This window comes from Dyadobacter psychrotolerans (genome assembly GCF_004349265.1).
Classification (GTDB): Bacteria; Bacteroidota; Bacteroidia; order Cytophagales; family Spirosomataceae; genus Dyadobacter; species Dyadobacter psychrotolerans.
This window is the reverse complement of record NZ_SMFL01000001.1, coordinates 807,401-865,071: the sequence shown is the minus strand read 5'-3', so window position 1 is coordinate 865,071 and position 57,671 is coordinate 807,401. Positions and strand designations below refer to the sequence as shown.

Annotated in this window: 48 protein-coding genes (1 of these 48 cut by a window edge); 27 read left to right on the top strand and 21 right to left on the bottom strand. The window is 41.0% G+C overall.

Annotation, left to right across the window (positions count from 1 at the left end):
• Window positions 1-87: 87 nt before the first annotated feature.
• Window positions 88-1,371 (bottom strand): type IX secretion system plug protein, encoded by a 1,284-nt coding sequence (locus tag E0F88_RS03625; RefSeq protein WP_131956719.1) that lies wholly within the window; start codon window positions 1,369-1,371, stop codon window positions 88-90.
• Between the two features lie 108 nt (window positions 1,372-1,479).
• Here E0F88_RS03625 and E0F88_RS03620 point away from each other — a divergent pair, with 108 nt between their 5' ends.
• Entirely contained in the window at window positions 1,480-2,073 is a 594-nt protein-coding gene (locus E0F88_RS03620; RefSeq protein WP_131956718.1) for a Uma2 family endonuclease, read from the top strand.
• A gap of 62 nt (window positions 2,074-2,135) precedes the next feature.
• On the opposite strand, the gene E0F88_RS03615 is transcribed toward E0F88_RS03620, so the two are convergent.
• A complete protein-coding gene (locus tag E0F88_RS03615) occupies window positions 2,136-4,094 on the bottom strand; it encodes an ABC-F family ATP-binding cassette domain-containing protein (RefSeq protein ID WP_131956717.1) in 1,959 nt (652 codons plus the stop codon).
• A gap of 138 nt (window positions 4,095-4,232) precedes the next feature.
• Between E0F88_RS03615 and E0F88_RS03610 the strand changes: the two genes are divergently transcribed.
• The 7 genes from E0F88_RS03610 to E0F88_RS03580 all read left to right on the top strand — a co-directional run bounded on the left by E0F88_RS03610 (window position 4,233) and on the right by E0F88_RS03580 (window position 12,742).
• Window positions 4,233-4,457 carry a type II toxin-antitoxin system HicB family antitoxin gene (locus E0F88_RS03610; protein ID WP_181956070.1) on the top strand — a complete coding sequence of 75 codons (225 nt, stop codon included), beginning with the start codon at window positions 4,233-4,235 and terminating at the stop codon, window positions 4,455-4,457.
• The gene (locus E0F88_RS03605; protein ID WP_131956716.1) at window positions 4,414-4,656 is read left to right on the top strand and encodes a type II toxin-antitoxin system HicA family toxin; all 243 of its coding nucleotides are present in this window, start codon (window positions 4,414-4,416) and stop codon (window positions 4,654-4,656) included. The genes E0F88_RS03610 and E0F88_RS03605 overlap by 44 nt, the downstream gene beginning before the upstream one ends.
• Window positions 4,657-5,232, top strand: a complete 576-nt coding sequence (locus E0F88_RS03600; protein WP_131956715.1) for a precorrin-2 dehydrogenase/sirohydrochlorin ferrochelatase family protein — start codon at window positions 4,657-4,659, stop codon at window positions 5,230-5,232.
• 353 nt (window positions 5,233-5,585) lie between these two features.
• On the top strand, window positions 5,586-8,930 hold the full coding sequence (locus E0F88_RS03595; protein WP_131956714.1) for a SusC/RagA family TonB-linked outer membrane protein: 3,345 nt from the start codon (window positions 5,586-5,588) through the stop codon (window positions 8,928-8,930).
• Window positions 8,931-8,949: 19 nt separating this feature from the next.
• Window positions 8,950-10,434: a RagB/SusD family nutrient uptake outer membrane protein gene (locus E0F88_RS03590; RefSeq protein WP_131956713.1), complete on the top strand. Its 1,485-nt coding sequence runs from the start codon at window positions 8,950-8,952 to the stop codon at window positions 10,432-10,434.
• Window positions 10,435-10,453: 19 nt separating this feature from the next.
• Complete coding sequence (locus E0F88_RS03585; RefSeq protein WP_131956712.1) at window positions 10,454-11,383, top strand: zinc-binding metallopeptidase; 930 nt, start codon at window positions 10,454-10,456, stop codon at window positions 11,381-11,383.
• Window positions 11,384-11,437: 54 nt separating this feature from the next.
• Window positions 11,438-12,742 (top strand): DUF4302 domain-containing protein, encoded by a 1,305-nt coding sequence (locus tag E0F88_RS03580; protein ID WP_131956711.1) that lies wholly within the window; start codon window positions 11,438-11,440, stop codon window positions 12,740-12,742.
• A 110-nt stretch (window positions 12,743-12,852) separates the two neighbouring features.
• On the opposite strand, the gene E0F88_RS03575 is transcribed toward E0F88_RS03580, so the two are convergent.
• The 4 genes from E0F88_RS03575 to E0F88_RS03560 form a co-directional block, all read right to left on the bottom strand.
• The gene (locus E0F88_RS03575; RefSeq protein ID WP_131956710.1) at window positions 12,853-14,229 is read right to left on the bottom strand and encodes a RagB/SusD family nutrient uptake outer membrane protein; all 1,377 of its coding nucleotides are present in this window, start codon (window positions 14,227-14,229) and stop codon (window positions 12,853-12,855) included.
• A gap of 29 nt (window positions 14,230-14,258) precedes the next feature.
• Window positions 14,259-17,351, bottom strand: coding sequence for a SusC/RagA family TonB-linked outer membrane protein (locus E0F88_RS03570; RefSeq protein WP_131956709.1), 3,093 nt, complete (start codon window positions 17,349-17,351; stop codon window positions 14,259-14,261).
• A gap of 213 nt (window positions 17,352-17,564) precedes the next feature.
• Window positions 17,565-18,332, bottom strand: coding sequence for a glycosyltransferase family 2 protein (locus E0F88_RS03565; protein WP_131956708.1), 768 nt, complete (start codon window positions 18,330-18,332; stop codon window positions 17,565-17,567).
• On the bottom strand, window positions 18,332-19,597 hold the full coding sequence (locus E0F88_RS03560) for a glycosyltransferase family 4 protein (RefSeq protein WP_229213662.1): 1,266 nt from the start codon (window positions 19,595-19,597) through the stop codon (window positions 18,332-18,334). Before E0F88_RS03560 ends, E0F88_RS03565 begins: the two co-directional genes overlap by 1 nt.
• A 136-nt stretch (window positions 19,598-19,733) precedes the next feature.
• Here E0F88_RS03560 and E0F88_RS03555 point away from each other — a divergent pair, with 136 nt between their 5' ends.
• Window positions 19,734-20,642, top strand: coding sequence for a class I SAM-dependent methyltransferase (locus E0F88_RS03555; RefSeq protein ID WP_131956707.1), 909 nt, complete (start codon window positions 19,734-19,736; stop codon window positions 20,640-20,642).
• Window positions 20,643-20,763: 121 nt separating this feature from the next.
• Here the strand turns inward: E0F88_RS03555 and E0F88_RS03550 are convergent, their stop codons facing one another.
• Window positions 20,764-21,144 (bottom strand): ORF6N domain-containing protein, encoded by a 381-nt coding sequence (locus E0F88_RS03550; protein WP_131956706.1) that lies wholly within the window; start codon window positions 21,142-21,144, stop codon window positions 20,764-20,766.
• A gap of 140 nt (window positions 21,145-21,284) precedes the next feature.
• Here E0F88_RS03550 and E0F88_RS03545 point away from each other — a divergent pair, with 140 nt between their 5' ends.
• A complete protein-coding gene (locus E0F88_RS03545) occupies window positions 21,285-22,553 on the top strand; it encodes a nucleotide sugar dehydrogenase (RefSeq protein ID WP_131956705.1) in 1,269 nt (422 codons plus the stop codon).
• 102 nt (window positions 22,554-22,655) lie between these two features.
• Here E0F88_RS03545 and E0F88_RS03540 read toward each other — a convergent pair whose 3' ends face one another.
• A complete protein-coding gene (locus E0F88_RS03540; protein WP_131956704.1) occupies window positions 22,656-23,468 on the bottom strand; it encodes an FkbM family methyltransferase in 813 nt (270 codons plus the stop codon).
• Window positions 23,469-23,592: 124 nt separating this feature from the next.
• Between E0F88_RS03540 and E0F88_RS03535 the strand changes: the two genes are divergently transcribed.
• From E0F88_RS03535 to E0F88_RS03525, 3 genes are read left to right on the top strand one after another with little or no spacing between them, the layout of a single operon-like run.
• Window positions 23,593-24,804 (top strand): glycosyltransferase family 4 protein, encoded by a 1,212-nt coding sequence (locus E0F88_RS03535; protein ID WP_131956703.1) that lies wholly within the window; start codon window positions 23,593-23,595, stop codon window positions 24,802-24,804.
• Window positions 24,805-24,828: 24 nt separating this feature from the next.
• Window positions 24,829-25,938, top strand: a complete 1,110-nt coding sequence (wecB, locus tag E0F88_RS03530; RefSeq protein WP_131956702.1) for a non-hydrolyzing UDP-N-acetylglucosamine 2-epimerase — start codon at window positions 24,829-24,831, stop codon at window positions 25,936-25,938.
• The gene (locus tag E0F88_RS03525; protein ID WP_229213661.1) at window positions 25,938-27,437 is read left to right on the top strand and encodes a lipopolysaccharide biosynthesis protein; all 1,500 of its coding nucleotides are present in this window, start codon (window positions 25,938-25,940) and stop codon (window positions 27,435-27,437) included. The genes wecB and E0F88_RS03525 overlap by 1 nt, the downstream gene beginning before the upstream one ends.
• A gap of 5 nt (window positions 27,438-27,442) precedes the next feature.
• Here E0F88_RS03525 and E0F88_RS03520 read toward each other — a convergent pair whose 3' ends face one another.
• Window positions 27,443-28,324 (bottom strand): FkbM family methyltransferase, encoded by an 882-nt coding sequence (locus E0F88_RS03520; RefSeq protein WP_131956700.1) that lies wholly within the window; start codon window positions 28,322-28,324, stop codon window positions 27,443-27,445.
• Between the two features lie 213 nt (window positions 28,325-28,537).
• On the opposite strand from E0F88_RS03520, the gene E0F88_RS03515 reads away from it, so the two are divergent.
• Entirely contained in the window at window positions 28,538-29,182 is a 645-nt protein-coding gene (locus E0F88_RS03515; protein WP_131956698.1) for an FkbM family methyltransferase, read from the top strand.
• Here the strand turns inward: E0F88_RS03515 and E0F88_RS03510 are convergent, their stop codons facing one another.
• Entirely contained in the window at window positions 29,183-29,860 is a 678-nt protein-coding gene (locus E0F88_RS03510; protein WP_131956696.1) for a hypothetical protein, read from the bottom strand.
• A 618-nt stretch (window positions 29,861-30,478) separates the two neighbouring features.
• Here E0F88_RS03510 and E0F88_RS03505 point away from each other — a divergent pair.
• From E0F88_RS03505 to E0F88_RS03490, 4 genes are all read left to right on the top strand, one after another.
• Entirely contained in the window at window positions 30,479-31,099 is a 621-nt protein-coding gene (locus E0F88_RS03505; RefSeq protein WP_131956694.1) for a response regulator, read from the top strand.
• 85 nt (window positions 31,100-31,184) lie between these two features.
• Entirely contained in the window at window positions 31,185-31,715 is a 531-nt protein-coding gene (locus E0F88_RS03500; RefSeq protein ID WP_131956692.1) for a TrmH family RNA methyltransferase, read from the top strand.
• A 142-nt stretch (window positions 31,716-31,857) separates the two neighbouring features.
• Entirely contained in the window at window positions 31,858-32,289 is a 432-nt protein-coding gene (locus E0F88_RS03495) for a histone H1/H5 family protein, HCT subfamily (protein ID WP_181956069.1), read from the top strand.
• A gap of 145 nt (window positions 32,290-32,434) precedes the next feature.
• On the top strand, window positions 32,435-34,129 hold the full coding sequence (locus E0F88_RS03490; RefSeq protein WP_131956690.1) for a lamin tail domain-containing protein: 1,695 nt from the start codon (window positions 32,435-32,437) through the stop codon (window positions 34,127-34,129).
• Here E0F88_RS03490 and pgeF read toward each other — a convergent pair whose 3' ends face one another.
• Window positions 34,130-34,888: a peptidoglycan editing factor PgeF gene (gene pgeF, locus E0F88_RS03485; protein ID WP_131956688.1), complete on the bottom strand. Its 759-nt coding sequence runs from the start codon at window positions 34,886-34,888 to the stop codon at window positions 34,130-34,132.
• A 289-nt stretch (window positions 34,889-35,177) separates the two neighbouring features.
• Between pgeF and E0F88_RS03480 the strand changes: the two genes are divergently transcribed.
• The 4 genes from E0F88_RS03480 (at window position 35,178) to E0F88_RS03465 (ending at window position 39,771) form a co-directional block, all read left to right on the top strand.
• Window positions 35,178-36,191 carry an aldo/keto reductase gene (locus tag E0F88_RS03480; RefSeq protein ID WP_131956686.1) on the top strand — a complete coding sequence of 338 codons (1,014 nt, stop codon included), beginning with the start codon at window positions 35,178-35,180 and terminating at the stop codon, window positions 36,189-36,191.
• 45 nt (window positions 36,192-36,236) lie between these two features.
• On the top strand, window positions 36,237-37,727 hold the full coding sequence (locus E0F88_RS03475) for a hypothetical protein (protein WP_131956684.1): 1,491 nt from the start codon (window positions 36,237-36,239) through the stop codon (window positions 37,725-37,727).
• A 231-nt stretch (window positions 37,728-37,958) separates the two neighbouring features.
• A complete protein-coding gene (locus E0F88_RS03470; RefSeq protein ID WP_131956682.1) occupies window positions 37,959-38,777 on the top strand; it encodes a phytanoyl-CoA dioxygenase family protein in 819 nt (272 codons plus the stop codon).
• Window positions 38,778-38,790: 13 nt separating this feature from the next.
• On the top strand, window positions 38,791-39,771 hold the full coding sequence (locus tag E0F88_RS03465; protein ID WP_131956680.1) for a glycosyltransferase family 2 protein: 981 nt from the start codon (window positions 38,791-38,793) through the stop codon (window positions 39,769-39,771).
• 51 nt (window positions 39,772-39,822) lie between these two features.
• Here the strand turns inward: E0F88_RS03465 and E0F88_RS03460 are convergent, their stop codons facing one another.
• The gene (locus tag E0F88_RS03460) at window positions 39,823-40,338 is read right to left on the bottom strand and encodes a DinB family protein (protein ID WP_131956678.1); all 516 of its coding nucleotides are present in this window, start codon (window positions 40,336-40,338) and stop codon (window positions 39,823-39,825) included.
• A 195-nt stretch (window positions 40,339-40,533) separates the two neighbouring features.
• Between E0F88_RS03460 and E0F88_RS03455 the strand changes: the two genes are divergently transcribed.
• Window positions 40,534-41,757, top strand: coding sequence for a metallophosphoesterase family protein (locus E0F88_RS03455; protein ID WP_131956676.1), 1,224 nt, complete (start codon window positions 40,534-40,536; stop codon window positions 41,755-41,757).
• A 49-nt stretch (window positions 41,758-41,806) separates the two neighbouring features.
• Here E0F88_RS03455 and E0F88_RS03450 read toward each other — a convergent pair whose 3' ends face one another.
• Window positions 41,807-42,010: a hypothetical protein gene (locus tag E0F88_RS03450; RefSeq protein WP_131956674.1), complete on the bottom strand. Its 204-nt coding sequence runs from the start codon at window positions 42,008-42,010 to the stop codon at window positions 41,807-41,809.
• A 393-nt stretch (window positions 42,011-42,403) separates the two neighbouring features.
• Here E0F88_RS03450 and E0F88_RS03445 point away from each other — a divergent pair, with 393 nt between their 5' ends.
• Window positions 42,404-42,805 (top strand): hypothetical protein, encoded by a 402-nt coding sequence (locus E0F88_RS03445; protein ID WP_131956672.1) that lies wholly within the window; start codon window positions 42,404-42,406, stop codon window positions 42,803-42,805.
• A 107-nt stretch (window positions 42,806-42,912) separates the two neighbouring features.
• Window positions 42,913-44,373, top strand: coding sequence for a gluconokinase (locus E0F88_RS03440; RefSeq protein WP_131956670.1), 1,461 nt, complete (start codon window positions 42,913-42,915; stop codon window positions 44,371-44,373).
• Window positions 44,374-44,464: 91 nt separating this feature from the next.
• On the opposite strand, the gene E0F88_RS03435 is transcribed toward E0F88_RS03440, so the two are convergent.
• From E0F88_RS03435 to E0F88_RS03425, 3 genes are read right to left on the bottom strand one after another with little or no spacing between them, the layout of a single operon-like run.
• Entirely contained in the window at window positions 44,465-46,078 is a 1,614-nt protein-coding gene (locus E0F88_RS03435; protein ID WP_165939981.1) for a PepSY-associated TM helix domain-containing protein, read from the bottom strand.
• A gap of 2 nt (window positions 46,079-46,080) precedes the next feature.
• Window positions 46,081-46,362 carry a hypothetical protein gene (locus E0F88_RS03430; protein WP_131956667.1) on the bottom strand — a complete coding sequence of 94 codons (282 nt, stop codon included), beginning with the start codon at window positions 46,360-46,362 and terminating at the stop codon, window positions 46,081-46,083.
• Window positions 46,352-46,663 carry a hypothetical protein gene (locus E0F88_RS03425; RefSeq protein WP_131956665.1) on the bottom strand — a complete coding sequence of 104 codons (312 nt, stop codon included), beginning with the start codon at window positions 46,661-46,663 and terminating at the stop codon, window positions 46,352-46,354. The genes E0F88_RS03430 and E0F88_RS03425 overlap by 11 nt, the downstream gene beginning before the upstream one ends.
• An 86-nt stretch (window positions 46,664-46,749) precedes the next feature.
• On the opposite strand from E0F88_RS03425, the gene E0F88_RS03420 reads away from it, so the two are divergent.
• Window positions 46,750-49,077: a TonB-dependent receptor gene (locus E0F88_RS03420; protein WP_165939980.1), complete on the top strand. Its 2,328-nt coding sequence runs from the start codon at window positions 46,750-46,752 to the stop codon at window positions 49,075-49,077.
• Window positions 49,078-49,149: 72 nt separating this feature from the next.
• Window positions 49,150-50,454, top strand: a complete 1,305-nt coding sequence (locus E0F88_RS03415; protein ID WP_131956661.1) for a DUF4374 domain-containing protein — start codon at window positions 49,150-49,152, stop codon at window positions 50,452-50,454.
• Window positions 50,455-50,604: 150 nt separating this feature from the next.
• Here the strand turns inward: E0F88_RS03415 and E0F88_RS03410 are convergent, their stop codons facing one another.
• The 5 genes from E0F88_RS03410 to E0F88_RS03390 all read right to left on the bottom strand — a co-directional run.
• Window positions 50,605-52,989: a TonB-dependent receptor gene (locus E0F88_RS03410; protein WP_131956659.1), complete on the bottom strand. Its 2,385-nt coding sequence runs from the start codon at window positions 52,987-52,989 to the stop codon at window positions 50,605-50,607.
• 116 nt (window positions 52,990-53,105) lie between these two features.
• Complete coding sequence (locus E0F88_RS03405; protein ID WP_131956657.1) at window positions 53,106-53,336, bottom strand: hypothetical protein; 231 nt, start codon at window positions 53,334-53,336, stop codon at window positions 53,106-53,108.
• Between the two features lie 80 nt (window positions 53,337-53,416).
• Entirely contained in the window at window positions 53,417-55,765 is a 2,349-nt protein-coding gene (locus E0F88_RS03400; protein ID WP_131956655.1) for a TonB-dependent receptor, read from the bottom strand.
• A gap of 273 nt (window positions 55,766-56,038) precedes the next feature.
• Window positions 56,039-56,449, bottom strand: coding sequence for a c-type cytochrome (locus E0F88_RS03395; protein WP_131956653.1), 411 nt, complete (start codon window positions 56,447-56,449; stop codon window positions 56,039-56,041).
• 81 nt (window positions 56,450-56,530) lie between these two features.
• On the bottom strand, window positions 56,531-57,671 hold the 3' portion of the coding sequence (locus tag E0F88_RS03390) for a PQQ-dependent sugar dehydrogenase (protein ID WP_131956651.1). It continues 41 nt past the right edge of the window; only the last 1,141 of its 1,182 coding nucleotides appear in the window; its start codon lies off the right edge, out of view — the gene reads right to left on this strand; its stop codon occupies window positions 56,531-56,533.

Below are 57,671 nucleotides of genomic sequence, written 5' to 3'. Positions count from 1 at the left end.
GAAACCAAGGGAAAACGATATATGATAAGATGAATGTGACCAGTATCATTATTTGCTAATTCAGTACCCTACATTTTTCAGGTGATCCTACCGTCTCCGGTTCCACTCCACAGTCCTGTAACCAACCAGCAGATCAGACCTTCCCGCCTGGGGCCGGTAGTAAACCAGAATATCGTAGTCGTTTTCCGTTGCTACATAATTCCCTTCAATATAACCTTCGTCAGGCTTTTTGTCGGCACCGCCAACGACGGTATAATCATAGTTGATGACGCCCTGTTTTAAAAATATTTCTGCTTCGTAGGCATTGATGTCAGGATTGTAGGTCATTTTGTTCCGATCATTAAGCTGCCAGAGGTTAAATGCGCCATTAACATAAAAGGTAGCATCCGGATCTTCGGCCGTGCGCAATGTGAAAGCCACAGGTGTATAATCTGCTTCCACACTTCCACGCCCGGATTCTCGTTGGTCAACAACGTACTGGCCGTTAAAATCATCAATCTGGAGATAAGAGTTTTCTGCCCGGGACTTGTCGGGAAAAAGAATCAGCTTGGTAAAATCTGCTGTACGCTGTAATTCCTGAATGCCATAACCCCGTCCTGATAAAGTCCGGCTGTCGAAATACCGGAATTCATTACCGCCGGGAAAGGTATTTTCAAGATTGAAAAAGGTGTATTCCAGTTGCTGATCAAAGGGCCGTACGTTGGTTGGTTTAAAACCTGTTTTGATCTGGTCCCATCGCATATTTTTACGGATAACCACCTTTAGGTCCGTCTGCGGTGCGTTGAGTGGAAATCCTTTATAATCTATTTTGAAATCAATCTGCTGATCAGAAAACTGCTGACTGATTCCCTGTGAAAAACGTGCTTCGGCCGTAATTCCTATTTTGGGTTCATAAACCATAAATCTCCTGGAAATAACCGGTCTTTTATCGCCATCCCGGTACACAACCAAAACATAATTTCCCGAAATTTTTAGTCTTGGTACTTCAAACCGGTAATGAAAATAAGGAACCTTGGTGCTAAAAGACTGGTCATACGTACTGATCGGGTATTCGTTGTACTGGAGAGTGAATTCAATATCATTCAAATTGGACTTGGTCCAATCGGCATTACAATGAATTATTTTGGCACGGTAACCTGCAAAAGAAGCTGTCAGGTCGTCGTATTCCAATATCAGCGGAAACGTGCTTTGTAACGGAATAATCGGCGTGGTGAGCAGTCTTTTCGGGTTTTCAATATCGTCAATTCCGGGATAAAGAAGTACCGTCGCAATTTTAGAATCGTATATATAATCTTCCAGACGCACGTTTGCAGTTTGCGCGTTGGCGGTTGAAAAACAAAAACTTAATAAAACCAGAAAAGAAAGACGCATAGACAGTTTTAGAAAAATAAACGTTACCTTTTTATAATATTGTGTAAGAAACAAACTGAAACCGCTATTTCACAGAAATAACTATTTTTGTTTTATAACTTTAAGATTATGACTGCACAGCCACAAAAATTTTATTCAGAGGAAGAATATCTGGAAATGGAGCGGGAAGCCGAATACAAAAGCGAATATTATCGTGGAGAGATATTTGCGATGGCTGGTGCTGGTCATAATCACAACCGGATTAATGAAAATATATCAATTATTGTAGGAAATTATCTAAAAGGGAAATCCTGTCGCAGTTATTCACGTGACCTGAGGGTACATATTCACGAAAACGGATTATACACTTATCCGGATTTTCTGATTGTTTGCGGTGAAAATAAATTTCGTGATGATAAAAGGGATACTTTGTTGAATCCTGTTGTGATTATCGAAATTCTTTCTGAAAGCACTTCTGATTACGACAGGGGAGAAAAATTCCGTTTTTATCGCAGCCTAACATCTCTGAAAGAATACGTTACGGTTAATTCTTTATCTGTTTCCGCGGAAGTTTTTAGAAAAAACGAAGAAAATGATCTGTGGTTTCTTGCCTCAGATGCTTATAGTTTAGAAGAATCCATTATGTTGTCCAGCGTTGATTTGAAATTGAACATGACCGATATCTATGAACAAACGGAAGGTATACTTCCTGTTAAGTTCTGATGGAACTGTAACAAAAAAGGAAGCTTTCGGGCTTCCTTTTTTGTTACTATAAGATTGTCGGATTAACCTGCCAGTTCTTCAACTTCGATCATGGCGTTTTCCCATGCTTCTGTTGCTTTTTCCAGTTTTTGCTTCAAATCTGCGTACGAACGATTCAGGTCAGCCAGCGCTTTTGCATCGTTATAGACTGAGGGCTCTGCCAGTTTTGTTTCAACAGTTTTTTTGTCGATCTCCAGATTGTTAATCTTCATTTCCAGCTCCTCGATCTGCTTTTTCGCCTTTTTTACTTTTTGAGCATCTTCGTTGGAAATCTGGCGGCTGTTATTTGTTTTCTGTGCGCTTCCGTTAGAAGCCGGCTGAGGGCTGCTTTTCCCTTGCGGCGGGGCACTGCTTACAACTGCCTTGGCACTCGTAGCTGAAACCAGTCCGCGCTCTTCAACCCAAACTTCATACTCTTGATATGTTCCGGGATATTCTTTAATCTGATGATCTTCAATGTACCAGATTTTGTTGGCTATGTTCTCTACAAAATACCTGTCGTGGGAAACGACGATATAACTTCCTTCATATTGCTGCAGCGCCTGGATCAGGATGTTCACCGACTGCATGTCAAGGTGGTTGGTAGGCTCATCGAGCAGCAGGAAGTTTGCCTGTGAAAGCAACACTTTTGCCAGAGCAACACGCGATTTCTCTCCTCCGGAAAGTACCTTTATCTTTTTGAAAACATCATCTCCCGAAAAAAGAAAGCAACCAAGAACGGTTCTCAGTTCTGTTTCTGTTTTGGTAGAGTTGGCATATTTAAGTTCTTCAATCAGATTGTGATTGATGTTCAAAGATTCGAGCTGATGCTGTGCATAAAAAGTGAACATCACATTGTGCCCCAGTCTTCTTTTACCTTCAATTGGTTCGTCACCTGCAACCACACGTAAAACCGTAGATTTTCCGCGTCCGTTGGCGCCGATCAGTGCGATCTTATCGCCGCGTTCCATGGTAACATTGGTGCCGTCGAGAATTACTTTTTCTCCGTAAGCTTTGGAAGCGTCTTCCAGTTGGAAGACATGACGACCCGGCTGAGTAGTAAATTGAAAACGGAAATGCACTTTTGCGTTTTCGTCCACAACCTGATCCACAACTTCAAGTTTATCAAGCGCTTTTACCCGGCTTTGTACTTGTTTGGACTTGGTTGCTTTGGCCTTAAAACGCTCAATAAATTTTTCTGTTTGTCGGATTTTGGCCTGTTGATTTTCATAAGCACCACGCTGAATTTCATTGCGCTGGTCTTTTTCTTCCAGATAATAGGAATAGTTTCCTGCGTAATAATTCAATTTTCCGTTTGCAACTTCAACCGTAACATCGATTGTATTATCAAGGAATGCCCTGTCGTGAGATACCACAATAACAGCTCCTTCATAGTTCTGTACATATTTTTCAACCCACTGAATAGAAGGTAAGTCCAGGTGGTTGGTTGGCTCATCGAGCATTAGTAATGATGGTTTCTGCAAAAGCAGCTTGGCCAGCATCACCCGCATACGCCAGCCTCCGGAAAACAACCGGAGCGGTCTTTGTAAGTCGTCGGTAACAAATCCCAGTCCTTCGAGGATTGCTTCTGCTTTGGATTGGATGGTATACCCATCCAATGCTTCAAACTCCTCCTGAACACGGGCAAGTTTATCTACCAGATCATCCTTATAATCCGTTTCCATGTCATGAAGGATCTTGTCTATCTGAATCTGTAAATGATTCTGACGTTCAAAAGCCTGCATAGCGACGGCAAGAATCGAATCATCACTTTGATAAGAAAGTAAATCCTGATTCAAAAATCCAATGGTACAATCCCCGGATTTTGATATAGAACCGCCATCGGGCTGGAACTCACCGTTGATCATTCTGAGCAGGGTAGACTTGCCGGTCCCGTTCAGACCAATGAGGCCGATTTTTTGTTTTGGCTTGATATGGAGCGACGCGCTATCGTATAAAGCACGGTCGCCAAGAAAATAACTGAGGTTCGTAATCGCGATCATGCCGCAAAGGTACGGTTAAAGAAGGAGATAGTAAAAAGCTAATTGTTGGAATAGTTATAAAATGAAACAGTAAATCCGAAATATGACATTATTATAGTAAATTTGATTGCATAATATTTGATATTAAGACTGATAGAAATGAATTACACATACAAACTTCGTCTGTTACCAGAACCTGATGGCGGATATAGTGTTTTTGTTCCTGCACTTCCGGGTTGTATTACTTATGGAGAGAATATTGATGAAGCCATAGAAATGGCAAAAGGAGCTATTGGCTTATATGTTGAAGAGCTAACAGAAAGAGGGGAGCCTATACCTGATGACAGCAATACATTGGAATATTCTCTTAGTTTGGTTGCATGAACCTAACATCCAGATACCTAACAAACCTTTGGAATCAAACAGATTCATTTTTCGTAGAGCAAAAGGATCTCACCACATTTATTATAACGCAGAATTATATAAAACCGCAGTCGTTCCTGTTCATGGTGGGAAAGATCTTAAGGAAGGTACATTTTTAAGTATTTTGAAACAGGCGGGAATTGAAAAAAATAATAACTAAATGAACAACCTCTTTCCCATATTTATTAAACTTGAAAACCTTCATACCTTAATCGTTGGCGGAGGTTATGTGGGTTTAGAAAAAATTACAGCCGTTCTGGATAATTCACCCGAGGCGACGGTTACACTTGTTTCTCCTGAAATAAGAAATGAAATAAGAGAAATGGCGGAGGAAAACTCACGCATCACGCTGATTGAAAGAAAATTTGATGAAAACGATTTCCAGGATAAGGATTTGGTGATCGTTGCCACAAACGATAAAGAGGAAAACCGGCGTATCAAAGAAGCTGCCAGGTCATTGCACATACTTTGTAATGTTGCCGATACGCCCGCCTTATGTGATTTCTACCTTTCCTCTGTTGTCAGAAAGGGGAATCTTAAAGTTGCTATATCTACTAATGGAATGTCCCCGACTATGGCTAAAAGGTTGAAAGAAGTTTTGAATGAAGCACTTCCGGAAAACCTGGAAACCGCAATGGAACAGCTAAAAGCAGTGCGTGATATGCTTAAAGGTGATTTCGCTTACAAGGTTGACGAGCTTAACAGGATTACCTCTGTCTTGGTAAAGAAAAAATAATAATACATTATTGAAATCCATCCCTTTCCCGCTTTCTTTTGCCTGAATTTGCCTCCCGGCTTTCAATTTTGAAATATGTGTGGTACATTTCAAATCAGTGGCATACAGAAAAAAAACTTTTTTCGTTAAACTCCACACACAGCACCCTCCGTACGTATTTAAAGTTAAATTCCATTTTTGATTGATTAGATAATTTTGATTTGTGACGTGCTTCTTTTGGCGGAGCGTGATGAGACGTTTGGTGAATAAAAAACTTCTCGTTATTTGTTGTTTATTGTGTATTATTGAGTTCATGAATAACCCGGACCGCCCGGCGGCCACCCATTAATTTATAGCTAGAATTATACTTCTGTATGGAAATTTTTTATCGGAGCAGTAGCCGGAAGCAGCTATTTGAATTCCTGATCGGTGCTGTGATGTTCGTGAGTCTGGCAGCCAGCGCGCAGGCACAGCTCATCGATGTAAATGGTGTTGTTAAAAGCAGTACCGGAGAAATTCTGATTGGTTCTACGATCAGGGTGAAGGGAACACAGTTGGGAACGGTCACTAATGAAAAAGGTGAATTTCAGCTTAAGGGCGTCAACAACGGCGCTGCCCTGGCTATAACCATGATCGGTTTTCTTGAAAAAGAAGTAAAGGCATCCAAAAGTATGTCCATAGAACTTGCCGAAGATGCGGTAGGCCTGCAGGATGTTGTTGTAACCGGTTTTCAGCAAATTGATAAAGATAAATTTACAGGATCTGCTGTAACACTGAAAACAGATGATGTTCGCATAGATGGTCTTCCGGATGTAAGCAGAATGCTGGAAGGGCGAGCTGCAGGTGTGTCCATTCAAAACGTATCAGGTACGTTCGGTGCTGCGCCAAAAGTTCGTATCAGGGGAGCCACTTCGCTGAATGGCGACAACAAGCCTCTCTGGGTTGTTGATGGGGTTGTTTTAGAGGATATCGTTAATATTTCGAATGATCAGCTTTCAAGCGGTGATCCGACAACTTTACTTGGTTCTGCGGTAGCGGGTCTCAATCCAAATGATATCGAAACCTTTGATATTCTGAAAGATGCTGCCGCTGCTGCGCTTTATGGTGCCCGTGCAATGAACGGAGTTATTGTAATCACCACAAAAAAGGGGAAAAGTGGTAAACCGGTAATTTCTTATTCGGGTAATTTCAGTACACAACTCACGCCATCATACAGAAATTTTAACATCATGAATTCCGCCCAGCAGATGTCTGTTTTGGGTGAATTGGAGCGCAAAGGATATTTGACTTCAAACGTCCTGTCAAAACCGGATTATGGTGTTTATGGGAAATATTACAATCTGCTGACAGGTGATGACAATGGACAGTTTCCGGTTGCCAATACGCAGGAGGCCAAAAGAGATTTTCTGTTAGGTTATGCCAAAGCGAATACAGATTGGTTTGATGTGCTTTTTAAGCAAAATTTTATTCAGGAACATTCGCTGAGTATATCCTTTGGTACTGATAAATCGCAATCTTATTTTTCAACCAGTTATCTTGATGATAACGGCTGGACAATTGCTGATAAGGTCAAGAGGTATACGTTAAATTTCAGAAACAATTACAAACTTTCAGATAAGGTTTCTGTTGGATTTTCAACACTGGCTTCGGTAAGAAGGCAGCAGGCTCCCGGTTCGCTGAGCAGAAGAAGTAACCCGGTAGAAGGTAAGTTTGACAGGGATTTCGATATAAATCCTTTTAGCTATGCCCTCAACACAAGCAGGACTTTAACAGCTTATGATGAAAACGGCAACCTTGAATTTTTCAGGAGAAATTTTGCTCCGTTTAATGTAGTACATGAACTTGCAAATAACAAAATCCAGCTGAATCTGGTGGACATCAGGTTACAGGGGGATTTTTCCTACAAAATAACAGATCATCTGACATATGATTTTATAGGGGCTTTAAGATATATTCAAACTGGTCGTGAGCACATTATCACGGAAAATTCCAACATGGCCAATGCCTACCGCGCTGCCGACAACTCGACGATTGCTCTTGCCAATAAATATCTTTATACGGACCCGGATGTTCCTAATGCCTATCCGGTAGTTGTACTTCCAAGCGGAGGATTTTACAACACCAGCCAGGATCAGATGTTATTTTACAACATCCGGAATAACCTGCGTTTCAACCAGACATTCAGAGACCGGCATAATGTGAACCTTCTGGTTGGTCAGGAGATAAAATATACCAATAGACAGAATTCTAACAATACCGGTTACGGATACCAGTATGAGCAGGGAGGAACGCCATTCGTCGATTACCGGATTTTGAAACAGACGATCGAAAGTAACTTCCAGTACTATGGCATGCGGAAGGACTACGAGCGTTTTGCTGCCTTTTACGGGAGCGCAGGGTATACGCTGGACGATAAATACAACTTTACCGCCTACATGCGTTACGATGGATCCAATGGTTTTGGTAAATCATCCCGGGCAAGGTGGCTTCCTACTTACACGGTGGCAGGCTCATGGAATTTTGATCGCGAAGGTTTCATGAAAAACCTTAAATGGTTAAGCATGGGAAGAATCAGGGCAAGTTACGGATTGTCGGCCGATACGGGTCCTGCAACAAATACTGCTGCGTTGTTCCAAAGTATCATCACCAACCGGCCTTATGCAGATGAAAAAGAATCTGCAATTCAGCTGGCATCTCTTGAAAATACAGAGCTGACCTGGGAGAAACTTTACAGTGGGAACATCGGAGCAGATCTGGGTTTTCTGGCCAACCGTATTAACCTGACTGTTGATGGCTATATCCGGAACAGCTTTGACCTGATCGATCAGATTAAAACCTCAGGAATAGGCGGGCAGATTTACAAGGTGGCCAATTATGCTGACATGCAGTCTTATGGAGTTGATTTTTCTTTAGACGGCGTAGTTGTTAAAAAGAAGGACTGGGACTGGAGATCAAGAATTACCATTGGTTATTCACAAACGCTCATCACCAATGTGGACAACGACCCAAATATTTTCAATCTGGTAAAAGCCGAGGGTGCCAACGTGAAGAACCGTCCGGTGCGCAGTTTGTTTTCGATTGATTACAGTGCTTTGAGACCGGTAAGCGGTGTACCTTTGTTTTTGAATGAGGCCGGGGAGGTTAGCTCCAACGTGTATCTTCAGGATCAGAACGTAAGTTATCTTAAATACGAAGGTCCGGTTGACCCTCCGATTACAGGTGGATTCAACAACACATTTACCTACAAAAATTTAACATTGAATATCTTCCTGACTTACCAGGCAGGAAACAAGATTCGTCTTAATCCATTGTATAAAGGTACTTTCAGCGATCTGGATGCAATGCCTAAGGAATTTCTGGATCGATGGGAAATAGCTGGTGAGGAAAATATCACAAATAATCCAGCCATCAGTGATCAGATTTTTATCCAAAGTCAGGCAGGAACTTATCCGTATAACGCCTATAACTACTCAACGGAAAGAGTTGCGAAAGGTGATTTTGTGCGTTTAAAATCGGTTTCACTTGCTTATAAAGTTCCTTTGTTAGTTGTAAAAAGAGCAGGTCTGTCGTCTGCAAGTATACAGGTTTCGTCAATTAATCCCTGGCTGATTTACGCGGATAAAAAACTGAAAGGGCAGGATCCTGAATTTTTCAATTCGGGTGGGGTAGCACAGCCAATTCAAAAGCAGTTTACTGTCGCATTAAAAGTGACTTTGTAAAATAACAGATACTTGAATCATGAATATTGACAAGATCACAAAACGTATTTTTCTACTTCTGCCAATATTTTTACTGGCCGGATGCGATGATTTTTTATCCACGGAGCCCGACAGCACACGGGTATCACTCAACACACCTAAACAGGTTTCACAATTGCTTACAACTGCTTATCCTCAGGGAGGTTATGTGGTTTTTGCAGAAGCGATGAGCGACAATGTTTCAGACAAGGGAACCGGTGAAGACGATAAAACTAACCGTGCCGCTTATCTTTTTCAGGAAGTGGAGGCTTCGGTAGATCAGCAGGACTCTCCGGATCAGTACTGGGCAGAGTGTTACAGAGCGATATCGGTCGCGAATCAGGCTTTGGATATTATCAGTAAGTCGACAGATTCTACATTGTACAGAGCTCAGCGTGGAGAGGCGCTTTTGGCCAGAGCCTATGCACATTTTATGCTGGTTTGTTATTTTAGTAATTTTTATGAACCGCAGGGTGCCAATACAGGTCCGGGAATTCCTTATGTCACAGAACCGGAAACAGTTGTTATCAAGCCTTACGAAAGAAAAACGGTCGCCTACGTTTATGACATGGTTGAAAAGGATTTGCTGGCAGGGCTTCCCTTGATTAGTGATGGCTCCTACACAATTCCTAAATACCATTTCAACCGCGCCGCTGCGAATGCTTTTGCCGCCAGATTTTATCTGGTGAAACAGAACTACACAAAAGTTTTGCAGTATGCCAATGAAGTTTTTCCCGGAGGTACACTGGGAGATAACCTTCGTCCCTGGAACACCACTTACCGGAATTTGTCACCTGCCGAGCTTTACAATACTTATTCGAGAGCAAACCAAAGTGCCAATTTAATGCTTGTTGAAACTGCTTCTTTGTATGGCAGAAATGTTGCCAGGTACCGCTATGGAATGAATTATGCCAAGTTTCAGGAAATTTCGGCCAGTGAAGCAATTGCAGGTGCCAGTGCAAGCTGGGCTTACCCGGTTTATACACAGGGAGATAATAACTACCTGATCCCAAAACTGAACGAATATTTTGTCAGGGAATCGGTAAATGCGGAGATTGGATTTCCTTATGTGATGCTTCCCATATTCACTGCCGAAGAAGTTTTATTCAACAGGGCAGAGGCCAATGCTTTTTTGGGTAATACAGCTGCGGCAATCGCCGACCTTAACCTTTTCGCCAGCAAACGAATCAGTAATTATAATGCAACGACGCACGCAGTTACAGCCACAACGATGAGGAATTATTTTGGTTCTACAACGGCACTAAACAATCTTATTAATTCTATTCTGGCATTTAAGCGGATTGAGTTTGTACAAGAGGGCATGCGCTGGTTTGACATGCAACGATTTGGGATTCCTGTTCAGCACGAAATACGCAACGGCACCGTGGTAGTAGGAACGCTTACAATACCCAAAGGAGATCCAAAGAGAGTTTTACAGATTCCTCAATCAGCCTCGATATCGGGACTGGCGAAAAATAGCAGATAAATACCTGAAATACTTAATTATGGTTACGAAATCACTATCACAACTTTTATTCTCAGCGATGCTCCTGCTGAGTTCGCTGATGATTTCCTGTAAAGAGGAAGAGATCGGGGACGTCGAAGATATTCCGGGACTAGGCGGAGATACCTGGGTACAGGGGCCGATCGATAAATGGATTCTGGACAGTCTGACAACTCCATATAATATTTCAGCCAAATATAAATGGGATCAGTTTGAGTTTGCCAACGTTACCAAAACGCTGGTGCCGCCGGATGAGGCGCAGGTTGTCCCACTTTTAAGCACGATCAGAAAAGCATGGACAGTTCCTTACGTGGAAGAAGCAGGGTTGGTATTTTACAACAAGTATTCACCCAAGTTCTTTGTACTATCCGGAAGTAATGAATACAACGCCGAAGGATCGGTAACATTGGGTACGGCAGAAGGCGGGCGTAAAGTAGCTTTGTTCGGTGTGAATTTGTTTAAAATAAAAGGAATGCCCGGATACAATGCAGCCACAGATTCTTCCTTTGTCAAATTGTGGTTTCTGCACACGATTCATCACGAATTTGGTCACATTTTGCATCAGACTGTACTTTATCCGGTGGAATACCGGGCGATTACAAAATCATTGTATCAAGGAGGAAACTGGATTAACTGGACGGATGAGCAGGCGAGAAGAGATGGTTTTATAACGGCATATAGCTCATCAAGTTTTGACGAAGATTTTGTTGAAATGATTGCTATGATGCTAACAGAAGGAAAAGCCGGTTTTGATAAACTTGTTGAATCTATTCCTGCCGGTGTGAGCGATAAGGGAACCACACAGGCGCAGGCGAAAGCTGCTTTGAGGCAGAAGGAAGCGATTGTTGTAGCCTATTACAAAAATACCTGGAAGATTGATTTTTACAGTCTGCAGAAAAGAACAAGAACTGCCATGAACAAATTGTTTTAATTTGACTGGTTAGTGATCGTATAAATAATTGAATTACAATCAATATTCGAACGGATGAAAAGGTCCATTTTATATTTGCTGTTTCTTACCTCCGGCTTTTACTCCTGCCAGAATTCAGATGATTCGGTTTTCGAGGAATCTGCGGATGCAAGGTTAAATGCAGCACTTGCATCGTATGAAAAACAGCTAGTGGATGCGCCCTATGGCTGGAACGCGGTAATGTACCCCGCCGGTGGGGGCAGCTACGGATTTTACTTCAAATTTGATAACAAAAACCGGGTGGTAATGTATTCGGATTTTGCTGCGGCGTCTGCTTCAACTGCCAAAGAAAGCAGTTACAGATTAAAGGCAATGCAGACACCTTCACTTATTTTTGATACCTATTCTTACCTCCACGTTTTGTCGGATCCCGATGACGAGGTAAATGGGGGAGTTACCGGAGAAGGTTTGTTGTCGGATTTTGAATTTGCTATTTATCCTGATTCGATCAAAGCAGATGCGATTACCTTTGTTGGCCGGAAAAATCAGAGCCGGTTGGTTCTGACAAAAGCAACACAGGTTCAGGCAACCGCTTATACGAGTGGGGAAGTTGCAAAAAGCGTTGTATTTAACAATATTTCAAAATACCTGACTTATTTCAAAAGGGTAACCATAGCTGGTGTAACTTATGAAATCTCTGTCAATCAGGCCGAACGTACCATTAAACTAACATGGCTTGAAGGAACAACCGTCAGAACTTTTACATCGGGATATTATTTTGGTTCCGGTGGTTTAACGTTTGTCAAACCGTTTGTAAATGGAAGTCAAACGATAACCGGATTTACCAACATTACCTGGAACGCCACAACGTTACAGATCGGACTGACAGCCAATGGCGCTGCTACAACCGTTTTAAACGCGGCGAGACCGCTTGCAGTGGATGTTGCAGCGGCAAAAAGATGGTGGAACGAACCGCTTGAATCGGGAGGTGACTGGCGTACTTTAGATGGATTTCATGTCAATGGTGTAGACAATGCTTTCGGTGTTGATAAACTGACAGCTGATGGAAAACCTTATGTTGTATACATTTTCCAGCCTGGCGGTCCCGGTTTTTACGACCTTCTTGCTCCGGCTTTTTTTGCAGACAATTCTCTGTCTCTGGTGTATGCCAATTTGGTAAGTTCAGCATTCACGGCAGATGGCAGAGCTGTTTTTACAGTTGCAAGATCCTCAGGAAATTCCATTCCAACAACTGGGCCATTTATAGATACACAAAATCTTTTTGCTGAGCCCACAGGTTATTATTTTGTTCAAACATCTGCCTCAACGTATGACATGGTCAGTGCGAAAGATGCCAGATCGTGGATTAGCTGGTTTTAAGAGGTTGGTAATTGTTGTTGTTTGCTGAGATAAATAAAATTTCAAGGCACAAAAAAAACACTCCTTTTTGGGAGTGTTTTTTTTGTGTTAGGCCAACATTTAAAACCTTGTTAGTTGTAACCTTCGTTTTGAACCAGCTTAGGGTTAACATCTGTTTCTCTCTGTGGAATTGGCAGAATCAGTTTTGGTGAATTGTATGCATAAGTTCCAACGCTGCCCCTGGTACGTTTGATATCATGGAGATTCTGACCTTCAAAAGCAAGTTCCAAATGACGTTCTTTCAAAATTGAAGGAAGGGTCACGGTGGTCGCTGCTGCGAGTCCGGCACGGGTACGGATCACGTTTATGTCTACAAGAGGAGTAGCACCTACCACAGTTCCCAAGCGAAAGTTTGCCTCAGCACGCGTCAAATACATTTCAGCCAAACGGAAAACAAGTGCATTCCCAAAAGTATCCAGATGTTTTCTGGTAAATGTATTGTTGCTTGGCGTTATAAAAAATGTTCCTCTTACATCACCTGTTTCGTAAAGCGCTCTATGCGCAGTAGAAATACGGATGTCGCTTCTTCCGGATGTTCCGGGTATCGAACTAACTGTGGTTCCGAAGTAAGTGTTCATTGCATTTACGCCATCCTGCTGGGTTACAATCATTGAATAGATATACTCTTCAGGGTTTGCGCCGCCATTGGTAAGGAATGTAAAGAAATTTGCACTGAACTGTGCTTCAAGATCATAATCTCCTGAAAGGATCACTTCGTTGGCTGCATCACGGGCGGCTGCATAATTTTCCTGCATCAAATATATCCGTGACAATTGAGCAGTTGCAGCATGCTTTGTCGCGTAGTTTCCATTAGATAGAGGTAGCTGCGCTTTTGCTTTTATAAGATCTGCAATTGCCTGAGCATAAACTTCTGCAACGCTGTTTCTCGCAACCTGATTTTCCTCCGTAATTACGCGAGTTGGAGTAAGTATCAATGGAACACCAGGATTGGTTGCATTATTACCATCACCCCAGGTTTTTCCGTATAATCTAACCAGCTCAAAATACAAACTACCTCTGATAAACAAAGCTTCACCTTCAATCCGGCTTCGTTTTTCTTCGTCTACAACACTCAAAGCAGATAACACATTGTTTACCCTGTTAATGGTATTATACGAATCTGTCCAGGTGCTTAATGCAGTTGTATTTGAAGTCGTAATGGTCTTGTTATAAAGTTCCAGGAGGTTGGAATACGTTCCGCCAAACAGAAGTTCCGTTCCTGCAGCAAGTAATTCAGATGTGACCTGAATACCACCGCCGTACAAGTCTGCATCCTGCAAACCGTCGTAGCATCCTATAAGCGTTACTTCCACATCTTTGGAAGTTCCAAGGGCAACGTTTTCATCTATACTCTGGGTTGGCAACACGTCAAGTTTACTGTCGCAGCCTGCCGTAAGCAATATGGTTGCGAAAAGTAACAGGTAGCTATTTTTTTTGATATATTTCATCTTAGGCAATATTAAGTCTGATGATCGATTTAGAAGCTGAGGTTAATACCTGCAAGGATTGTACGTGGCTGTGGAGGTGTGTAAAAATCGTTACCCGTTGCCCATCCACTGTTAATATATCCTGAATTTACCTCAGGATCCCAGCCTTTGTATTTAGTGAAAGTTGCCAGGTTCATTGCTGAAACATAAACACGCAGACGTTCCAGTTTAATTTTGCTGGTAATGCTTTTCGGAATTGTATATCCCAAAGTCATGGAGCGAAGACGTAAGAAAGCGCCGTCATAAATGTACCTTGTTGAAGCCTGGTTGCCATTCCCGCGGTAGAAACGCGCTTCCGGTACATCGGTATTGGTATTTGTCGGCGTCCAGGAATTCAGCTGATCAACAGTTTGGTTATCTTCATAGATTCCGTTTGCAGAAGAGTACTGGCCAACTCCGAAAAAGTTGATTTTGTTTCCTGTTACACCGTTGAAAAATATGTTGAAGTCAAATCCTTTGTAAGAAATGTCATTACTGATACCACCCTGGAATTTTGGGTTAGGGTTACCAGCTGCCACTCGCTGTGCCTGGTTGTAATTGGCATTATTTACAGTGGACCGGTCAATTGTGCCGTCCGGATTTTCGGTATTTTTGTAAAATAATGCATCTCCGTTTGCAGGGTCAACACCGGCATATTCAACAGTGTAGAACACACCAACAGGCTGTCCTTCCATTACACGGCTCATGCTGGATTGGCCACCCTGAATAACTTCCGGTACGGAAACAACCTTATTTTTATTGGTCGAAATATTGAAACTGGTATTCCATTTAAAGGCGCCAACAATGTTTTGAGAATTGATAACCAGCTCCCATCCTTTGTTATTCATCTTGCCAACATTTTTCACCTGCGTACTGAAACCGCTGGTTGCAGGTACCTGCACGTTAAGCAACAGACCGCTGGTTTTCTTTACATAGTAATCAATCTCTCCGTTGATACGGTTGTTCAGAATCCCGAAATCAATTCCGATGTCGGTTTGGTGCGTCAGTTCCCATTTCAGATCGGGATTTGCAATTTGTGAAGGACGCTGACCGGCGGCTCCTGCATAACCCGCATCACCTGAATAAAGTCCCAACTGTGGGAAATCGCCAATTTCTGAGTTTCCTGTTAAACCATAACTTGCTCTTAACTTAAGGAAGCTAAGTATATCGACCTGTTTCAGGAAATTTTCTTCTGTAATTACCCAACCGGCGGAAGCCGCAGGAAAAAATCCGTAGCGGGAGTTAACACCGAAACGTGAAGATCCGTCAACACGTCCACTTACTGACAAAAGATATTTATCTGCAAATTTGTAGTTCGCTCTAAGGAAATAAGATAAGAAACGGAAATTGGTTTCAGTTGAAGTTCCGTCAGATTTTGTAGCTGCACTTGCTATTTTCTGATACAAATCAGAAGGAAATTGCGTACCCTGAATCCAGTTTACTTTTCTCTGAGATTCCTGATAAGTCATACCTGCTGTCAGATTTATAGAATGTACATCAAACAGTTTGTCATAAGTCAGAAAGTTGTTGGTATTGTAGTTTGTTACAAATGATCCATAGTTATCTCCCTGTCCATTTACTGCCGTACTAACGTTACGAAGTGTTTGAGTTTGATAATAACCTTCTTCGTTTTGATTTAGCAGATCAATACCTATTTCACTTCTAAAACGAAAATCTTTCGAGAAGTTAATTTGCGCATATGCATTGGTAAGGTTGCGGAATCCAATCTGCTGGAATTTCGAATAATCAATCGAAATCCTTGGATTATAATACAATGGCAAACCTACGTCACCAGGAGGTGTACCTGTTGGTAAACCTGTGTTAGGATCAGTGATTGGAGTTAAAGGAACAAGTGCAGCCGCCTGTAAAGGATTTGAAAACTGGTTATCACCCGGTAGTCTGCGGTTATCTGTTCTCGATAAACCCATTGACATACCAACCGTAAGCCATTTGTAAGCCTGATGATCAACGTTTAATCTGGCAGACATACGATTCAGGCTATTCCCGATTAGGGTACCTTTTTGATCGTAATATTGGCCGGAGATAAAAAACTTTGTTTTTTCATTTCCCCCGTTCATTTGAAAGTCAACCTGCTGCATCGGGCCTTTTTGAAAAGCTTCATCCTGCCAGCTATAATTTTTGTACGTTCCATTGGTAAACGTATCAAAGCTTTGGTAGTCAAGGAAACCACCTTCTCCGATCATGTATTGCGTATAAGAATCCGGATCGTCGGTTTCGTATCCTGAAATCCGGTCACGGGTTGCTGCTGCTTTTGTATAAAAGTCAACATACTGTTCTGCATTCAGGAATTTTACTCTTTTTGTTGCTTCAGCAACACCCGCCTGATAGTTAAGGCTCATTTTCGTTTTGCCTGCACCACCTCGTTTGGTCGTAATCAAAATTACACCATTTGCAGCGCGTGACCCGTAAATTGCACCTGCCGAAGCGTCCTTAAGAATTTCAATTGATTCGATGTCGTTAGGGTTGATATCGGTCAATGGGTTCATGGCACTGCCATAATTGCTTTGGTCACCTGAAATAATGGGCATCCCGTCCACAACATATAACGGTTGGCTGCTTGCGCTGATGGAAGAACTTCCCCGTACCCGGATTATAGGCGCTTCTCCAAGTTTACCTGAGCCACTATTGATGTATACACCGGCTGCACGTCCCTGCAATGCCGCATCAACACTTGCCACAGGCATATTCTCAATATCCTTGCTTTTAATCTGAGCGATGTTTCCGGTCAAATCGCGCTTGATCTGAGAACCAAAACCCGTTACAACCACTTCTTCCAAACTACGGGTGTCTGCCGATAGCTGGGCGTTGATTACACTTTGACTTCCAACTGGTATTTCCTTGGTAAGTGTACCAACAAAGCTGAAAATCAAGACCGAAGCGGAAGATTTTACGCTTAATGAATATTTTCCCTCAGAGTCTGTTTGTGTTCCGTTTGTGGAACCCTTTTCAACAACCGTTGCCCCGGCGAGGTTGGATTCATCCTCGGCCGAAGTTACTTTCCCGGTTATACGTATGTCTTGCGCAAACAGTGACAAACACATACCAAATACACCGAAAAAAGTGAATAGCAAAGCTTTTTTCATAATAGTTAGATTTTGTTTTTATTCGAAATTGGAAAACAAATATATGTTAATTGGTCTAGTAACAAAATCTTTATAAACAAATAATGTCATGTAGCCCAATTTTAAACTGTTACATTTGACGAAAAGTTTAAATATTGCAGGAATAAATATCAGGAATCGACGAGAAGGCGGACGTGGAGTTTAAGTCCGGATAAATAAAAAATTAATATTTGTTTACCAGTACTTTCCGTTTTTGCGGGCAAACCAGAATCCCCGCCAGAAAATGAAAATGTGGTTTATTAGTGCCGGGAAAAGTCCAAAATGCTTTTTAAGGACTGTGAAGCGGTCAAGAAGGGAACGGCGATGATTCTGGACAGAAGTGCCGCCGAGTAAGTATTTGCAGAGTATAAAATCCAATAATATAGTTTTATCGGATCTTTTGAGACAATTTATTTCCCAGTCGATATCAGCGCTGAAGTTTTCGGCATCATAATGTGGAGCAATATCTTTTTTGGCGACAAATGCCTGGTGACAGACTTTCATTCCATAAGCAAAATCCTGCCATTTTAAATGCGCAGGTAGTTTGTGCGGGGTAAATTTACTTCTCAATCCCACCTCATCGCCGCTTTCGCGGACAAACATGGCATCGCTGTAATAGACATCAGCATCATTAGTAAAGCTCTGAAGTAAACTTACGAGTACATCCTGATTGTAAATCTCGTCACCTGCATTTAAAAACCAGATATATTTACCGGCAGCAAGTTTTAGCCCTTTATTCATGGCATCATACAGCCCGCGGTCCGGTTCGGATATTATCCTGGAAACGAATTCATATTGACTGGCAATATGCAATGTATTGTCCTTTGACTTTCCATCGATGATCAGATACTCAAGCTGACTTTTATCCATGACACCAGCCAGCGCCCTTTCGACGCTTCGCAGCGTTCGCGGCAGAAATTTTTCCGCATTGTAGGTAATGGTGATAATCGTCAGTAAAGGCATCAGGCTTTGATTTTGCTTTCTAATAAAGAGTCATAAAGTGCTCGGTATTGAGCTGTAACGACATTTTCAGAATAGTTGTCCATCACCTTTTGTCTGGCCTGCACAGAAAGTCCATTGTTCGTATTGTTTTCTAATACCCAATTAATTCCCTCTGCCAATGAAAATGAAGATTTTAAAGAGGAGATAAATCCATTCAATTTATGATCGATCATTTCAGGAATACCCCCTGTTGCAAATCCAACTGCCGGCGTTCCGCAAGCCATGGCTTCCATAATTGTGTTTGGCAGATTATCTTCCAGTGACGGTACCACGATCATATCCGCAGCGTTATAGATTTGTACCATATGTTCGACTTCGGTGATTTTTCCCAAATAGTGAACCGGCACAGGAAATGTCTCAAAGCTGGCATTAGATTTTCCAAAGATCAGGACTTCGGTATTACTTTCTGAAAGCTTATTAATTTTGATGGCTTCTCTAAAATAAGCAAACCCCTTTCGCTGATCCTGGGTATTTGCTCCGGCAAAAAGAATAAGTTTTTTGTCCGGTGGTAAATTTAATATTTTTCTTATTTCTGTTTTGTTGCCTGGTTTAAACAAATTTGTATCCAGGCAATTCGGAATATTTAATGACTGAATGCTTTCTGTAAGTGATGCTTTTTTAGTCAAACCGGTCAGCCAGTTACTTGGCGAAACCATTGCTATTTTTGCCTTTTGATAAATCTCTTTCTTTTGTTCAAACTGGGAAAAGGAGATATCGTAAAGATCCGGTTTGGACAGATAGGGACAATAACGGCAATGCGTTAAATAATGATCACAACCTCTGCTGTAATGGCAACCTCCGGTGAATGCCCACATATCATGCAGTGTCCAGACGACCGGTTTGCCCAGCGAGAATAACTTCCCCAAAGAATCCATTGAGAGAAATCCAAAATTGATCCAGTGCAAATGAATAATATCCGCTTTTTTCACCAGTGGGTGATCGCATATATCTGCTCCGATTTCAGCAGGTGAAAATGCAAACCGGATGCTGCTGTCTTTTTCCTGCGGATAAAAATAAAGTCTTTCAGCGGCAAACCTGAAAAACGCCAGTCGGGATTTCCATTTTGTGTCGGCAAGCGGAACAACACCTTCTTCCGAATCATTGCTGGCAGGAACAAGCATCCATGAGTCCTCGCCGGAATGAAGCAGCGCCCGGTGCAGACGCGTTGCTGCGACTCCGGCTCCTCCTTCCAGGTGAAAAGTACTCAGGTGTAAAATCATCTTCATGAATGGTGAATAGGGCTGAAATGTTTGTTTTTTGTCAGCTCCTGATCTTTGAAGGGTAAAATTAAATAGTTCTGAGGTTTATTTATTTTATTCCTTAAAAGTATCTTTAACCAATTATATAGGTAACTAAAAAACAATGTCTACCGAAAAACAAAGCCACGAAGCGCATTCCGGTTGGTACGAAGTGCAATATGCAACCAGAGAGGCACAGGAAAAAGCCATCGCCGACTGGAAGTATGACGCAGAAAATAATACCATCAACCACTGGATACACAGCAGGTTACTGGCTTTGGTGAACCCATTGGTTAAAGAAAAAAAGAGCTGGTTAACAGTGGGTGATGGCTATGGGTTTGATGCTAATTTTTTCTATGAAAAAGGACTTGACGTTACCGCAACCGATATCTCAGACACCTTTTTGCCACTTTCAAAAGAGCACGGTTTATTTGAAAAATATTCAGTAGAAAATGCGGAAAGGCTGACGTTTGGGGACAGCAGTTTTGATTATATTTTTTGCAAAGAGGCATATCATCATTTTCCAAGGCCCTATATGGCCGTTTACGAGATGATTCGTGTTGCCAGAGAAGCCGTTGTATTGGTTGAACCGCATGATCCGATCTCTAAAATGCCTTTGCTTCTGGCACTCAGAAATCTCTTTGATCGGTGGGATACTACTTTGTTGCAGAAATACTGGAAGAACCGATATTCTTTTGAAGAAGTTGGCAATTATGTTTTTAAGTTATCCGAAAGAGAAATGGACAAACTTGCCAACGGAATTGGTTTGCCGATGGTGGCTTTTAAAGGTATTAACAACAATTACTATAATGCTGCTGCCGGCCACGAACGTGCAGATGATTCTTCGGAAGCATTTAAAAAAATCAAAAGTAAACTCAGTTTTCATGATTTACTTACCCGATTGTCGCTGATGCCGTCTCAGGTATTATGTGCAATAATTTTCAAGAAGATGCCGTCAGATCAGGTCATGACTTCATTGAAAGCGGAAGGGTTTCAGGTTCATATTTTTCCGCCTAATCCTTATTCAAAATAGTGGTCAGTCGTTAGTTCTTTTAAAACCGATATAATTTCTTTCCGGCTGCTCGGTATTCAGCAAAAAATTTAGTGCCTGATGGATATCCTTGAATTTTATGTTCATTTCAATCTCTAAGTTCTCAATTTTCTCTTTCAGCTTTCGAGTCGAGATAATATTGCCGGATCATTACAAATGCCCGCATGATTGTGATGTTTACCTGCAATGCTTTTTTGCTTTTCAAAATACTGGAAAGCATTGCAACACCTTGTTCTGTGAAAGCGAAAGGAGCAGAATCTCCAAAATAACTCTTAGATGGTATCACATTTTGTGATACCATGTTAGCGATCTCAATTTCGGAAATTTCAAACATAAAATCTTCCGGAAAGCGGTCGATATTTCTTCTCACTGCTTGCTTCAAAGATCTAGTTTCAACTTCGTATAATTCTGCGAGATCATAATCAAGCCTAACCTTTTGTCCGCGCAGAGAACAAACTTTACTTTGAATAGTTGCTAAATCCACCGTATGTAATAATTTGTTTTTTGTAAATACTTCTAAAATACGCTAAGGTCACAAACTGTGACCTTAGACAGATCTTCACAAAATTTTCTGATCAAGATTAATATGTATAGTTTTATGCTTTGTTATAAAATTTACCATACATGTTGTCAGAAGTTGCTGCAAGAAAAATTGCAATCATTGGTCTCGGTTATGTAGGATTACCCCTGGCGGTGGAGTTTAGCAGGAAATATTCAGTTTTGGGTTTTGATATTAATCGTGAGCGGATCGAAGAGCTGAAAGCAGGTTACGACCGCACCCAGGAAATTTCGGAACAGGATTTTCAGCGTGTTCAGGATCTGGCGTTTTCTGGTGATACCGAATCTTTGAAAGCATACAATACCTATATCGTAACGGTACCAACTCCGATTGACAATTATAAAAAACCGGATCTTGGCCCGCTTTTAAAAGCAAGTCAGACGGTTGGGAGCGTGTTGAAAAAAGGTGATATTGTGATTTATGAATCTACCGTTTATCCCGGCTGTACGGAAGAGGATTGTGTTCCGGTTCTGGAAAAAGTGAGTGGATTAAAATATAACGTTGATTTTTTCTGCGGTTATTCTCCTGAGCGGATTAATCCTGGTGATAAGATCAATACACTTACAAAAATTAAAAAAGTTACTTCCGGCTCAAATCCTGAGATTGCGGTACTTGTTGACACGTTGTATGGCTCAATTATCGATGCCGGAACACATCTTGCATCCAGCATAAAAGTTGCCGAGGCATCAAAAGCGATTGAAAATGCGCAGCGGGATGTGAACATTTCATTTGTAAATGAACTCGCTTTGATTTTTGACAGGATGGGAATCGATACCACCGAAGTGCTTGAAGCGGCCGGTACCAAGTGGAATTTTCTGAAATATAAACCCGGGTTGGTGGGAGGTCATTGTATTGGTGTCGATCCTTATTACCTGGCTTACAAAGCAGAATCGCTCGGTTACTATCCGCAGGTCATTCTGTCGGGAAGAAGGGTAAATGATATGATGGGCGTTTTTGTAGCTAATAAACTGGTTAAGCTTTTAATTAAAAAAGGACATAAAATTGAAGGAAGCCGGGTGCTGATACTTGGAATCACATTTAAAGAAAACTGTCCTGATATCCGCAATACGCGTGTAGTGGATGTTTATAAAGAGCTAAGGGATTTTGGGATGCAGGTGGACGTTTATGACCCATGGGCATCTTCGGAACAGGTGACAGAAGAATATGGAATTTCGTTGGTTGACAGTCCTGACGGTAAATATGAGGCGGTTGTTCTCGCAGTGGCGCATCAGTCGTTTCAGCGGTTGACGGTATCAGATTTTACGAATGAAAATTCCGTAATTTTTGATTTGAAATCTACGTTACCAAAGGATTCGGTTGATTCAAGATTGTGAGCTTAGGTGTTTCACGCAAAGAAGGGAAGATAAAAGCGCAGAGAACGCACAGTTTATTTTTTCAGCGTTCTCGTCGCTAAACTTACCTTTCTCTGCGTGAAATCATTTTACTTCTCTCCACCCAAAAATATTAAGCTGTAAATCCATCACCTCATTTCCACGATATTTGTGGTTTACAAAAGGCCGCATACGATGCTGATTTGTGTCAATAAAATACCGGAAACCGTTTTCTTCAAAAACCCGGATCACGTCTGCCAGTCCCTGATTGTTGCCGATGTAAGAGTGAAATTCAACAAACAGATTTTTTACATTACCGAGCGAGTGCCGGCAATCTTCCAATACTTCAATTTCTGCACCCTCAATATCTATTTTCAGGAAATCAATCGATTTTTCCTTTTCAAGACAATCCTTCAATCTTATGGAAGGAATCAGTTTTTTTTCAGCCTTGGAATAAATGGATGAAGAATCGGCAGACTCACTTCCAAACCAGATTCCTGCTGTATCCTTCCAGACCGCCTTCGGGATAATTTCAACTCCTTCTATTTTATTCCGGATTAAATTAGAACGCAGCAGCTGGATGATTTCCGGCTCAGCTTCAAACGCGGATATTTTTGCAGCGGGATATAATTCCTTAAAATAGAGGACACTCATCCCAATATTGGCACCACAGTCCAGAATGACAGGAGAGGGGGTGTCCGATTTGAAAAAGTAAAATTCGTCAGCATAAATCTCTTTATACTGCCACAAAAAGGACATGACATCCGGCACTTCAAGCTGGTATTTTCCGAAACTTACGTGCGTACGGTTGTGCCGTTTGGCGTTGCCATATTTTAAAAGAAGTTTGATAAACTCCCTGTCACGTGAAGTACGTAACGCCTGAAATGGTTCTTTAAGCAGATAGCGCAGCCAGTACATGAAAATAATTATTCATTGAAATTTAGAGCGAAGATAGGGCAAAGATCATAGCTGACCTTGGGAGCCTGTCAAAATTACTTTCGTTTGTGTACTTTTGCACGAAGTATCCAATTTGATCTGGCGCATGCGTGTTTGTTTTGTTATGGCGGGGCTGCCGCATTATTTTACTTTAATCCTGAATAAAATGGTTTCAGAATACGGAACCGATCTTATTCTGATCAAACCCAGCCAGAAAAGTAAAGCCGTCGGCTCAGGTGTGAAGGAAGGCGATTCTGAGATGAAGTTCAGACTGGTTGAACTGCCCGAATATACAACCTGGTACGGAAAGCCATTTTTTAAAGATCTGATCCCAACATTAAAGGAAATAAATCCGGACATTATTGTGATGTCGGCCTGGCCCTATTTTCTGCAGCTGGTGCTCAATCCTTTTTTTTATCCAAAATTAAGACGTCTTGGGGCTAAACTCATTTGCCGGGATATTCCATTTAATATTTCCTATTGGGGAAAAAGTAAAGAGTACTACTATTCAGGGCAAAACATCACAGAAGACCTGGGCAATGAGGATAAAAACTGGAAAGGATATCTTTATTTTTTTATCATAACCTGTTTACGAAAAATTTATCTGCCGCTTGCAGATGCACATATTAACTACTTCGATGAAGCCCAAAATATCACAGGAAGTTATGGTGTGCCGAAAGAGAAAATTTTTATTGCTGCCAACTCCCCGGATACGGACGAATTGCTTGCTACATACGGGGAAGTTTTAAAGCAGCCGGAAATACTGCCGTACAATCCGCAGCGGTTGATTCATGTCGGCCGTCTGGTTAAATGGAAGCGGGTCGATATGCTGATTCAGTGTGTTAAAAACCTGGCATCTACGCTTCCAAAGATTGAATTGGTAGTGATTGGTTTTGGTCCGGAAGAGGAATCGCTAAAACAACTTGCTGCTGAACTGGGTGTTTCTGACCGCGTTTTATTTATTGGGGGAGTTTACGAATCACTGACTTTAGGCCGTTATCTGCATGCTTCATCAGTTTATGTATTGGGTGGTATGGGAGGCTTATCCATCAACGATGCCATGTGTTTTGCCAAGCCTGTGGTTTGTTCTGTTGCAGACGGGACGGAAAAACGTCTGGTACGTGAGGAACATAATGGTTACTATTTTACAAACGGCAACCAGTCGAGTTTGGATGCTGCAATTGTGAAGTTGCTTAAAGATCCTGAAAAGATCAAACTGTTCGGAGAGAATTCATTGGAAATAATAAAAAAGGAAGTAAATATTCACAGTGTACTTCGGGAATATGATGTTGCATTTCAATATGTTATGAAGCATTAATTACTGAAATATTGGTATCAAAAAATGAAAATATTAAGCATTGTAGGCGCCCGGCCTAATTTTATGAAAGTTGCCCCTCTTCACAGGGCTTTTTCAAAACATCCGGAAATTGAATCAAAAATCATTCATACCGGTCAGCATTACGATGCGAAAATGTCGGATGTGTTTTTCAACCAGCTTGAATTACCCAAGCCTGATTATTTTCTGGGTGTAGGAGGCGGGTCACATACGCAGCAAACCGCGAAGATCATGATTGAGTTTGAGCAGGTTATGCTTGCCGAAAAGCCTGACATCGTATTGGTTGTTGGGGACGTGAACTCAACAATTGCCTGCGCCATGGTAGCTGTGAAAGAACATGTGCCGGTTGTACATGTAGAAGCAGGATTAAGAAGCGGCGACCGGCGGATGCCTGAGGAAATTAACCGTATTATGACAGATGGTATTTCCGATGACCTGTTCGTGACGGAAAACGCAGGTATTGAAAACCTGAAAAAAGAAAGCATTCCGGATGAGAAGGTTCATTTTGTAGGAAATGTGATGATTGATTCTCTGGTTTACTACCGCGAAAAAGCTTCCACACTGAATTTGTTAGAAGGGCTGAATTTAGAATCAAAGTCTTATGTGTTGGTAACGATGCATCGGCCAAGCAATGTTGATTTTGCAGAAGGTCTCCGAAATATATTGGATATTATAAAAGATACTGCCTCCAGAACCAAAGTGCTCTTTCCGGTGCACCCGCGTACCCTTAAAAACATGGAAACCTTCGGATTGCTGGATGAATTAAAGTCCATTCAGAATGTGACACTAATGGAGCCTCAGGGATATCTGGAGTTTCTGTATCTGATGGAAAATGCACAGCTTATCGTGACAGATTCAGGTGGTATACAGGAAGAAACGACTTACCTCAAAGTACCTTGTATCACATTCCGCGCAAGCACAGAGCGCCCGGTAACCGTTGAAATGGGAACCAACTATTTGTTAAGTGACCTGAATCCGGATTCCGTAAAAGAACTGGTAATAGAAATTTTGGACGGAAAGTCGAAAGAAGGTGAAACACCTCCCTTGTGGGATGGGCATGCCGCCGAACGGATTGCTGAGATCCTGCTAAAAAAATATGCTAAAAAGACTTCATAGTGGGAATTGTAGTTAGGCAGAGTCTTAAGGCTGGTTTGGGATCCTATATTGGAGTTGGAATTGGGATTATTAACCAGTTGTATATTTCTACCGAGTTTCTCTCGGTGGAACAATTAGCTCTTTCCCGATTACTGCTGGAAAACTGTCTTGTCTTCTCAGCGTTTGCGCATTTGGGCACGCCCTTCATCGCAGATAAATTTTTCGGACTTTTCAGGGATGATGAAAATCAGCACCGGGGAATTTTACCTTTTCTACTTTTTCTGCCATTTGTAGGAGGGCTCTTATTTACAGTAATTTATCTGATTTTCACGCCAGAAATCAAAAGTTACTTTTTGGGAGAATCCCCGATGATCGTTAAATATCATTTTCTGGTTATTCCCTGGACGCTTTTTTGGATATACATTACAGTTCTCGAATCATATTGCCGGAACAATGCAAGGATAGCCGTTCCCGGTTTTATCCGTGAAGTTTACCTGAAACTGGCTAACGTATTGCTTATCCTGATGTTTGGATTGGGTTGGCTGAGTTTCGATCTGATGTTATATCTGATCGTTGCTTCATATGGCCTGGCCATTGTTTTTCTAATTATTTATATCAAAAAGCTTGGGAAACTGTACTGGCGTTTTCCGGACACTTCTGTTTTAACTACCGGATTATTTAAGCAAATGCTTGGTTACGGCAGCTTTACGTTGCTTGGCGGGATTGGTGTTAATCTGATGATGTTTATCGACAGATCGATGATTGCCGGAGAAAAGGGGCTGATTAGCACCGGAATCTTTATTATAGCGGCCAACATTGCCAATATTATTGAAATTCCTAAAAAAGCAATTGCGCAAATTTCAATTCCTCTTTTATCCACTGCGCTTTTAAATAATGATCACAAGCAGATCCGAACGATGAATCAAAAATCTGCACTCAACCAAATGATTGCAGGCGGGGTTGTTTTCTTATTAATCTGGGCCAGTATTGATGATATTTTTTATCTGATACCCAAGGGAGATACCTACGGTGAGGGAAAGTATGTGGTTCTTTTTCTGGCACTGGTGAAAGTTTTTGACATTGCAACCGGACTGAACAGTGAGATTATTCTTTACTCCAGATATTTCAGGTGGGCCACTTTGTTTATCGTAGCGACTGCAGTGATCAGTTTTTCTCTTAACTTGTGGCTTATTCCGATTTATGGTTTTATTGGTGCCGCGGTCGCAACGGCTTTAACTACTTTGATATACTCAGTGGTTAGGATGACATTTGTCTGGGTGAAATTTGATGTACTTCCTTTTACCATTCAAAGTCTGCGGGTTGTGCTGATCATTGCGGTGCTTTATGCAGGAACATTTATCATCCCGGAGTATACACGCACAATTTTTACAGCGATGGGTATGATGGTGCTGAGATCTTTTTTGATACTTGTTTTATTCAGTACCGCAATAGTGGGCTTTAATGTTTCAGAAGAAATTACCGGTTTATTTAACGGCCTTCGAACCAGATTTTTGAAATAACAGATTTAAAGCAGCTTGTTGATCAACCTAATCTTTTGGCCTTTTTTTACCCTTTCATTCACAAATTCCATATCACGGATATAAATCGTATTTTCCGGATTGGTGGATTCGATCGGAATAATGGTTCTTTTTGCCGGATCATAGCTGTTTGGTGTAAATCCCAGTGACAGTAATTTGTTATGAATATAGTTTTGGCCAAATTCATATTGATCAGAAAGTCCGTTGGTTTCCATAATGATCACTTTCAGTTCGGGGCGTTTTAACGTTTCGGCAGCACCGTTGATCACGTTCGCTTCAAATCCCTCGACATCAATTTTCAGAAGATTAGGCATTTCATTTACCATCAGATTATCAAGTGAATTTACCGGAACATTGGTAATTGATCCGGAGAAATTTTTATCGGTAATGACATGGTTGATCGCATCCAGTGAATTGGAAAAAACAAGTGTTTCTTCTTTATCCCCAACTCCCATGTTAAATAAGATGGCCTTGTCTGTAAGATTGTTGTAATTAATATTTCGCTTCAAACGGGAAAAAGTGGAAGGAATAGGCTCAAAAGCAATCGATTTTGCGCCGGAAACCCCCGATGCAAGAACAGAATAGACTCCAATATTAGCTCCTACATCTACAAACGTATCTTCCGGCCTTAAAAAATGCATCATAAAAAGCATCTCGTTGGTATCATACAGACTGGTATAAATCTGTAACTCCGCGCTGGACATGCCTTTATCAACGACAAGGAAAGTATTTTCTATAAAAGGATAAACGATCGGATGCTTATGCAACCTGATCACCAGGCCCCGTTTCAGAAAGGTTAGCAAAGCACTTAGCTGGCGGTTTTTATTAAGTGGATGGTTTAATATTGTCTTTATAGTTTTTAATTTCATCAGCGCAACGGATTGAAGAGGGCGCAAAAATATAACATTTAATTGAAGATACTCACCGAAACGAATGTCAGGATCGGGGCAAAATAGCTGTCTGTTTCCTTTTCATTTAAAAAGTGCCCGGTCTTTATCTAATTACTCACTAATATTGTATTTCAGTTTTGGTTGAAAACATATCCTCATAGGAATTAAGAGTAGGACATTTTTATTAATTATATGATTCGGGTTTTAAAGAATAAGGTTTGGGATGTTTTCAATGTTATTGGAATAGGAGCAGTTTTGCAGCTCGTACTGACCGGCGCGTTAAAGGACTATGGCTGGTTTAGAAGTTATAATTCAAGACAGTCTGTTGATGGAGACGGGAACCCGCTTCCGTGGTATACCTATTCTTTTATTTTCTTTTTAAAACCAAGGCTGAAACCACATTTTGAAGTGTTTGAATATGGCTCCGGCAATTCTACCCGCTGGTATGCAGGTATAGTAAAACATGTAACAGCGGTAGAGCATGATACCAACTGGATTAGTTTGATCACGCCTAAACTACCAAAAAACACAACCGTAATGTCAAGACCAGTAGGGGAGACCTACATCAATGCAGTTCAAACGGAAAATAAATTTTATCATATCGTGGTGGTAGACGGCCGAAATCGTGTGAAATGTACCACTGCTGCTGTTGAATGCCTAACAGAAGACGGTGTATTAATCCTGGACAATTCGGAAAGAGAATGGTATCAAAAAGCAAAAGATCTAATGCACAGCAAAGGATTTAAACAGCTTGATTTTCGGGGTGCCTTGCCGATCATCAGTAGTGAAAGCTGCAGTACTGTTTTTTACAGAGAAGGAAATTGCCTTGGGATCTAATCAAAGTACTTTCCCGTAGCTTACTTTACAGGTTACGTTTCCACCCATGTTTTCTTTAAAACGGATTAAACTTTCTTTCTCTTTACCCTGATAATCCAGGGAGGAGCCCAAATCTAAAACCGATATTTTTTCCTTTTGGCAATAGTTATAAATTGTTTTGAGAACTAAAACGGACGGACTAAAAGTTGCATAATCCGGTAGACTGGCGGAAAGGAAGTTGTACAGGATGCCTTCGGTGACACGAACCGTTACGGAAAGCGAGACTATCTGGTCTTCTTTTATCGATGCAAAAACAATCAACTGTTCAGGAAAGTGATCAATAAGTTCGGATAGCTGATTTTTACTTATTGATAAACTATACCCCTTTTGTTTCCTGCAAAAAGTAAGAAAGCTGTAAATCACATTTACATTTGGTGCCTCCCAAATTTTACATACAAATCCTGCTGACACACATTTTCTCAGTCTTCGGTTTTCTGAACTGCTTATAAGTTTTTCATACATGGTCCCACAAACCGGAATGTAGTGATTCGAAATACTTGTAGTTACGGAGAACCCTTCTGAAATGTAGCTGTTTGACAGTAAAGCATTCGTTTGTGGATTGTAACAGGTTGCAGGTGTATTTACAGCGACTTTAGTGATGCCGATAGACTTTGCCCAATTAGTAACACATTGAAGCAAAAAGCGAATATCATTTTCATTACAATGTTCTGCACACTGAATACCGCCAAAGGGAGCACGTGGAGGAGATGATAATGTTCCGTCAGGTAGTAAAATACAGGTAAATAATGCAGAGGCAGCGGGTTGACGATGTTTGAAGAGCAGGAAATATTCAACTGGTTCATTGGTTTGTGTCTGAAGATGTTTTGTCGTCAGATATAAATAAGTTTCAAAACCAACAGGTATATCCGGCAGGTTTTTTTGTTTAAACAGGTATACTGTTGCCGTGGAAGAAACCCACTTGAAGTCGGGTTTTAAGTTTTGTTTTCTGATGATTTTTGAGGTATAAGTGTGTTATCAAATAAATTCGACAATTTGATCGAAATATGCCCGAGAAATATCTACAAGGGCAATAAGTAATTTCGTCTGATGTCAATTAAAATATACTAATTTTATTTTTTTACTGTTAAATACAGTGTCTATTACTATTTTTGTGTAAACCAAAAGACAAATTAATTAACCAAATAATAAAATGGTTTACTAATTTGTAATTTTTTGACAAATAATGATTATGGTTTAGTATCTTGTTACCATAACCTTGAAAATAGAATTCCGTATTTATTTGGATCCAACCCGTACATGAAACACATACTTATTGCCGAAGATCACGCAGTGGTTAGAATTGGGACGAAACATCTCCTGCAATCCCTTATTCCCGACTCCGTCATAACCGATGTTGATGATTTTGATAAGATTGTTAAAGAGCTGGAAATTAAGACTTATGATCTGTTGATACTTGACATTAACATTCCCGGTGGTAACAATACTAAAATGGTGGAAACCATTCGGATAAAGTCGCCGGAAACAAGGATTTTGATGTTTTCCAGTTACGATGAGCAGCTTTACGGATTACTTTATCTACAGGCAGGTGCAGACGGCTATCTTTCCAAAGATGCCCCTGAAGAAGAATTTCAGGCTGCCGTGCTAAGTGTACTAAACAATAAAAAGTACATGAGTGAAGATATGCAGCAGATGAATATCAACAGGCTTATTAATCCAAAGGAATTTCAGCCCGATCCGATTATCAGTTTGTCTCCCCGTGAAACCGATGTGATGAACCTGTTAAAAGAAGGTTTGGGAACCGCTAAAATCGCTGAAAAATTGAACCTGCAGCTATCAACAGTTAGTACTTACAAAGCAAGAATCTTTGAAAAACTGGGTGTCAAAAATATAGTTGAACTCATTACTAAAATAAAATAAAGGCAAGCGTCCTTTTATCAATACTAATAACCCTGCGAATTTTTTCGGGGTTATTTTTTTATAGTTTATTTTCAAATCGTCCTGCATGCGAAAACTACGTGTTGAAGAAATGAACCGTCTCACTGTTGACGAGTTCAAAGAATCGGACAAATTTCCTTACGTCATTATACTGGATAACATACGAAGCCTGAATAATATAGGCTCTTTTTTTCGTACCGCAGACGCTTTTCGTGCGCAAAAAATCATACTTTGCGGTTATACCCAGCAGCCGCCACATCGTGAAATTACGCGAAGTGCATTAGGTGCGGAACTTTCAGTACAGTGGGAAAAGGCTGAGATCGCAACGGACGCTGTTCGTAACTTACAGGCAGAAGGTTACCAGGTTTTGGCAGTTGAGCAGGTCGAAGGAAGTACTGAACTTCAAAAATTTATCTTTGAGCCTGAAAAACGGTATGCTTTTGTTTTTGGAAATGAAGTTGAAGGTGTTTCAGACGAGGTGATGATGCAGGTGGATGGGTGCGTTGAGATTCCACAGTTTGGTACGAAGCATTCCTTTAATGTGTCCGTGTCTGCTGGAATAATTTTATGGGAGTTTGTGAGGAAAATGATAACATAAATATAATACAAAATATTTGGATGTAATGTTATATTAAGTTGTACTTGCACGTTAATTGAATGGTCCGGATTACAACTCGGTTTTTTCTTACAGCAAATAATCGCCTGACACCAATTCATTTATAGAAACCAAAATAGAAATTATGAAATCCGCAACAAAGAAGTTATCCGCCGAGATCGCTGAAACATTAGCAACCAAATTTGAATCAGTAGCAGCCGGTTCGAAAAAAATAAAAAAATCAATTGAAAAAGCTGCTGCCAAGCTCGCAAAAAAGGTAGCAAAATTTGAAAAAGAAAACCTGAAGGCAAAAGCAAAAGAAGCTAAGGAGCTCGAAAAAAAGGCTAGCGGCAAAGGAGAAAAGAAAGGTAAAAAAGAGAAGAAAAAAGAAAAAACCGCTAAACTGGCAGCTTTGGTGGCTGCTGCTACAACCAAAGCACCGGTAGCAACTCCGGCTAAAGTAGTAACACCGGTTAAATCATCGGCACCTAAAACCACTGCCAGAGCATCTGTGAAATCGCCTGCGGCAAATCCTGTTACAGCTGCACCTGTACAAACTGACGAAAACAACGGTTAATCCGGATTTGTGTTATATCAAAGTGATTCAACCTCGGAAGGGGTTGAATTTTTTGTTTCCGGTGTTTTCAGATGAAGTTACTTGTTGCTATCGATTTCGTATAACATATAACCAATATCGTTATTGAAATCTGCCGGCGCGGGTTATGCTAAAATTTTTCGCCCTTCCTGCTTTCTGTTATTTTCTGCTTTTGTGCAAATGTTATGCGCAGGAATATAACTCTGTCGTGATCAGTGAGATCATGGCTGATCCGTCGCCGGTAGTTGGTCTTCCGGATGCTGAATATCTTGAAATTTACAACCGATCTGAAAAGGTAGTTTCGCTGAAAGGATGGAAACTTGTCACCGGAGCGCGAACGTCTGTTTTACCGGATTCGTCCATTGCTCCTGGTTTATACGCTCTGATTTGTCTAAGCAGTAAGGCAGGTTTACTAAGTAAATATGGTAAAGTGATCGGACTAACTTCATTTTCACTGACAAATGAGGGACTGTCTCTTGGGTTATACAACTCTAACAACAAACTTGTCTATTCCATATTTTACACTAACAAATGGTGGGTTTCGGAAAAAAAAGATGGTGGTTTTTCAATTGAGATGGTGGATGTAGGTAATCCTTGCGGCGAAGGTGAAAACTGGATCACATCTGTTGATAAAAGTGGAGGAACGCCCGGGCTGAAGAGCAGCATAAGTAAAGTGACAAGAGATTCGGAGCTGCCGTTTGTTGAGCGCATAGATGTGCAGGACAATGGCCAGCTTCTTATTGTTTTTAATAAAAGAATGGATAGCCTCAACGTTGTTGCAGGGGCGACGATTGATCTACCAGGACGTAAAATCATAAGGAAACAACTTGACCTTCCTTTGTTTCATATTCTGAGGCTGACGCTGGATGTATCTCTTTTAAAAGATCAGGAATATTCGCTTTCCATACGTAATGTCGCGGACTGCTCCGGCAATCTCCTGCGTGCATCGGTTCACCGTGTCGGACTGCCTTCACCAGCTGATTCGGGAGATGTAGTAATTAATGAAGTGCTTTTTAATCCCAGAGACTCCGGTGTTGACTTTGTAGAGCTTTACAACAGGTCTTCCAGGTTTATCAACTTAAAAAACTGGACTATTGGAAATATAAAAACGGATGGATCCAGTGCTTTCAACTTGATTACTTCTGCGGACTTACTCATTTCACCACATGCTTATCTTGTTGTTACCACCGATCCGAAATTAGTGAAAGAGCAATATTCTTCGGGCTTACAAGCGAATTTTTTCGAGACATCTGCCCTTCCGTCGTTGCCGAATACAGAAGGAGGCGTGATATTAAGAAATGCCGGTTCAGGGGAATTTGACCGTTTCCTTTATTCAGAAAAAATGCATCATGAACTACTTTCAGGTTATGAAGGCGTTTCATTGGAAAAAGTGGATAGCGATGTTTCTTCCTCGGTAACCGGTAACTGGCAATCGGCTTCATCGGTGACGGAGTATGCCACTCCTGGATATGCTAATTCTCAAAGAAGGCTGGAAAATCCGGAATATTATTTCAAAATCGAACCGGAAGCATTTTCTCCTGATAATGATGGGCAGGATGATTTTGCTGTTATAAAATATAAACAGCATCCGGCCGCACTTTTAGGTACAATCCGCATTTTCTCAGTGAATGGCAGATTGGTCAGAAACCTTCTGCGTAATGAGCTGATTGGTACCAATGGAGAAGTCAGTTGGGATGGGACAGATGAATATGGCCAGCTTGTTCCGACGGGTTACTATTTAGTTTTAATCGATTGTTTTGACAATTTTGGGAAATCCATTCAATACAAAAAACGTGTCGTGGTCGCCAGGAAAAACGGATAATTACAGTTTATTAATACCAATCGTGGCCAGCATTCTCCCTGTTTTTCCGTTTTCTAACCGGTAAGAAAAATAATCTTCATTGTTTAAAACTGTCGAAAAGTCTGAAACTTCAACATGTTCCGGATTTAATCCGCACGAAAGTAACTGATCCTTATTCGCCTTTTTCAGGTCGACAAAATATTTGTGTTTCTTTTCATCCCAGCGTTTATGTACCGATTCGAAATGTAGTGCAACTTCTTCACCCACTTCGAATGAACATTCGTCAATACAGGTGCCAACGTAACCAAAACAATCACCCGGTTCGGTGCCAAATTTTACCTTCATATCTTCAATTGTTTTGGAAACAATATTTTGAACTGTACCCCGCCAGCCTGCGTGAATCGCAGCAACAGCCTTTTTTATCGGATCGTAAATAAGGATTGGGGTGCAGTCGGCAATGGTGACGGCTAGCTGGATGCCGGCTTTACTGGTTATTAATGCGTCATAACCTTCATAACGGCCCGGTTGCTCAACATGTAAAATTTCCGCTCCATGTATCTGATGCGACTTGGCAGTATCAGCGACATTTATACCCAAGCCCGAAAAGAAGCGGAGATTGTTTTCGGTTACATTTTCAGGTTCATCAGTTGTTGAACCGCCCAGGTTTAAAGAATTGTAAGGAACCTCGCTTACACCGCCATGTCTTGTACTCTCCCCAGCAATAAGTTCATGAAATTGATTAAAAATTGCTGGTCGTCGGAAAAGTGGCTTTTCGTTCATTCGGTTTGAATTTAACGGTCTTATATTTGTCGGGTTCAAATATAAGTGTCCGGAGCTGAAATTTTCCTGATAAGATGGCTTATTTCGTTTTGAAGAAAATAAGTAAAGCAGATAATTTTTTGAATATAGAGGGGCATAAAGTAATATTGAATAGTATTTAGTCTTCCATCAGATCAGGATCATTACGGATCTATACATTACAAAAATCAAAATGGCTAATTGGGTTAAAAACTGGTTGGGCAAACAGCCCGCTGAAATCAGTAAAACTAAGAATGAAACAAATAAGGCCATGAATTACCGACTTCTTGGAAATTGCGGATTGAGGGTTTCCGAGCTTTGTCTTGGAACAATGACTTTCGGAACCGACTGGGGATGGGGTGCAGATAAAGCCTCCTCTCAGCAGATATTTGATACATTTATAAATGCAGGCGGAAACTTTTTTGACACCGCAAACAGATATACCAACGGAACAAGCGAGCAGTGGCTTGGCGAGTTTGTTAAGTCTGACCGGCACCGATATGTTGTTGGTACTAAATATTCGCTAAAAGACAGGGTGGGAGATCTTAATTTCTCCGGAAATCACAAGAAGAACATGGTACGTTCTGTGGACGAAAGCCTGAAAAGGCTCAATACAGAATATGTCGATGTCCTTTGGCTGCATAGCTGGGATTTTACCACTGCAGTGGAAGAGGTTATGAGGGGATTGGATGATTTGGTAAGAAGCGGGAAAGTGCTCCATCTCGGAATTTCAAACACACCCGCCTGGGTTATTTCAAGAGCTAATACACTGGCTGACTGGAAAGGTCTGAACAAATTCGTAGCGATTCAGGTAGAATACAGTTTGATTCAACGTGCTCCCGAAAGAGACCTTTTACCAATGGCTGATGAAATGGGCTTATCTGTTACTTCCTGGGGAGGCCTGGGAAATGGATTGCTAACTGCCAAATATACCGAGGGACAAACAGGAAGACTACGTGAAAACAGTCCGCGGTTTTCAGAAAAAAATAATGCGATTGCTCTTGAGGTTAAAAATATAGCCGCGGAACTGGGAGTAACTGCTTCACAACTGGCGCTTGCCTGGATCATGCAGCAACAAAAGCCTGTGATTCCGATTGTAGGTGTGAGAAACGTAGGGCAGTTACAGGATAATATTAAAAGTCTTGAAGTTAATTTGTCTTCTGAAATTCTAACCAGACTCAACGAAGCATCCGCTATTGAGCTGGGATATCCTCATGATTTACTTGCCTCTAACGGGTCAAAAGGAGATCTGTATTCTGGGCTTTTTGATCATTTATTGTTTTAATAATTTAAGAAAGCTGCTGCTGTAAATACCAGTTCTCTATCATTTATGAAACAAAAAGCCAGTATTTTTCATTTTTTAGTTGACGCAGGTTCCTTTGCATTTTTACTGCTGCCAAATATTATTTTTTTAGTTGGTTGGTACCGTTGGTACATTGGTTTGCCAATGGCTATCGTTTCCGGCTATCTTTTTTATAGATTTTGTATCGGATACAGGAATAATATGGTTTTGGAAAACCAGGAGGTTCCGGATCGAAGATTCCTTTTAACACTTCTGGGAATAAGTGTATTTGTCGCTTACATAAGCGGCATGGGTGAAATGACCTATCAGGTTACCGATTATATAAAGCACAATGTAATTTTTAGCAATCTTGCTACCAAACCCTGGCCGGTTTTAATCGAAGATCCTAAACAGCCTGCAGCCTTTTTGTGTTATGGCATTGCCTATTATCTGCCTGCATCACTGATTGGCAAAATATTGGGTCTGAAAGTTGTGGTGGTATGCTCATTTTTATGGGGTGTGTCAGGCATTTTTTTGTGCCTGATTTGGGTGAACAAAACCATTAATTTATATAAATGGCAATTGGTGGTGTTGTTTCTGTTTTTCGCTGGTCTCGATCCTTTGTTTAATATTATTGACGGACAAAGAAACAATCTAAATGATATTCTCAGCTGGGATGGCCTTGGCTTTCCGATATTGCTAAGTTATATGTCTCCTGTAAGGCTAATGGTATGGAATCCTCAGTACGTTTTCCCAGCCTGGATTGGTACAGCTCTGATTGTGCAACTTGGTCGTTTTCATAAAAATGGAGTTGGGATATCTGCATTCTTGTCGGCACTCACCTTACTTTGGGCACCTTTTATCACAATGGGGCTGATACCGGTATGGTTATATTTTTTAGTGAAGAGCCGTTTTAAGAATCTCATTAACTATTATGCTTTGAGCGGTTTAGTGTTAGTGGTTTTAATCGGTCCTTACTATGCTGCACATCAGCCGATTCAGGACTATCCGTATCTTTTATGGCAGGAGGGAATTTTTCAGGCGATTCATGATTATACGTTTTTCATCTTCATGGAAATTGGGATTTATCTTGTTTTGGTATACCTGGTAGATCGGAAATTTGGCTTTATAGCGGGGGAATTAAGGTCACTTATGTTGCTTTCAGTTGTGGTTCTGCTTATACTTCCTGTTTACCGAATGGGCATTTTCAATGATTTTTTAATGCGCGTAAGTATGCCTTCATTATTTCTGATGACAATTGGTGTAATTGTGGTGATGTATGAGATTCTAAGAAAGAAACTCTATAAAAAATCGGTTCTAACGGGCGCACTTTGCATCTTTTTCCTGATAGGCGCAATGTCACCGTTGCGTTATATGTTTACTCCGGTTTTTCCTCCGGGCAGATATACATTAAACAGTATCAATGATGAGCAGTACTCTGTTTTTGGTATGAATGAACTCTACGATGGCTGGGAAATAAGTTTTCAGTATACCGGTAGTGAAAAATCATTCTACTATCGATATCTGAGTAATAAGTGATCACAAGTAACTGCCATCTTATAAAAATCATATAAACTGATGTGAATCATTTTTTATTGATGTGGTTGGCACGACCTTCGCTAGAGAAGTCAGACAGGAATTATTAATCGCTATGGTAATAAAATGCGGTTTGCCGTAGCCTCAATAAATTTCGATTTTTGTTTAACAAATTATACCTTTGCTATTTATAATTATTATCAACTATACCGCATAAATTAAAAAAATACAATTATGAGCACGAGTGCAAGAGAGCAGTATATTAAGGATGGTTATATTGTTGTACGTAATTTTTTTACGAAAGAAGAGATAAAAGCGATTTTCGATGAAGCGAGAGGCGTTTTTGCTTATCAGATAGAACGCGCTACCGGAACAAAGGTTGACATCAACAACCAGGATGAGTTCGAAAAAGGAATGTATGAATTCTTTGAAAAAGATTTTGAAGCATTTGTAAATACAGGCAAGCAGGTTCAGCATTTGGTTTCTCTCCACCGGTTAGGAACTGACGAACGCATTACAAAATATTTACAGGGACTTGGCCTTGAATACCCAATTATCGCGGTTAGACCTGCGATGATGTTCAACAGTCCTAATCTTGCCAAGAAGAAAGACTACTGGAAACTGGGTGCTCATCAGGACTGGCGTGGCGGGCAAGGCTCTTTGGATAGTATCGTAATGTGGTTCCCGTTGGTTGACTGCGACACGGATCTTGGTGCTCTTCAGGTTTTGCCTGGAAGCCATAAACGCGGTTTATTCTCCGGTACTGATGTAGATTATATCAGCAGCATTGAAGAAGACCTTCCCGAAGACGAATTTGTACAGCTGGAACTGGAAGCAGGAGATATTTTGATATTCTCAACTTTTACAGTTCACCGCTCAGGTACAAACGTAACACCCCATATTCGCTGGACTTCACAGTTCCGTTTCAATAATTTGACCGAAGATACTTTTGTAGACAGAGGTTTCCCTCTTCCATACATTTATAAGCCTACACCTGAGTTACTTTTCCCTGGTTTTCCAAAACAGGAGCAAGTAGAAGAGGTTTTTAAATGAATCTGATTGAATTATGATAAAGGCAAGTTTTTGCATTATCACTTACAACCATGAAAAATTCGTGGGGAAAATGCTTGATTCGCTGCTTATGCAGGAAACAACATTTCCCTTCGAGATCATAGTTGGAGATGACTGCTCGAAAGACAGGACGGCTGAAATTTTAAAAGAGTATCAAAGCCGTTACCCTGATAAAATAAGGTTGCTGTTGCATCCCAAAAACCTGGGTTTGAATGGCAAGTACAACGCTTTGCAGTGTTTTGCCATTGCCAGGGGGGAATATATAGCACAGTTTGACGGCGATGATTATTTAACCTCGCCCCACAAGCTGCAAAAGCAGGTAGAGATGCTGGACGCAAATCCACATTATTCTGCCAGCTTTCACAATGCTCAGGCAATTTATGACGACAATTCAGCGCCTCCTCATTTGGTCAATTGGCTTACGAAGAAGGAGTATACGGTTGATGATCTGATTGGAGAAGATGAGCTTTGTTTTATAGCGACTTCTAGTCTGGTTTTCCGTAAAAAAGATCTGGCTGACAATCCGGACCCTGATTGGACAAATTTGTCAACAAGCGGAGATATTCCCCGTAACATCATGTTCGCCAGCCGCGGGCCAATTGGATATATCGATGAGGTAATGTCCGTATACCGTAAAAACAGAGGCGGAGCGAGCTTTGCTGATAATCATTACAGTTCCGATTTTCTTTTTAACCGGATTCAGCTTTATTCGAATATCAACAAGCATTTTAATTACAAATACGATGCAAAGCTGAGAAAGAATATTGCTACCTACTATTACAAATTGCTTTTTGCAAAGCAGTATAAGGACAGCTATTTTTCAAAACTAAAGTTTGCTTTAAAGTATCTGGATCTTGCTGAACCAACCGGAGAAAAAAGAAAAGAGATTATCCGGCAGTTTGTTGTACCGCCTTTTCTCATGAAAACATACAGCTTTTTTGCCCTGTCGCTTTATAACCTTCGGGCAAAAGCTTAAAGTGCACGAATACAAAAAATGCCTTCCATATCAGAAGGCATTTTTTGTAACTTAAAATAATTTTTCCTGCGGAGGTTTTACTCCTTTTAAACGGATGTAAACCGTTGTTTGTCCTCTGTGGTGCGTCTGATGTTCAAAAGCTTTATCAAACGCAATTCCTGATTTCGTATCCATTCCAAAAAGTTTGATCGCTTTTCCATAATCAGCAGCAGGCGTTGCTTTTATTGATGCAATCATAAAATCATAACTATCCAGTACCACCTTGGTAACCGCCGCTTTCGACTGATCGGGCATTTTTTCTGCGGATCCGGTCATAGGGCTTTTCTGTCCCGAAGCAGCTGCTGCCATAGCAAAGTTAGCGTCGGCAAGGTGATCCATTTGCTCGGCGAAAGAACGCATTTCCGGTGTAGGCTTAAATTTGTAGCCATCTTCAGGCATCGCATCCAGGTATTCTTTGGTGTAAACTTTTGCCCTTTCCCATTCCGCAATCTGGTAATCCTGGGTCACTTGTGCGAACAGGGTTTGGGAAGTAAGCCACATCAGGCAGATAATCGTAATTTGTTTCATAGGTTTATTTGGTTGGTGGTTGTTAAATTAACCTGCGAAAGTAACTGTAAGGGTTGTCAATATCAATGGCTAAGAACTTTATTTAGTAAGTGGTCTAATAGTATCGGTTACATGTCGAAACAATTTCCTGTTTATGGAAGATAATATCTGGAATAATTTCTTTACTTGTTAGTAATAACAGATCTTATCCAAATTATGCCGGAAACTCCTGAACAGCGTACCCAAAAATATCTTGACCTTGGTCACAGTGAAGCAGAAAACCATGCTAAAACACAGCTTGAACTTTATGAAAGACATGTTAAAAATACATCGGAAGTAACCAATGTTATCTCGGAGTTTTTTAAAACAAATTTGTTAGGATTTGCCTGGCATTATTTAAAAAGCCGTTTTGGCCCTCGCCACGCTTATGAAGCTTATCCCAAAAACGGTGATAGCGGAGTTTATAAACTTCAGTCGTCCGTACCTTCCCGAAAAGAAATCAGTATTGCCTTGTTATCCGACTGGGCGAGTGATACCGAAGAGTCCGATGCTGTTGCGCATCTGGTAGCCCGCTATGCACCGGATTACACCATTCACATGGGTGACGTTTACTTCGTAGGTGCGCCAAAAGAGATAGAAGACAATTTTACCGCTCCGCATGCTTCATGGTACTATGGTGCTTCCGGCAGTTTGGCCCTTTCGGGAAATCATGAAATGTATTCAAACGGCAATGCATTTTTCCAACATCTTCTACCCGCCATGTACATACAGCAAGGTGAAGTTCGCAATACACAGCAGGCCGGTTTCTTTTGTCTGGAAAATGATCATTGGCGAATTATTGGCATTGATACGGGTTATACCTCGGTTGGCCGACCTTTTATTGAGGTACTTTCTCCACCGGATTGTCATTTAAAAAAGGAACAGGTTGAATGGTTGCGGGATGTTGTTAAAATCGGGGATATCAACGATAAGCGCGGACTGGTAATTTTGAGCCATCATCCCTATATATCTGCTTTTCGTGAGCAATATGAAAAGCCTGGAGAACAGATTCAGGAACTTTTAGGTGAAGCAAAAAGGGACATTATCTGGTTTTGGGGGCATGACCACCGCCTGGTTGTTTATCATCAGACAAGAAACGGGAAAGGGCCATTGGCCTACGGGCGATGTTTGGGTCATGGCGGATTACCCGTGGAAATTAAGTTGCCTGATAGTCAGGAAGATTCGTCCAAGATCCTGTTTTACGACACACGTGTAAGAAAGGTTATCAAGCGACACCAGCTGGGATACAACGGTTTTGTAAAACTAAATTTAGAAGGGAAAAAACTGACTGCTGAATACCGGGATCTTGAAGATACCTGTGTACTTGAAGAGGAATGGACTGCCGATATTTTAAACGGACAGTTAAAATGGAACGTCAATAGTAAACTGCCGGACCTGTAAGTTCAATCAAATAACAAAATCCGGTTATGAACCGGATTTTGGTGTATATTTAATGACTTGTGTCGTGTGAAGCGCTGTCCGCATAAAATGCAGCAAATGTTACGATCAGGCCAATCGTTCCAAGTATCAGGACGAAAAGATCTGCAAAGACTACCAATATCAGGAATAGTATAATAAATGCTGCCACGTAAGTACCCGCTGAAAGTCTTTTCGGTTCAGAAGATGCGTGCGCTGTATGAGTTGTATCTGACATGTTTCCTTAAAATTTGAATCGTAATAATTATAATGCTGCGAAAATAATAAATAGCAGCCAGTTTTCCGTAGCAAATCCCTCATTTTATCCGACGAACCTCAAATTTTGTGTTTTTATATTTTTATAAAAGAAATCTGTGATCGATCCTGACAGATTTCGCTGAGAAACTCTTTCTGTAATTTGTACTATGTAAACAATCTTCATTGCCAGAATTATATTCACTGTACTATTTCGTGATGCTTCTTGCTTTTCTAAATAACTTTCCTGTTCTTATTGATTTCGTATTGACTTGTATTTCAATATGTTATAATTTACATTCTATTAAGACAATAATGATTCTTTTCTTTTTAATTAAAAATAATTGATTGAAATATAGAATTAAACCGGGATGTTATGAAAAAACTAAACCTATTGTTCGCAGTCGCTGCCTGCTTGTTGACATCAGCTGTGAATGCCCAGGAAGTGGAAGAGAAAGGTGAAGATACTTTTTACGCGGATTTCTACGTAGTTCAGGATAAACCAATGCAGTTTAAGCTCAGCTATAATCATCCGGTTAGCGACAGGCTGACCGTGCGTATCATTGACGGCGAGAAGAATATTTTGTTTGCTGAGAAAACGCTGGTGTACAAAAGGTATCTGAAATACTTCGATTTATCAACTTTCGCAGATGGTAAGTACACTTTCGAGCTTACAGACGGAGAGAAAAAAGTTGGGCATTCTTTTATGGTTACGACAGAAACCAAACGAATAGTAACAGCAAGAGTTAAGGAGGAAAACATCATGACCGGTTTGTAATTTTGCAGCATCGTAGCAATGGTTTCTGTTGAATCCTTACATTTGTTTTAGTAAGAAAATGAAGCGGATATCACCGTTTTGTAAGTCTGGTTCTAAAACAAACAGAAATGCCGTATATAATTGGTTGTGATATTGGCACAACAAATGTAAAGTCAGTTGCTTTTGATTCCGCTTCAGGAGAAATTCTACATGCGCACAGTGAAGGTTACGAAATGCAGCATCCGGAAACCGACTGGAGTGAACAGGACCCTGAGGAAATTTTTCAGGCGGCATGTAAAACGATAAAAAAAGTAGCTGCAAAACTTAAGAATAAAAATGAACTCTTAGGAATCAGTTTCAGTGCAGCTATGCATGGTGTACTGGCCCTGGACAAATCAGGAAAACATCTCACAGGTTTGATAATATGGGCAGATAACCGAAGTTCATTTATAGCAGAAAAATTAAAGAGTTCGGTTGTCGGCAAAAAGATTTACCATAACAACGGAACGCCCATTCATGCCATGACTCCCGTTTGTAAATTGATTTGGCTAAAAGAGCATGAGCCGGAAGTTTACAAAAAAACGTACAAGTTTATTGGCATTAAGGAGTATATCATTTATCGTCTGACTGGAAATTTTGTTGTGGATTACTCCATCGCTTCTGCAACCGGGATGTTCAATATCAGGGAGTTGAAGTGGGATGAATATACTTTGAAGAAACTTGGATTGAAATCTTCGAAGTTATCAGAAGCCGTTTCTCCCTATCATATTGAAAAGTTACCGCAAAAAAATATTTTGGGCTTGCCGGCAGATACTTCCCTCATTATGGGTGCGAGCGATGGTTGTCTGGCTAACCTGGGAAGTGGTGCCATAGAATCAGGTTCAATGGCGGTAACAATCGGTACCAGCGCTGCGGTTCGCATCAGCTCGGATAAGCCTTTTTCTGACAAACTGATGCAAACTTTTTGTTACGTACTCGATGAGCAGACATTCGTGATCGGCGGTCCATCTAATAACGGTGCAGTGGTATTTGAGTGGCTCATGAATACATTTTTCCCAAAAAAGGAATTTGACGAAGTTTTTGAAGAGGCATCAAAAATAAAGCCCGGGGCTGATGGTTTGCTATTTTATCCGTACCTGCTGGGAGAGCGCGCGCCATTGTGGAGTTCTACTGTTCGGGGAGGATTTTCCGGCCTTGATATTCAGCATACGCTTCCGCATTTCGCCCGGGCTGTTATGGAGGGAATTCTTCTGAACCTTTACAGTATCGGAAAAGTGCTTCTGAAAATGCAGGAAATTAAAACGATTTATGCTAATGGTGGTTTTGCAAGAAGTCCTATCTGGGTTCAGATGCTGTCTGATATTTTTGGCAAAAAAGTAAAACTAAACGAAACGGTGGAAACCGGCGCCATTGGCGCGGCAATGATGGGTTTGAAGGCATTGGGTGTTTATAAAGAATTTTCGGAAATGAAATCTTTTACTTCGGTAGGGCAGCAATTTAGTCCTGATTCAAACAATCATGAAGGTTACCACACGCTTAGTGAAAAATTCATAAAGGGAGCCAGACTGATGCTGGCGCATGCTGTGTAAAAAAATGAAGGTTTCAGAAGAGGACGCATAGCTGATTTAAAACTTTACGTTCTCTGCATTAATCTCTAAATCTTTGCGTGAAATATTTCAGTTACATTTTTTCCAAGCTGATATGCTGTTTTTTAACCTTTAATATTTCTTTCTTACTATTTGTTTTCTCGTTATCCTTATTCATTAAAAGCGTCAGAAATAACGATAAAACTCCAATAATCAGCCAAAACAAATCCGTTCCTGCAACGTAAAAGCTATTTTTTGCCAGTGAAACCCAAATCCAGTCTCCGGTAACGAAACCATTGATTAGCGGTACGATGATCGAAAATAAGCCGCCCAAAAAAAGATAAAGCTGTGTTGCTTTTGCTTCGTTTTTTGAAAACAAGCCGGCGATTGTAAATATTAACCACGAAACAAAAAACGCTGTTCTAACCCAAAATACATGTTTTACACTATCAGGCACCGAAAGTTCGGCACTGAACAGGATTGCAACGGCAGGAAAAAGTCCGAAGCAGATAGCAAGATAGGTTTTGGTAACCTGGTGATGAAAGCGTTTTTGTTTATCTGTGTACGTTTTTTTGTTGCGTGCTTCTTTCCAAAGTAAAATGCCACTGATAATTACAAAACCTGTAAACAAAGCAAGCAGAAAATAAATGGCTTTAAGGATCAGTCCGCCGAAAGTTGCATAATGCAGCCGGGTTATACCATACAGTACCGACTGTGCATATGTTTTGCTTCCGGGTAAATAATTGGCAACCATTTTGCCATCTTTTAAAGAAAATGTTGCAGATCCGTCTCCGGCAAATGTTTTGCTGTTTTCTACTGCCGCTGCCATCATGCCATCTACCCGGTTATAATTTTTGATCTGAACATAATGCAGCTCAACATCCGGTCGGCTTTTCTTTAGGTTATCAAGAATATTTGTAATCTTTTGATTTTTGGTGGCCAATGGAGAATTTTCATTTGTGTCCATTGCTCTTTCTGCAACAATAGCTTTTAGTGCTTTTTCCTGATCTCCATTATAAAAAACAATCACGACCGGAAGTAATACGAGCAGTGAAAGCATATAGTAAGCGCCGGTAATCGCATACATAAACTGAAAGGGAAGGCCCAGCAAACCAAAAACAGTGTGGGAGTTTGTCCAGATTTGCTTCCACGTTCCTTTGATTGAAAAGCCATTGAATTTACTGAAAATATTCCGCCAGTGAATCATCACACCGGTTACCACTGCAAATGCAAAAAACAGCGCAACAAATCCGGATAGATACCTTCCGATAAACGGAATCTGATCGAAAAAATGCAGCCGGTAAAGTGTTTCACCAATGGTCGTTTTCTCTTCTTCGCTGAATGTTTTGGTAATTGGGAAATAAGTGGCAGCATAATGTATTTCAGGTTTGCCCTTTGGAACAATTTCATGTCCGTAAATTTGAACCCTCGGTTCTTCTTTCGAAGGTATCCTGATCGTTATATCCTCCGACAAATCGAAAGACGGTTTGTTTTTCTTTATAGTAGCGAGAAGCTCGTCGTAATCGATTTTTTCGGTTATTGGCTTGCGGGCCTGCGGATTTTCCCACTGATAAAATTCTTCTTTAAAGAGCGTAAATGCGCCTGCAAAAAATATCACATAAAGGGCAAAACTGATCACGATTCCCGACACGGTGTGCGTGTGAAAAGTGATATTATAAAGACGGTTGGATAAACCTTTTAATTTCATAACTATTTGAGGAAGTAGATAATAACAGCGCATGTTAAGGTACTCAGCAGATATATTCCCCAGATAACCCAGCCATTCCGGGCCAGGAATGCGACAATCATTAGTGCGATCCAGAACATAAAAACAGTGAATGCTCCTGTGAGTATTACGGCTACGCGGTCGGGAATTAAAACGCTGAGTACCATTTGGAATGAAACGGCAAGCAAATAGCCACCGATTAAACCTGCGGTGATTTTAAGAGCCCTTTGTCCAGGGGTGGATAAATATTCGTTTTTAGCCGGCATAGGATACAAGTTCAATAAGTGCCAGAAAATGAACAGCGGCAACAAGTCCGTAAAAATATGTTTTACCCAAAACAGCAAAGAGCTGTATCAGCAAAAAGCCAAGCATGCAAGCTGCCAGTGAAAGCAATAATCCGCCAGCCCAACCGCCGGAGCTGATATAAATGGCGGTACCAATCATCAGAAGCAGAGGTGCGACAATGTTTAAGCCAGGAAAAGAAAGTTTTTGTAGAAATAGTGGGAAGTACTTCGACTTAGAATAGTACAAGTAGAGTCCGGCAATAATAAAGTAGAGTGCTAGCATAAAATAATTTTTACAAATATTGATATTATTTAGTTTTAGTCCAAATAAGTTATTTACATTTGGCGAAAATTGATAAATCAATGTCTATGAGAATACTTTTCCTCAACGTTTTTTTATGCTTAATTACTTCTGTAACTGTTGCTCAGAGTCACCTGCTGAGCGGTACTGTGAGAACTTCCGGAAATGAAGTATTATCCTTCGTTTCGGTTTCTTTAAAAAATACAAGTTATTCAGCGGTTACAAATGAGGCTGGTGAATTTTTGATCCCGAAAGTCGCAGGCGGTAACTATACGCTTGTTGTGAGCCATATCGGTTTTAAGGTTTTCGAAAAAGATATCATCATCAAAGACAAATCTGTTTTTGAACAAATTGTACTCACAAGTGAAGCTACCGATTTGAATGAAGTTTTGGTTAAAACTGAAAAACAAACAAAAATCCAGGAAACCAAACCGATCTCGATCAGCAGCATTGAAGTAAAAAATGTAATCAGCCAGAATGTGTTGATCACCGATGTGGTAGACAGACTTTCAGGCGTGCGCATCCGCAGGTCGAGTTCGCTTGGGGAAAGTTCCGACATTTCAATTAACGGGATGCGGGGCAATGCAGTCAGGGTTTACATCGACGGACTTCCGCTGGAATTTATTTATCCAAATTTTGATATTTCGACTTTGCCACTGGGCAATCTGAAACGGATCGATGTTTACAAGGGTGTTTTACCGGTAGATGTTGGTACGGACGCTTTAGGCGGCGGGATTAACCTGATTACCGAACAGAAGTCTTACAACTCTCTGAAAGCCTCATATAGTTTAGGCTCTTTTAACACGCATCTGGCCGATTTTAACCTGGGACTGACCAACGCTAAAAATTACTTTATCAATATTTCCGGAGCATATCATTTTTCTGATAATGACTACAAAATGAACGCCCGGATTTATGAAAAAAACAACAAGGTTGAACGTATCCGCCGTTTTCATGACCGCTATCGTATGGCGTTTGGTGCAATTACTGTGGGGACGCACAGCAAACCCTGGGCGGATGAATTAAAACTTACTTTGAATTTGTCGGGTGGAGATAAAGAACTGCAAAACGGAGCACGCGTTACCGGACTTGCTTTTGGAGAAGCCAATTACACAGCACAAAATCTATCTGCAATTCTGAAATATGACAAGTCATTTTTAGGGGAAAAAGGTCTTTTTACAACAACATTAAATTACAGTGATCAGACGCTCGAATACGTAGATACAACCCGGAACGTGTATAGCTGGAGTGGTAAAATCGTAGGACGACAGGGCCAGCAGGGAGAATATTCCCGGTCAAATTCTGAAACTTATATCCACAGCTGGGTAAACAGAACCAGTATTTCGTTAAAACTGGCGCCAAATCACAAGTTGTTGTTTTCGAATTTATACGCTAAACAAAAGCTAACAGGAATCGATTATTTGGAACAAAATGCGGATGAGGACTATTTACGCATTCCGCAGTACCTGACCAAAAACGTGGCCGGTATCCAGTATGAAGGTTTATATCTGGAACGACTGACATTTTCTGCGGCTTTGAAAAGGTTTGATTACATTCTCAACGGAGCCGAAAACAATACATTTCAGCTGGTGAAAAAGAAGGACGGAATCTGGGGTTACAATGCTGCTCTAAAGTATGACATCGCGGAAGGAGTTTTTGTAAGGGCATCTTATGAAAAGGGGTTTTTGATTCCTTTATTCTCCCAATTTGTCGGAAACGGGGCGGAAATAGTCCGGAATACCGACCTGCTTCCTGAAAGCAGTGATAATGTAAACGTCGGGTTTTCAGTTGCGAAGCCGGTCAGTAAGCTTGTCAATATTACTTCTACCGTTAATGGATTTTATCGTAATCAGCACGATATTATTTTTATCGGAGATGGTGTTATCAGGAGATACGATAATGCCGACCAGGTTCGTACCGTAGGTGTGGAAGGCGATGTGCTGCTCACCTATAAAAATGCTTTTAGCTGGAAAACGAACGTAACGTTTTTACGCAAAACTTTTACCAAAGTGAAGCTTGTTGAAAGTCAGTTTTTAGTCGGAACGGGTTTTCCAAACAACCCTACTTTTTACGCGAACTCGGAGCTTTCGTGGCAAAAGGTAAATCTTGTTAAAAACGATGACCGCTTCCGGGTTTATCTGTTTTATAATTACATCGCGCCTTTTAACCACATCACGATCGGGCAGGGGAATAGTCTCAAAAATACACCGGAAGCTTATGTTCCTGTTCAGCATCGGTTAGACGCGGGGTTATCGTACAAATTTCCCAAACGCGCGTTGACGGCTTCTGTCAATGTTTTGAATGTGTTGAATGCCGAATTATTTGACAATTATCTGGTGCCGAGGGCAGGAACAAACTTCAATATTAAAGTCATCTACGAAATTTCCAATTTCTGATTGGACGTTAAAAACTGTTACCACCTTTTGTAAACTTCTATTTTAACACCTGTTCAATACAAATCTCTAACAATGAAAATGACCAAATTTTTACTTTCTGTTTTATTTGCCGCTGCCCTCGTTTCCTGTAAGGACGATTCGGAACCTGCCGAAGATTCACTTTACCAGGAAGAAGGTTATGTGATGGCCACTATTTCACAGTCAACTGCCGGATTTAGCTTTTATGCAGGATATTTTAATGCGCTTCCTACGGGAGATGTAGACATGACCAAGAAAACTGCATACAGTAGTTTTTTGATTAAAACCGGTTACAAAAACTACATTTTCGGAGCTGCGCTTAACGGAGATAAAAAACTATCGAAGCAGGCTATTCTGAAATCAACCGGAGCGATTACTGAAATTGCAAGCATTCCTTTGATTGACGGTTTATCTGCGGTAAAAATTATTGATGACAACCTGGGTGTGTACACGACTTACGGAAACCGTGCGATATTCTTTTTTAACCCGACTACGATGGAAAATCTGGGTCAGGTAGATATGAGCAGCGCACAGAATTTCCCTAACAACGAAACCAACATTTATACCCACCTGATTTACAGGCCGACGGATAAGAAACTTTTTGCAACGCTTTTCACCAACAGCAGCAAAACGGGTCAGTATTACGATTCGCAAAATACGTATGTTGAGGTGATTGATGTTCCAACCAAAAAGTGGCAGAAAACGGCTATCTTCAAACAAGCTACTTATCCGGTTTCAAGAGGTGCAGAACACGGACTTGTTGATGAGCAAGGAAATGTGTTTGTTACCACACAAGGACAATACGGCCTGGACGGTCAATTAGGGGCAAACGGTGCGATTCGTTCAAAACCACAAATTTTAAAAATCCCTGCCGGTAAAACGGATTTTGATTCAACTTATTCTTTTAATCCGGTCAATGTTTTTGGACAAAAAAACCTGGTTTTCCAGTTGGTTTTGGGTACTATTTACGATGCAAACGGAATTGCTTACGCTTGTATTTCCGGTCAGCAGGATCCTCCTCGTTTGGTTGAACTGGTTGGTAAACTGGCTACACAAACGATTACAGCAACTGAGTATACAGAATTGCAGCAGCTTGCTTTCTACGGAGCAAACCAGCGTTGGGTAAAATTAGACCTGAATGCAAAAACGGTTTCACTCCTTGCAGATCTGCCATTGACAGCGGGTTACGGTTATCCGTCTTCAACGAAGTATGATGGCAAGTTTTATTTCCCGATTTACAACACGGATTTAAAACTGAATGGCTTTTACAAATATGATCCTGCCACCGGGAAATCTGAAAAAATCAACACCGTTACAGCAGGTGGACTTGTTACTGACTTTGTGAAGTTTACAAAATAACATATACTGTTTTACATAAAGGGCTTGCCGGGTATGTGTATCCGGCAAGCCTTTTATTTGAATCAAACTGAATTTCTTTTAAACAAAAATACCGCCTCAGTTTCCTGAGACGGCATTTTTTGTAGCTCTAATTGAAGAAAGCTTAGCTAATTAAAACTTGTAATTGATACTAAACCTTGCATTTCTTGGTGCTTCTGCCTGCCAGGAATAAACGTTACCCATGTATCCGTAAAACGAGCCGCTGTACAGATATTCATCCAAAATGTTAAAGACGTTCAGAGTAAGTTTGATATTATCTTTTTCCCAGAAAAGACCGCCGTCCAGTTTAAAATAATTTGGAAGGTTTTCTTTTGCATTGCTTGTGTTCCAGGTGCCTGTAGCCCTGTCGGCAAGATAGGTGAAACCTGCTGAGATACCTGTTCCTTTCAGCGCGCCGTTTTGAAGCTTGTAACTCAGCCAGCTGTTTACGGTATGTTTGGCAAATCCCGGGATTACATCATCCACTTTAATGTCCGTAACACCTGCTGCAACCTTGGTCACTTTTGAGTCTGTGTAAGCATAATTTGCCACCAGGTTCAGGCCGTTGACAATCGTGCCACGTAAATCAAATTCAACGCCCTGCGCTCTTTTTTCTCCCAGAACGATACTTAAACCTGAGTTTGGCGGGCTGTTAGGATCCGCAGTCAATTCGTTTCTTTTTGTAATGCTGTAAATCGCCGCTGTTGTATTCCACTTTCCACCCGCCCAGTCTTTTTTAATACCGATTTCCCGGTTGTTTCCTGTAAGGGGTTTTATGGTACCGCCGTTTGCAAGTTTACCTGATTGCGGCGTAAATGCCTGATCATACAAGGCGTAAAGCGACGTTTGTTTGTCCAAAGAAATACTTAAACCAACACGTGGTGTAAAATGTTTGTCAGAAACCTGCGGGCCTCCCCATGACGACTGGCTCACATAAGTATAACGACCTGCAAGTGTAAGTCTTATTTTGTTGTTCAAAAAGCCGAGTTCATCCTGTGCGTAAATTCCTGTATATTTTTGATCCATTAATCCACCGCCGTTGACTGCCCTTGCTTCCAGGTTTAGCGTGCGGTCCCAAACGGGGTAACCGTTATTAGGTGCACCTGTGTATGGAGAGTGAATGTTATACTCGCCTCCCAAAGTGTCCAAAGCATGTGACTGAACCCAGTCTGCCATGTAATCTTTTGAACCGATATCAATTCCCCCTAAAATACGATGTGTTACCGCACCGGTTGAAACATTACCATTCAAAAAAACCTGAGCCAATGTCATTTCGCTGGCCGCATCCCAGATGCCTACACTGCGGATCAGGCCGCCGTCGGGATTAACTACATTTGGCCATAAGCTTGTACCTTTTTGCTGATAGTTAAAGTAAGCAGCCTGAGCTGTAATTCGCCAGTCACTGTTAAACTGATGCTGAAGATTCAGGAAGAAACTGTGATCTTTAATCTTCGTCGGTTCCAAGCCAGCTGGCAAAGTTGTGAAATCGCGGGGAAGTGTGGCGTAGCCCTCAGTAGAAAAAATGTAGTAAGAGCCTACATCTGACATTTTTGCATATTGTAACGTGTACTCAGCAGTCAATTTGGTTTTTTCGTCAATCTGGTAGGATACAACCGGTGCAATGCTGTAACGGTTGTTGTACTCATTGGCGCGGAAAGATTTCTTGTTTTGACCTGAAACGTTTAAACGATAAAGCAACTTTCCATCCTGACTAAGTTTGCCATCAAGGTCAAGTGCTGTACGAAATAACCCGTAATTCCCAACGGTAATAGAGGCTTCTCCTTTTGTTTGTCCTGTTGGTTTTTTGGTAACAACATTATACAGTCCGCTTGGATCACCATTGGCAAGCATAAATCCGGCCGGTCCTTTTACAAATTCGATGTGATCGACAAAGCTCATATCTTCTGTCAGCGGTCCCCAGAAAGAACTTACTACGTTAAAGCCATTGCGGAAAGCCTGAATTTGGGAACCCCGCATGGTAATATTCGCATACAAATCACCCCAGTGTTCAAGCCTTGCGGCACCGCTTACGTTTCGGATCAGACCGTCGCTCATACTGATAATCTGCTGGTCGGAAAGAACTTTGGAGGAAACGACCTGGATATTCTGCGGCGTTTCCAGAATAGGGGTTTGTATCCTGAGACTGGACGAAACTTCATTTGTTTTATAACCGCTTCCACCGTGTACTACTACTTCCTGAAGCTGGTTTGCATCTTCTTTCAGGCTTAAAGAAATGGTAGCAGTTTCTCCTTCTTTTACCTCAACCTCTTGTTCCTGTGTAACCAGGCCTACAAAGCTGGCTAAAAGCGTGTAACTCCCGGGCTTCACTTTGTTAAGATTAAACCGGCCATCACTGTCAGTTGTTGTTCCGGATTTGGAGCCTTTCAAGCCAATAGATACAAATTCTGCCGGTTTGGCATCAGAGGTTAGTATTTGTCCGGATATTTTTCCGGTTTGGGCAAACGCTGATAGCGAAAGCAGGCATAACGTTGTTAATAAAAAATATACTCTTTTCATCTTATTTAAAATTGGTCTAAGTAATACTGCGGCGCGAATATCCGATAGGAATTTTTACAAAACAAGTATTAATTAGAATTGTTTTAAATAAGTGGTTTTGAGAAGAAATAGCGTATTTAATTATGTAACTCGATGCAGATCAGTTCATCACGATCATCAAAGAGTAAGTTAAGCGAGCTGTCTAAGGCCTGCTTTTTATATCTTAAATAAAAGGTAAGGGCTGTTTTATAATTTCTATTAAAACTTTTACCGGGAACTGCGGATACCGTAAAACCGAGAAAGGTGATCTCATTATCTTTATTAGATTCTTTTTTTAATTTATCAGATATCAAAAGAAGTTTTTTCATGATAGTAAACATAAATGGCAGCTTACAAAAAAGCCACTCCGATCAAACGATGGAATGGCTTTCTTCAATGTGTTTTTTAATCAGAACTTATAGGAAACCGACAAGCGGAAGTTTGTTCCCGGTTCGGTTTGCCAGTAGTAATATCCTCCCCAGGTATATGGTGCACCGGAGTAAAGATATTTATTCAAAATATTGTTAACCAAAAGGTTGTATGATATTTTATCTGATTTGAAGGTAATTCCACCATCCAGTCTGAAATAGTCAGGAAGGCTGTTTGCCGAATTGTCAAAAACGTACCATGGTGCGCGTCCTTGCTGGTACTGGTAACCAAGAGAAAGTCCAAGACCTTTCAGACTACCTTCCCGAAGGTTATAGCTAATCCATGTATTCTGAACATGTTTGCTTGAACCGGCTACCTGATTTCCAACCACGGACTCATCGCTGTCTTTGGTTACCTTAGCATTCGTGTATGCATAGTTAATCATCACATCAAGACCTTTCAGTATTTCACCGCGGATATCCCATTCGATACCTTTCACTTTTTGCTGACCATTTTGTCTGTTAAATGTGATGCCGCCGGTTGAGTGTTCAAGATCTGCGGTAAGTACATTGTTTTTAGTGATTTGATAGAAAGATAAAGTTGAACTCCATTTGTCGTTCAGCCAGCCTCTTTTCAAACCAACTTCCATATTATTTCCGGTTTTTGGATCAAAACTTTTTCCCTGCCAGTCGGTACCGTAATTTTCGCTGAACGATTGATCATAAATAAGATACAAGGCAGAACTTTTGTCAATCGAATAACTTAGTCCAACACGTGGCGTAAATTTGCTGGTCTTATAACTTCCATCATAATAAGTGCTCGTTTTTAGTGTTGTATATCTTCCTGCAAGTGTCAACCGAAGTTTGTTTTCCCAAAAGCCAAGTTCATCCTGAACGTAAAGTGCTGTATAACCATTGGTGTAACGAACACTTCTTTCCTTAATGGACCTGCTCCTGTCCAGAACAGGTGCAGTAGCAATTCCGTAAACGGGCTTGTAGATATTGAAAGTACTGTCACCAAGTGCATAATTTTGAGCGAAGTCGTGGTAATACTCTTTGGTGCTCATGTCAAAACCTCCTAATATTCTATGTACCACAGTGCCGGTTTTCTGAGTGCCGTTGATGAACATCTGTCCCATTTTACTTAGCCCAAGAACATCCCAGATACTTACTCCTCTTTGCATTAAGCTATCATTTGAAGGCAAAAAACGCTGCGGCCAAACTGTTGAACCAACCTGATTGTATTTGAAAAATGCAGCTTGTGCTGTAAACCGCCAATCGTTGTTGATCTTGTGCTCAAGAATGGCAAGAATACTATTGTCGTTGATGTCTGTAGGAGCCAGATTTGGTTCTGCAGTTGTAAAATTCCTTGGTAACTCAGCATATCCTTTTTTCGAAAATGCATTGTTTGTACCCATAATACTCATCTGTGAAAACTGTCTTGTGTATTCAAGCGTTACGGCTGTTTTTTCATCAACCTGATATTTAATAACAGGTACGATCGAGTAACGGTTGTTATATTCAAAGTCGCGGTGTGACCCTTTAAGCTGGCCCATCAGGTTAAGACGATAAAGTAATTTTCCGTCTTTTGACAGTTTGCCATCCAAATCAAGCGTCGTACGGTAAGTATCAAAACTTCCCAATGTAAAACCAACTTCTCCTCTTGTCTTTCCGGTTGGTTTTTTGGTTACGACGTTGTAAAATCCGCTGGGATCACCGTTGGCTAGCATAAAGCCGGCAGGGCCTTTTACAAATTCAATTCTGTCTACCATACTTACGTCTTCAGCAAGAGGCCCCCATGTCATTTGCACATTCATACCATTACGGAAAGCGCCAATCTGGCTTCCACGCATATATATAAGTGCATAATTGTCCCAGTGCTCAACCCGTGTTGCGCCGCTCACATTACGCGTAACGCCTTCCAGCATATCAAATATCTGCTGATCAGCCAACACCCTTCTCCCGATTACCTGAATATTCTGTGGTGCTTCCAGAATAGGAGTTGCCAGACGAAGGCTTGGAGATGTCTGGTCGGTTTTAAAGCTGTTTCCGCCGGTAACTACAACTTCCTGTAATTGCTGGGACGATTCATCAAGCACAAAGTCAGAGCTGGTAATTTCGCCCGACGTGATTTCAATATCCTTTTCAACAGGCTGAAGACCAACCAGTGTAACTCTTACCTGATATTTACCAGGCTGTATTTTTTCAATCAGATAATTTCCTTCCGAGTTACTTACGGCTCCGATACGTGTGCCTTTCAGAGAAATAGAAACATGGACGGCGGGTCCGCCATCAGCAGTATTGACGGTACCTTTCAAACTTCCGGTTTGTGCAAAAGCACAGGTGAAAGACAGTGCGCAAAGCACTAAAACAATGTATAATTTTTGCATTTTTATTTGAAACTGGTCTAAATAATAAAATCCGGGTGCAAATATCATATAGTGTTTTGAGGTAAACAAGTTTATTTGGATTTATTTTAAATAGATCTTTTAGGATGGGTTTAAGTGTTGGTGTAAAATGTTTTAAATTAAGTAATTGTAATTTAAGTACTTATGCGGTGACTAAATTTTTGAAAATAGAATTATTTGGATAAGTAATTTTTTAAAATAAAAAAGCAGAATCAATTTTTTGATTCTGCTTTAATTTGGTAAAACCATGATAATCTACTTCTTTTCTTCAACTGCTTCCACCATTTTTTCTGTTACAATTTTTTTGTCAGATGAATTTCCCCAGGAATTTTGAATGTAATTCATCACATCTGCAATCTCATTATTATCAAGGCCTGGTGCCGGCATCATGTTATCGTAATCGATTCCGTTTACCTTAATTTTTCCTATCAGGCCAAACTTAACTGCATAAATTGCTTTTTCAGGGGTTTTTATTAGGTAATCCGATTTGGCCAAAGGGGGAAAGGAGGCCGGAACGCCTTCGCCGGTTCCCATGTGGCAGGTGATACAGTTTTCCGAATAAACCAGTTTACCCCGCTCAATGCTTTTGGCAAGCGCATCATCCTGATCGGCAAGTGTGGCTGAATAGAATACCGGACCTAAAATCAAAAACAATAATTTTTTCATTTGCTATAAATTAACAATAGCACGGACCAACGATCCGCGCTATGTATGATAAACGTATAACTTAACTTCCTAACTTCCGGACTAAGATTTTGGACTAATTTTTACAATCTTTCCTGAGCTTTCCAGAACAACATAAATATTACCATCCGGTCCCTGGCGAACATCCCGTACCCGGCCAATCCCTTGGAAAAGAATCTCTTTTCCTGTTACTTTATTTCCTTTAACAGTCAGGTGTTGCAGCTGCATAAATTTTAATGAGCCGACGATCAGGTCACCATTCCATTCTTTAAATTTGGGGCTTGTAACGAAAGTCATTCCGCATGGAGCGATAGACGGCCGCCAGAAAATAACAGGCTGCTCCAATCCGGCACGTGCTGTATCTTTTGAAATAATACTGTTGTCATAATCAATGCCATAAGTGATTAATGGCCAGCCGTAGTTTTTCCCCTTCTCTACTATATTTAATTCATCGCCGCCTTGTGGACCATGCTCATGTTCCCAGATCACGCCGGTTGTCGGGTGGATTGTCATCCCCTGAGGATTGCGGTGCCCATAGCTCCAGATTTCAGGTCTTGCACCTTCTGTTTTTACAAAGGGATTATCAGTTGGGATTTTTCCATCTTCATGCAAACGAACAACTTTTCCCTGATCCTTGCTCAGGTTCTGAGAATTTTCTTTTTGTCCTCTTTCTCCTAATGACAAGAAAACATATCCTTTTTTATCGAAAACAATCCGTCCGCCAAAGTGAACATTGGCTTTTACATTTGGAATAGCTTTAAATATTTGCTGAATGTCTGTCAGCGCATGATCTTTTAGTTTAGCACGCATTAAAGCAGTATTGGCACCGCCGTCATCACCTTCCTCGCCTTCTTTTTTAGGAGAAGAGTAGCTGATGTAAATCCATCCGTTGGTTTTATAATCAGGGTGAAGAGCAACATCGAGCAAACCGCCTTGTCCTTTATAGTATACTTCCGGTATGCCTGAAATTTCCTGTGGGTCAAGCACTCCGTTTTTGACAAGGCGAAGTTTACCGCCGCGCTCAGTGACAAGCAAATCTCCGTTTGGTAAAAAGCCGGTAGCCCAGGGCATCTTCAGGCCGGACGCAACGGTATCTACTTTAAGATTTGCTTCTGTAAGTTTTTTAGGGGAGTTTTTGTCTTCGGTTATGCCGCTGTTGCTCATCAAAGCAAGCGATGCGGAAAGTAATATTCCGCACAGCACA

Coding starts and splice junctions, on each gene's coding strand:
- E0F88_RS03625 (WP_131956719.1), bottom strand. CDS start 1,371: ATGCGTCTTTCTTTTCTGGTTTTATTAAGTTTTTGTTTTTCAACCGCC.
- E0F88_RS03620 (WP_131956718.1), top strand. CDS start 1,480: ATGACTGCACAGCCACAAAAATTTTATTCAGAGGAAGAATATCTGGAA.
- E0F88_RS03615 (WP_131956717.1), bottom strand. CDS start 4,094: ATGATCGCGATTACGAACCTCAGTTATTTTCTTGGCGACCGTGCTTTA.
- E0F88_RS03610 (WP_181956070.1), top strand. CDS start 4,233: ATGAATTACACATACAAACTTCGTCTGTTACCAGAACCTGATGGCGGA.
- E0F88_RS03605 (WP_131956716.1), top strand. CDS start 4,414: ATGACAGCAATACATTGGAATATTCTCTTAGTTTGGTTGCATGAACCT.
- E0F88_RS03600 (WP_131956715.1), top strand. CDS start 4,657: ATGAACAACCTCTTTCCCATATTTATTAAACTTGAAAACCTTCATACC.
- E0F88_RS03595 (WP_131956714.1), top strand. CDS start 5,586: ATGGAAATTTTTTATCGGAGCAGTAGCCGGAAGCAGCTATTTGAATTC.
- E0F88_RS03590 (WP_131956713.1), top strand. CDS start 8,950: ATGAATATTGACAAGATCACAAAACGTATTTTTCTACTTCTGCCAATA.
- E0F88_RS03585 (WP_131956712.1), top strand. CDS start 10,454: ATGGTTACGAAATCACTATCACAACTTTTATTCTCAGCGATGCTCCTG.
- E0F88_RS03580 (WP_131956711.1), top strand. CDS start 11,438: ATGAAAAGGTCCATTTTATATTTGCTGTTTCTTACCTCCGGCTTTTAC.
- E0F88_RS03575 (WP_131956710.1), bottom strand. CDS start 14,229: ATGAAATATATCAAAAAAAATAGCTACCTGTTACTTTTCGCAACCATA.
- E0F88_RS03570 (WP_131956709.1), bottom strand. CDS start 17,351: ATGAAAAAAGCTTTGCTATTCACTTTTTTCGGTGTATTTGGTATGTGT.
- E0F88_RS03565 (WP_131956708.1), bottom strand. CDS start 18,332: ATGCCTTTACTGACGATTATCACCATTACCTACAATGCGGAAAAATTT.
- E0F88_RS03560 (WP_229213662.1), bottom strand. CDS start 19,597: ATGAAGATGATTTTACACCTGAGTACTTTTCACCTGGAAGGAGGAGCC.
- E0F88_RS03555 (WP_131956707.1), top strand. CDS start 19,734: ATGTCTACCGAAAAACAAAGCCACGAAGCGCATTCCGGTTGGTACGAA.
- E0F88_RS03545 (WP_131956705.1), top strand. CDS start 21,285: ATGTTGTCAGAAGTTGCTGCAAGAAAAATTGCAATCATTGGTCTCGGT.
- E0F88_RS03540 (WP_131956704.1), bottom strand. CDS start 23,468: ATGTACTGGCTGCGCTATCTGCTTAAAGAACCATTTCAGGCGTTACGT.
- E0F88_RS03535 (WP_131956703.1), top strand. CDS start 23,593: ATGCGTGTTTGTTTTGTTATGGCGGGGCTGCCGCATTATTTTACTTTA.
- wecB (WP_131956702.1), top strand. CDS start 24,829: ATGAAAATATTAAGCATTGTAGGCGCCCGGCCTAATTTTATGAAAGTT.
- E0F88_RS03520 (WP_131956700.1), bottom strand. CDS start 28,324: ATGAAATTAAAAACTATAAAGACAATATTAAACCATCCACTTAATAAA.
- E0F88_RS03515 (WP_131956698.1), top strand. CDS start 28,538: ATGATTCGGGTTTTAAAGAATAAGGTTTGGGATGTTTTCAATGTTATT.
- E0F88_RS03505 (WP_131956694.1), top strand. CDS start 30,479: ATGAAACACATACTTATTGCCGAAGATCACGCAGTGGTTAGAATTGGG.
- E0F88_RS03500 (WP_131956692.1), top strand. CDS start 31,185: ATGCGAAAACTACGTGTTGAAGAAATGAACCGTCTCACTGTTGACGAG.
- E0F88_RS03495 (WP_181956069.1), top strand. CDS start 31,858: ATGAAATCCGCAACAAAGAAGTTATCCGCCGAGATCGCTGAAACATTA.
- E0F88_RS03490 (WP_131956690.1), top strand. CDS start 32,435: ATGCTAAAATTTTTCGCCCTTCCTGCTTTCTGTTATTTTCTGCTTTTG.
- pgeF (WP_131956688.1), bottom strand. CDS start 34,888: ATGAACGAAAAGCCACTTTTCCGACGACCAGCAATTTTTAATCAATTT.
- E0F88_RS03480 (WP_131956686.1), top strand. CDS start 35,178: ATGAATTACCGACTTCTTGGAAATTGCGGATTGAGGGTTTCCGAGCTT.
- E0F88_RS03475 (WP_131956684.1), top strand. CDS start 36,237: ATGAAACAAAAAGCCAGTATTTTTCATTTTTTAGTTGACGCAGGTTCC.
- E0F88_RS03470 (WP_131956682.1), top strand. CDS start 37,959: ATGAGCACGAGTGCAAGAGAGCAGTATATTAAGGATGGTTATATTGTT.
- E0F88_RS03465 (WP_131956680.1), top strand. CDS start 38,791: ATGATAAAGGCAAGTTTTTGCATTATCACTTACAACCATGAAAAATTC.
- E0F88_RS03460 (WP_131956678.1), bottom strand. CDS start 40,338: ATGAAACAAATTACGATTATCTGCCTGATGTGGCTTACTTCCCAAACC.
- E0F88_RS03455 (WP_131956676.1), top strand. CDS start 40,534: ATGCCGGAAACTCCTGAACAGCGTACCCAAAAATATCTTGACCTTGGT.
- E0F88_RS03450 (WP_131956674.1), bottom strand. CDS start 42,010: ATGTCAGATACAACTCATACAGCGCACGCATCTTCTGAACCGAAAAGA.
- E0F88_RS03445 (WP_131956672.1), top strand. CDS start 42,404: ATGAAAAAACTAAACCTATTGTTCGCAGTCGCTGCCTGCTTGTTGACA.
- E0F88_RS03440 (WP_131956670.1), top strand. CDS start 42,913: ATGCCGTATATAATTGGTTGTGATATTGGCACAACAAATGTAAAGTCA.
- E0F88_RS03435 (WP_165939981.1), bottom strand. CDS start 46,078: ATGAAATTAAAAGGTTTATCCAACCGTCTTTATAATATCACTTTTCAC.
- E0F88_RS03430 (WP_131956667.1), bottom strand. CDS start 46,362: ATGCCGGCTAAAAACGAATATTTATCCACCCCTGGACAAAGGGCTCTT.
- E0F88_RS03425 (WP_131956665.1), bottom strand. CDS start 46,663: ATGCTAGCACTCTACTTTATTATTGCCGGACTCTACTTGTACTATTCT.
- E0F88_RS03420 (WP_165939980.1), top strand. CDS start 46,750: ATGAGAATACTTTTCCTCAACGTTTTTTTATGCTTAATTACTTCTGTA.
- E0F88_RS03415 (WP_131956661.1), top strand. CDS start 49,150: ATGAAAATGACCAAATTTTTACTTTCTGTTTTATTTGCCGCTGCCCTC.
- E0F88_RS03410 (WP_131956659.1), bottom strand. CDS start 52,989: ATGAAAAGAGTATATTTTTTATTAACAACGTTATGCCTGCTTTCGCTA.
- E0F88_RS03405 (WP_131956657.1), bottom strand. CDS start 53,336: ATGAAAAAACTTCTTTTGATATCTGATAAATTAAAAAAAGAATCTAAT.
- E0F88_RS03400 (WP_131956655.1), bottom strand. CDS start 55,765: ATGCAAAAATTATACATTGTTTTAGTGCTTTGCGCACTGTCTTTCACC.
- E0F88_RS03395 (WP_131956653.1), bottom strand. CDS start 56,449: ATGAAAAAATTATTGTTTTTGATTTTAGGTCCGGTATTCTATTCAGCC.